The 44,064-nt window shown below is 61.6% G+C and carries 36 protein-coding genes and 1 riboswitch (1 of these 37 only partly in view); of the genes, 16 read left to right on the forward strand and 20 right to left on the reverse strand.

All coding sequences use genetic code 11. The annotated features are described in order from the left end of the window. A protein-coding gene (locus tag DK391_RS06340; protein WP_109477133.1) for a VOC family protein crosses the window boundary here: on the forward strand, nt 1-2 show a 2-nt sliver of it. Its footprint begins 373 nt before the window's first position; only 2 of the gene's 375 nt are visible here; its start codon lies beyond the left edge, outside the window; only part of the stop codon is in view: it crosses the left edge, with 2 bases visible at nt 1-2. A gap of 47 nt (nt 3-49) precedes the next feature. On the opposite strand, the gene crcB is transcribed toward DK391_RS06340, so the two are convergent. The 4 genes from crcB to DK391_RS44165 all read right to left on the reverse strand — a co-directional run bounded on the left by crcB (nt 50) and on the right by DK391_RS44165 (nt 2,623). Next, nucleotides 50-445 (reverse strand): fluoride efflux transporter CrcB, encoded by a 396-nt coding sequence (gene crcB / locus DK391_RS06345; RefSeq protein WP_109477134.1) that lies wholly within the window; start codon nt 443-445, stop codon nt 50-52. A gap of 65 nt (nt 446-510) precedes the next feature. After that, complete coding sequence (locus tag DK391_RS06350; protein ID WP_109477135.1) at nt 511-855, reverse strand: DUF190 domain-containing protein; 345 nt, start codon at nt 853-855, stop codon at nt 511-513. Nucleotides 856-869: 14 nt separating this feature from the next. Beyond that, on the reverse strand, nt 870-2,189 hold the full coding sequence (locus DK391_RS06355; RefSeq protein ID WP_109477136.1) for a voltage-gated chloride channel family protein: 1,320 nt from the start codon (nt 2,187-2,189) through the stop codon (nt 870-872). A 77-nt stretch (nt 2,190-2,266) separates the two neighbouring features. Beyond that, a riboswitch (Fluoride riboswitch) is annotated at nt 2,267-2,334 on the reverse strand. A gap of 55 nt (nt 2,335-2,389) precedes the next feature. Next, the gene (locus DK391_RS44165) at nt 2,390-2,623 is read right to left on the reverse strand and encodes a hypothetical protein (protein ID WP_162600703.1); all 234 of its coding nucleotides are present in this window, start codon (nt 2,621-2,623) and stop codon (nt 2,390-2,392) included. 228 nt (nt 2,624-2,851) lie between these two features. Between DK391_RS44165 and DK391_RS06365 the strand changes: the two genes are divergently transcribed. The 5 genes from DK391_RS06365 to DK391_RS06385 all read left to right on the forward strand — a co-directional run bounded on the left by DK391_RS06365 (nt 2,852) and on the right by DK391_RS06385 (nt 8,221). Then, complete coding sequence (locus tag DK391_RS06365; RefSeq protein WP_109477138.1) at nt 2,852-3,877, forward strand: porin; 1,026 nt, start codon at nt 2,852-2,854, stop codon at nt 3,875-3,877. A 160-nt stretch (nt 3,878-4,037) separates the two neighbouring features. Then, nucleotides 4,038-4,766 (forward strand): GntR family transcriptional regulator, encoded by a 729-nt coding sequence (locus tag DK391_RS06370; RefSeq protein ID WP_109477139.1) that lies wholly within the window; start codon nt 4,038-4,040, stop codon nt 4,764-4,766. After that, complete coding sequence (locus tag DK391_RS06375; RefSeq protein ID WP_109477140.1) at nt 4,766-5,812, forward strand: ADP-ribosylglycohydrolase family protein; 1,047 nt, start codon at nt 4,766-4,768, stop codon at nt 5,810-5,812. The genes DK391_RS06370 and DK391_RS06375 overlap by 1 nt, the downstream gene beginning before the upstream one ends. Before the next feature lie 31 nt (nt 5,813-5,843). Then, entirely contained in the window at nt 5,844-7,295 is a 1,452-nt protein-coding gene (locus DK391_RS06380; RefSeq protein WP_109477141.1) for a cytosine permease, read from the forward strand. Next, the gene (locus tag DK391_RS06385; protein WP_109477142.1) at nt 7,292-8,221 is read left to right on the forward strand and encodes a PfkB family carbohydrate kinase; all 930 of its coding nucleotides are present in this window, start codon (nt 7,292-7,294) and stop codon (nt 8,219-8,221) included. The genes DK391_RS06380 and DK391_RS06385 overlap by 4 nt, the downstream gene beginning before the upstream one ends. A 35-nt stretch (nt 8,222-8,256) precedes the next feature. Here the strand turns inward: DK391_RS06385 and DK391_RS06390 are convergent, their stop codons facing one another. The 5 genes from DK391_RS06390 to DK391_RS06410 form a co-directional block, all read right to left on the reverse strand. After that, nucleotides 8,257-9,114 (reverse strand): IclR family transcriptional regulator, encoded by an 858-nt coding sequence (locus DK391_RS06390; protein WP_109477143.1) that lies wholly within the window; start codon nt 9,112-9,114, stop codon nt 8,257-8,259. 123 nt (nt 9,115-9,237) lie between these two features. After that, nucleotides 9,238-10,635, reverse strand: a complete 1,398-nt coding sequence (locus tag DK391_RS06395) for an MFS transporter (RefSeq protein ID WP_109477144.1) — start codon at nt 10,633-10,635, stop codon at nt 9,238-9,240. A gap of 113 nt (nt 10,636-10,748) precedes the next feature. Continuing rightward, nucleotides 10,749-11,585, reverse strand: coding sequence for a sugar phosphate isomerase/epimerase (locus tag DK391_RS06400; protein WP_109477145.1), 837 nt, complete (start codon nt 11,583-11,585; stop codon nt 10,749-10,751). A gap of 44 nt (nt 11,586-11,629) precedes the next feature. Then, nucleotides 11,630-12,241, reverse strand: coding sequence for an NIPSNAP family protein (locus DK391_RS06405; protein WP_109477146.1), 612 nt, complete (start codon nt 12,239-12,241; stop codon nt 11,630-11,632). After that, nucleotides 12,238-13,986 carry an FAD-dependent oxidoreductase gene (locus tag DK391_RS06410; protein WP_109477147.1) on the reverse strand — a complete coding sequence of 583 codons (1,749 nt, stop codon included), beginning with the start codon at nt 13,984-13,986 and terminating at the stop codon, nt 12,238-12,240. The genes DK391_RS06405 and DK391_RS06410 overlap by 4 nt, the downstream gene beginning before the upstream one ends. 105 nt (nt 13,987-14,091) lie before the next feature. Here DK391_RS06410 and DK391_RS06415 point away from each other — a divergent pair, with 105 nt between their 5' ends. From DK391_RS06415 to DK391_RS06425, 3 genes are all read left to right on the forward strand, one after another. Beyond that, nucleotides 14,092-15,000 (forward strand): NAD(P)-dependent oxidoreductase, encoded by a 909-nt coding sequence (locus DK391_RS06415; protein WP_109477148.1) that lies wholly within the window; start codon nt 14,092-14,094, stop codon nt 14,998-15,000. A 173-nt stretch (nt 15,001-15,173) separates the two neighbouring features. Continuing rightward, nucleotides 15,174-16,016 carry a shikimate dehydrogenase gene (locus tag DK391_RS06420; protein WP_109477149.1) on the forward strand — a complete coding sequence of 281 codons (843 nt, stop codon included), beginning with the start codon at nt 15,174-15,176 and terminating at the stop codon, nt 16,014-16,016. Between the two features lie 109 nt (nt 16,017-16,125). Continuing rightward, nucleotides 16,126-17,895, forward strand: a complete 1,770-nt coding sequence (locus tag DK391_RS06425) for an FAD-binding protein (protein WP_109477150.1) — start codon at nt 16,126-16,128, stop codon at nt 17,893-17,895. 14 nt (nt 17,896-17,909) lie between these two features. Here DK391_RS06425 and DK391_RS06430 read toward each other — a convergent pair whose 3' ends face one another. Next, the gene (locus DK391_RS06430; RefSeq protein WP_109477151.1) at nt 17,910-19,322 is read right to left on the reverse strand and encodes a cation:dicarboxylase symporter family transporter; all 1,413 of its coding nucleotides are present in this window, start codon (nt 19,320-19,322) and stop codon (nt 17,910-17,912) included. A gap of 27 nt (nt 19,323-19,349) precedes the next feature. After that, entirely contained in the window at nt 19,350-20,720 is a 1,371-nt protein-coding gene (pcaB, locus tag DK391_RS06435) for a 3-carboxy-cis,cis-muconate cycloisomerase (RefSeq protein WP_109477152.1), read from the reverse strand. A 158-nt stretch (nt 20,721-20,878) separates the two neighbouring features. On the opposite strand from pcaB, the gene DK391_RS06440 reads away from it, so the two are divergent. Next, entirely contained in the window at nt 20,879-21,616 is a 738-nt protein-coding gene (locus DK391_RS06440) for a GntR family transcriptional regulator (protein WP_109477183.1), read from the forward strand. 148 nt (nt 21,617-21,764) lie between these two features. Beyond that, nucleotides 21,765-22,475: a hypothetical protein gene (locus DK391_RS06445; RefSeq protein WP_109477153.1), complete on the forward strand. Its 711-nt coding sequence runs from the start codon at nt 21,765-21,767 to the stop codon at nt 22,473-22,475. Between the two features lie 66 nt (nt 22,476-22,541). Here DK391_RS06445 and DK391_RS06450 read toward each other — a convergent pair whose 3' ends face one another. Further along, a complete protein-coding gene (locus DK391_RS06450) occupies nt 22,542-23,540 on the reverse strand; it encodes an NAD(P)H-quinone oxidoreductase (RefSeq protein ID WP_109477184.1) in 999 nt (332 codons plus the stop codon). A 195-nt stretch (nt 23,541-23,735) separates the two neighbouring features. Between DK391_RS06450 and DK391_RS06455 the strand changes: the two genes are divergently transcribed. Continuing rightward, nucleotides 23,736-24,602: a LysR family transcriptional regulator gene (locus tag DK391_RS06455; RefSeq protein WP_109477154.1), complete on the forward strand. Its 867-nt coding sequence runs from the start codon at nt 23,736-23,738 to the stop codon at nt 24,600-24,602. Here DK391_RS06455 and DK391_RS06460 read toward each other — a convergent pair. Then, nucleotides 24,597-26,633 (reverse strand): FUSC family protein, encoded by a 2,037-nt coding sequence (locus DK391_RS06460; RefSeq protein ID WP_109477155.1) that lies wholly within the window; start codon nt 26,631-26,633, stop codon nt 24,597-24,599. The two genes, DK391_RS06455 and DK391_RS06460, sit on opposite strands and share 6 nt — an antisense overlap. A 332-nt stretch (nt 26,634-26,965) precedes the next feature. On the opposite strand from DK391_RS06460, the gene DK391_RS06465 reads away from it, so the two are divergent. Together DK391_RS06465 and DK391_RS06470 are read left to right on the forward strand one after the other, a co-directional pair. Then, entirely contained in the window at nt 26,966-27,460 is a 495-nt protein-coding gene (locus DK391_RS06465) for a cupin domain-containing protein (protein ID WP_109477156.1), read from the forward strand. Then, nucleotides 27,457-28,191, forward strand: a complete 735-nt coding sequence (locus DK391_RS06470; protein WP_109477157.1) for an SDR family oxidoreductase — start codon at nt 27,457-27,459, stop codon at nt 28,189-28,191. The genes DK391_RS06465 and DK391_RS06470 overlap by 4 nt, the downstream gene beginning before the upstream one ends. A gap of 324 nt (nt 28,192-28,515) precedes the next feature. On the opposite strand, the gene DK391_RS06475 is transcribed toward DK391_RS06470, so the two are convergent. The 6 genes from DK391_RS06475 to DK391_RS44805 form a co-directional block, all read right to left on the reverse strand. After that, nucleotides 28,516-29,373, reverse strand: a complete 858-nt coding sequence (locus DK391_RS06475) for a hypothetical protein (protein ID WP_239482721.1) — start codon at nt 29,371-29,373, stop codon at nt 28,516-28,518. Between the two features lie 42 nt (nt 29,374-29,415). Then, entirely contained in the window at nt 29,416-31,860 is a 2,445-nt protein-coding gene (locus DK391_RS06480; protein ID WP_109477158.1) for a bacteriophage N4 adsorption protein A, read from the reverse strand. Then, nucleotides 31,857-34,031, reverse strand: coding sequence for a glycosyl transferase family protein (locus tag DK391_RS06485; protein WP_204117301.1), 2,175 nt, complete (start codon nt 34,029-34,031; stop codon nt 31,857-31,859). The genes DK391_RS06480 and DK391_RS06485 overlap by 4 nt, the downstream gene beginning before the upstream one ends. Then, the gene (locus tag DK391_RS06490) at nt 34,028-36,334 is read right to left on the reverse strand and encodes a cellulose biosynthesis cyclic di-GMP-binding regulatory protein BcsB (RefSeq protein WP_109477160.1); all 2,307 of its coding nucleotides are present in this window, start codon (nt 36,332-36,334) and stop codon (nt 34,028-34,030) included. Before DK391_RS06490 ends, DK391_RS06485 begins: the two co-directional genes overlap by 4 nt. Nucleotides 36,335-36,391: 57 nt before the next feature. Beyond that, nucleotides 36,392-37,573 (reverse strand): UDP-N-acetylglucosamine 2-epimerase (non-hydrolyzing), encoded by a 1,182-nt coding sequence (wecB, locus tag DK391_RS06495; protein ID WP_109477161.1) that lies wholly within the window; start codon nt 37,571-37,573, stop codon nt 36,392-36,394. 491 nt (nt 37,574-38,064) lie between these two features. Then, nucleotides 38,065-38,331, reverse strand: a complete 267-nt coding sequence (locus DK391_RS44805) for a DUF1214 domain-containing protein (protein ID WP_343225305.1) — start codon at nt 38,329-38,331, stop codon at nt 38,065-38,067. A gap of 568 nt (nt 38,332-38,899) precedes the next feature. On the opposite strand from DK391_RS44805, the gene DK391_RS06505 reads away from it, so the two are divergent. Further along, entirely contained in the window at nt 38,900-39,460 is a 561-nt protein-coding gene (locus tag DK391_RS06505) for a YfbU family protein (RefSeq protein ID WP_109477162.1), read from the forward strand. 165 nt (nt 39,461-39,625) lie between these two features. Further along, nucleotides 39,626-41,347 (forward strand): HEPN domain-containing protein, encoded by a 1,722-nt coding sequence (locus DK391_RS06510; protein WP_162600704.1) that lies wholly within the window; start codon nt 39,626-39,628, stop codon nt 41,345-41,347. 508 nt (nt 41,348-41,855) lie between these two features. Here the strand turns inward: DK391_RS06510 and DK391_RS06515 are convergent. Beyond that, nucleotides 41,856-43,481 (reverse strand): AAA family ATPase, encoded by a 1,626-nt coding sequence (locus tag DK391_RS06515; RefSeq protein ID WP_162600705.1) that lies wholly within the window; start codon nt 43,479-43,481, stop codon nt 41,856-41,858. Nucleotides 43,482-44,064: the final 583 nt, after the last annotated feature.

Consider the following 44,064-nt stretch of genomic DNA (forward strand, 5'->3'; position numbering starts at 1 on the left):
GATCGTCGTATCCTCGGACCGGATCCGCGCAGGTCAGACGCTAGTCGATCTATCTGGCCAGCGCGAACCGCGCAAATCCTGCCACCGTTGCAATGCCGAGCACGGTCATCAACAGCGACGACGACACGTGGATGGCGACTTCGCCCGCCGCCCACGCCAGCTTTCCCTGCTGCAGATCCTCGACGACCTCGGCCGAGAAAGTCGAAAACGTAGACAGCCCGCCCATCAAGCCGGTGATCACGAACAGCCGCCACTCCGCCGGGATGTCAGGCCACCGCCCGAAGAACGCGATCGCCCCGCCGATGATGTAACCCGCAATCACATTCGACGCGAGCGTGCCGAGCGGAAGATCCGGAAACACTGCATTCAGGCGCAGCCCGAGAAACCAGCGGAACAGCGAACCCAGCGCGCCGCCAACCGCAACGGCAAGGATGGACAGATACATGCGTCAGACCTCTCTATGGGATGTGTCTCGATGATCCGGCAGTTCGTCGGGCGAGGCTTGCCTCCTCAGGCAGGGTTTGCGATTTCGCACGGCAGGAACACAGCATGAACATCGTGAAGATTGCCGCCATGTTGCTGCCAGAATTCGCGTAGCCGCGATTCGAGGTCGATCAGTTCGATACACTGGGGAAAGCGATGGTGCAGTGTTTCGACATGCGCATGATGCAGACGGTCACCACGAATAAAGCCCGCCTGCACACGATGCAACAGCGCCTGTTCGATGCCCGCGCGCTTTGCATGCGTGAGCAGATGCCGCGCCATGCTCGGACGCGAAACACGATGCCAGAAACGCGTCGGATGGCCTTTGGCCGAATGATGAAAGTACAGCCGCAACGAAATGAGTTTGCTCATGATGTGAACCGGGATCAGGTGACGGATGTCGTCTGCACGACGGCGGCATTCTTGCGGCGCGCGCGGCGCAAGGCGGGAATGTCGGCAAGACGGATGCCTTCGGGCAGGATCAGATGCTTCGATTGCCCGACACGCTGGGCCCGATAAATACCTGTGTGGCCAGAAAACAGATAGCTCACCACGCATGCCACGGCCGCATAGACGCCGATATGCGTGCCGAACAGTTCCATTGCCATGATCGTCGATGCAATCGGCGTGTTGGCCGCGCCGGCGAAAACGGCCACGAAGCCGAGACCCGCGAGAACGGGAACGGGCAGCGCCAGCACATGACCGAGCGCATTGCCCAAGGTTGCGCCGATGTAGAACAGCGGCGTGACTTCGCCACCCTTGAATCCCGACGCCAGCGTGACGACCGTGAAGGCGAATTTGCCTGCAAAGTCATAGACGGGCAGCGTGCCCTGAAAGGCCGCCGAGATGGTCGGAATGCCGAGTCCAAGAAATTGCGGCGTGGCAAGCAGCGTCGCCATGACGGCAACGCTCGCACCGCCAATGAACGGCCGCATCGGTGCCCACGCAACCTTCCGTTTGAACCACGCCGACAGCGCGTGCGTCGAATCGGCGAACAGCATCCCGACGATGCCGAACGCAATACCCGCCAGCACCGCCGAACCCAGACCGAGGGCCGTCACGTCCGGTACGAACGGCACCGTGTACACGGTGTGATGGATGCCCCACAGGCGGCACACTTCATCGGCGACCACCGACGAGGCAAGACACGCCAGCAGCGCGTCATAGCGCAACCGGCCGAGCGCCAGCACTTCCAGCCCGAAAATCGCGCCCGCGAGCGGCGTGCCGAACACCGACGAAAAGCCTGCCGCGATGCCGCCCATCAGCAGGATGCGGCGTTCGTCCTTGTCGAGCCTGAACAGATGCGTCACGCGATCGGCGAGTGCACCGCCCATTTGCACCGCCGTTCCTTCACGCCCTGCCGACCCGCCAAACAGATGCGTGACGACCGTGGCGATGAGAATGAGCGGCGCCATGCGGCGGGGGACGATCTTCTGCGGATCGTGGATTTCGTCGATCAGCAGGTTGTGGCCGCCTTCGACGGGCTTGCCCACCTGCTGGTAGACCCAGCCCGTCAGAAGACCCGCGACGGGTAGAAGCCAGAGCAGCCACGGATGCGCGGTGCGGGTATCGGTTGCAAGATCAAGGGTATAGAGAAAGAACGCCGACGCGGAACCCGCCAGTGCGCCGAGCACAGATGAAAGCAGAAGCCAGCGCACCAGATAGGGCACCATGGCGACCTGCTCGACAGATTGAATACGCTTCATGATTTCCAGATTTGATTGAACATCAAACCTGGGTGACAGGACGTCACTACAGACGGCCTACGACCTCCCGCACCCAGGAACTCGTAGGCATCATCAGCCGGTCAGCCCGGCGGTTGTTTGGAGGAATGCCATCTCCAGAAAGCGCAATTGTACGCGACGACGCTAAAAGGCGCCAACGCACACCACCACACGGTCACACCTCAGCCAGTCCGCGCGCCGTCGGCAAAATACGTTTCGAGCATGGCCGTCAATGCCTGCTTCGACGCGCCGCGAAACGGCTTGTGACCGATCAGCGCCGTCCATGTGCCGTCGAGATGCTCCTCCCAACCGCCCATTCCGTGTCCATCCACGCGAACGGAACCGCGGGTGCGCAGCGTGGTATCGCTCGGATCGAGCACCTCATCGTCGTTGTGCAACAACACGACCTTTGCCATCGCAACCTCCCGGATTGTCCTCACCAAGCGATTAGCAAGCCGCGTGCTCGAACCTCGCCACCGGCCGGCTGCGCGTGCGCTCACGTCGCGCCTCAAGGTTTTCCCTGATATTTGACCGCTTGACTTGTCCAATCTGTAACCGTACTTTTGCACATGTTCCTACTTGTACTTTTTTAAGGAACAGGAAATCGCAACATCGATCCGATCCAACCCGTCAGAAGGAACCCAATGTCCAACCGTTCGCTGCGCGTGGCGTGCATGCTCGCCGTCTGCGCGTTCCCGCCCCTCGCCCGCGCCGAATCCAGCGTGACGCTGTACGGCATCGTCGACGAGTTTTTTCAGTACGTGAACACGGGTAACGGCTACACGGCCGCGATCGGATCATCGGGACAATGGGCGAGCCGCATCGGCCTGCGCGGCCATGAAGACATCGGCGGCGGCAACTTCGTCAGCTTCGATCTGCAGAACGGTTTCAATCCGAACGACGGCACCTTTGCTTCGCCGGGTTCGCTGTTCAACCGGCAGGCGTGGATCGGTGTCGGCGGCAACTGGGGCGAGGTGCACGTGGGCCGCCAGAACTCGCCGATTTTCAACGATCAGGGCGGACTCGACGCATTCGGCGCATCGACGCAGGCGTCCGGCTTCAGCAACATGATGACCTACGCGGTGCGCACCAGTAACACGGTGTCGTACACATCGCCGACGCTGTCGGGCGTGCAGTTCAGCGTGTACGTGGGCTTCGGCGACGCGGGCGGGCTGCGCTCGGCGGGCGCGAGCTATCAGGCGGACGTCACGTATTCGCATGGTCCTTTCTCCGCGGTCGCAGCCGCGCAGGCCGTGCGCAGCGCCGACAACAGCACGCTCGACCGCACGGCTGAAGTCGGCGCGTCGTATCAGATCGGCAAGACCACCGTGTACCTCGGCTGGAGCGGCGCGAAATGGGACGACCTCGCGCTCGACGTCAACGTGTACGGCATCTCGGCGGTGTATCAGTTGACGCCCGCGCAAGCGGTCTCGCTCGGCGGCACGCTGCTGCACGACGAAACCGGCCACGGCGACAACGCGCGGCAGATTGCGGCGCTCTACACGTATTCGTTTTCGAAGCGCACTTCGCTGTACGGCGCCGTGTCGTTCCTGCAAAACGAGGGCAATGCTTCGTACCGGCTCGCGGGATCGGCGAATGCGGGCTTGCCGCTCGCGTATGCCGGAGCCGACGCACGCGGCTTCCAGCTCGGCGTGGTGCATCGCTTCTGATACCGGCCACCCGCAAAGAATCGACATGCGCCCGCACCCACCGTCTCCCAGACACCACCTGTCCGAAAACATGTGCATACTTGTGCCTTTTGGAAGGCACACTGCACGCGCCGGCGAACGCCGGCGTGCGCGCACACCGTTCTCTGACAGGAGACTGAAGATGGTCCGTAAATCGGCCAGGGCAACCGACGTCGGGCGCTCGAAGGCACACATGGTTGCAGCCGCACTGGAACGCGACATCCTGACGGGCAAGCTGCCGTACGGGCAGCAACTGGAAAGCGAAAGCGAACTGGTCGAACGCTTCGCCGTCAGCCGCAACACCGTCCGCAAGGGACTCGACCTGCTGACGACCAGCGGCCTGATCACGCGCAAAGGCGGCATCGGCTCGTTCGTCACGTTTCACGGGCAGACCATCGATGGCTCGCTCGGCTGGACCACGGCGCTCGAACAGGCCGGTGGCAATCCTCAAACGAAGCTGCTGCAGATCGCGATCATCGAAGACGACGCGCTCGCGCAAGAGCTGGGACTCGACACCACGCGCTTCGTCGCCATCGACCGGATGCGCGTGATCGGCGATCCCGCCGCCGCGATTTCGCTCGAACGCAGCCGCCTGCCGTTCAGCGACGATCTCGCCACGCTGCCGCTTGAAGGTCTGGTAGGCGGCTCACTGAACCGCACGCTCGCCGAACACGGCATGGTGGCCGATCACGGCGAGCAATGGGCCGAAGTCGTCAGTCTCGAAGCCGACGATGCACGCCTGCTGAAGCGCCGCAGCGGCACCCCTTTTCTGCGCTCGCGCCGTCTGACGCGCGACCGCGACAACGCGATCATCGAGTACGTCGTGAGCTTGCTCGATCCCGCGCATTTTGCTTTGCACCTGGAATTCTGATGTCTATGCCGTCCTCTGCTACTTCTCCCTCCGACGCCGAGCGCTTCGATCGCGCGCGCGGCGCATTCTATGGCCTCGCACTCGGCGACGCGTTCGGCATGCCGACTCAATCGCTGAGCCGTGTCGATATTCAACAGCGCTATGGCCGCATCACGCGGCTGCTCGATTCCGATGCCGATCAACCCATCGCGCCGAACATGAGCGCAGGCTCGATCACCGACGATACCGAGCAGGCCGTCCTCGTCGCGCAACTGCTGGTCGACGGACACGGCACGATCGAACCGCGCGAATTCGCGCAGCGGTTGATCGAATGGGAAGCGCAGATGAAGGCGCGCGGCTCGCTCGATCTGCTCGGCCCGTCCACGCGCCGCGCGACGCAGGCGATTCTCGACGGCGAAGACGTGATGCTCGCGGGCCGCTTCGGCACGACCAACGGCGCGGCCATGCGCGTGACGCCTGTCGGCATCGCTGCGTCGATTGCGAATCCAGAAGGGTTTATCGATGCCGTGGTCGGCTCGTGCGTCGTCACACACAACACCACGCTGGGTATCGCGAGCGCGGCGGCGGTTGCAGCGGCTGTGTCGGCGGGTATCGATGGTGCGTCGCTGCCGGATGCGCTCGCACACGGCGCTGCGTTCGCGGACCGTGGCGAACAACGCGGCTTCTGGGTCGCGGGCGCGCGCATCGGCGCACGTCTGCGCTGGGCCGCGGATCTCACCACGCACATCACCGGCGACGCACTCGCCGATTACCTGTACGACGTGGTCGGCACATCGGTCGCGTCGCAGGAATCCGTGGTCGCGGCTTTCGCGCTCGCACACGACGCCGCCCACCACGGCACCGACATCACCACGTCACTCGCGACAGCGGCGAGCCTCGGCGGCGACACCGACACCATCGCCGCGATGCTCGGCGCGATGCTCGGCGCGTGCGCGGGGTACACGGCGCTGCCACCAGAACCCGTCGAGACCGTGATCCGCGTGAACGCGCTTGATCTCGATCCTCTCATCCGGCAACTGCTCGACCTGCGCGCCTCGCGCGGTTAAAGCGCTGCCACAACCCGTCCCAGGAGACCAGATGGCTTCGTCCAGCAATTCCGCCAACGCAGGCAAGATCGAGGCGCGCGGCATCGAACCCGTGCCCGAGAACGAATGTCGCGGCCATCCACTGCAACTTTTCTGGGTCTGGTTCGCGGCGAACATCAGCATTCTCGGCCTGCCGCTCGGCGCGACGCTGGTCGCGTTCCAGCATCTCGCTATCTGGCAGGCAATCCTCGTCGCCGTGATCGGTGCGGCAGGTTCCTTCGCGATTGTCGGCGTGATCTCGATTGCGGGACGGCGCGGCCATGCGCCGAGTCTCACGCTGTCGCGTGCGATCTTCGGCGTGCGCGGCAATATCGGCCCGACCATCGTGTCGCTGCTATCGCGGCTCGGCTGGGAAACCGTCAACACGACCACTGGCGCTTATGTACTGCTGTCGCTGTTTTCGATTCTGTTCGGCACCTCCGCCGATGCGAAGGCATCGCCGGGTCTGACGCTCGCGTTCATCGCCGTGTTCGTCGCTGCGACGCTGGTTGTGTCGGGCCTCGGCCACGCGACGCTGCTGGTGATCCAGAAGTGGTCGACGTGGGTGTTCGGCGCACTGAATCTGGTGGTGGGCGCCTTCCTGGTCGGTTCGATCGACTGGCACGCGGTGTTCGCGGCGGCGCCTGCGCCTGCCAGCGCGGTGATCATCGGCATCGGCACGATTGCGGCGGGCACGGGCATCGGCTGGGCCAATGCGGGCGCGGATATGTCGCGCTATCAGGCATCGACGGTAAAGGGCGGCTCGCTGGTCGCGTCGGCTGCGTTCGGTGCGGGCATCCCGCTCGTGCTGCTCGTCACACTCGGCGCGCTGCTGTCCGTCGGCAATGACAAGCTCGCATCGGCCACCGATCCCATCGCTGCGATCCGCGATCTGCTGCCGCACTGGATGGCGATTCCGTATCTGATCGCCGCGTTCGGCGGGCTGCTGCTGTCGAACTATCTGTCCGTGTACTCGGCGGGTCTGACTACGCTCACGCTCGGCCTCAAGGTCAAGCGCGTGCAGGCGGTTGTGGTCGATATCGTCGCGATCTCGACGGGCTCGGTGTACTTCATGCTGATCGAGGGCAGTTTCTATGGCCCGTTCATCGGCTTTATCTCGCTGCTCGCGGTGCCGATCACGGCATGGGTCGGCATCTTCGTGGTCGATCTGTTTGGCCGCGACACCTATCGCGCCGACGCCTTGCTCGATGTCAGCCCGCGCAGCGCGTACTGGTATCGCAACGGTATCGAATGGCGCGCGTTCGGCTCGTGGGCGCTGGCGATTGTGCTCGGCTTCTGTTTCCTGTCGATCGGTGGCGAGCACGGCTTTCATGGACCGCTCGCCGATACCTGGCTCGGACACAACGGCCTCGGCTGGATCGTGACCTTCGTGGTCGGCGGCGGCCTGTATGCGCTGCTCGGCGGCGCAAGGCGCACTCAAGGTTTGCAGGAGAGCACGACATGACACAAGCAGTACCCCGTCTGATTCACACGGGACAGGTTCTGGTCGATCTGGTGATGCGCGTCGGTGAATTGCCGACGCCCGGCGGCGATGTATTGGCCACCGATTCGAAATTCGAAGTGGGCGGCGGCTTCAACGTGATGGCCGCCGCGCGGCGCAGCGGCATGGCTGTCGTCTATGCGGCCGGGCATGGAACGGGCCGTTTCGGCGATATGGCGCGCGCGGCGCTCGCCGCAGAGCAGATCGACGCGGCTGCCGCGCGCAGTGCCTCGCGTGATTCGGGCATCTGCGTCGCAATCGTCGATGCGACGGCTGAACGCACCTTCGTCACGCATCTGGGCGCGGAGACGGAACTGGATCGCGCGGTGCTCGACGGGCTGGCAGTGACCGCGCGCGACATCGTCTATGTGAGCGGCTACAGTCTGTGCGTGGCGGGCAAGAGCGCGACGTTGATCGACTGGATCGACGCGTTGCCGGACGACGCGCGCATCGCCTTCGATCCCGGCCCGCTCGTCGATTCGATCGATCCGGCGCTGCTCGCGCGCATCATGCGACGCACACGCATCTGGACCAGCAACTGCGCCGAAGCGCTGCTGCACACGGCATGCGCGACGGCGGAAGCGGCACTGGCGGCGCTTGCATCGCGGCTGCCAGCGGACGCGTTGACCATCGTGCGTGATGGCGCGCACGGCTGTCTCGTGGCGATGGGTAGCGATGTGCAGCGCGTGGAAGGGTTCGAAGTGGAACCCGTCGATAGCAACGGCGCAGGCGACGCTCATACGGGCGTATTGCTGGCGTCGTTATCGGAAGGCTGCTCAGCGGTTGAAGCGGCGCGGCGCGCGAATGCAGCCGCCGCAATTGCCGTCACGCGATATGGACCGGCAACGGCGCCACGGCGTGAAGAAATCGACGCGTTGATCGCACGGTAGTCAGCGCCACGTAGATGCGGCGTTACTGAAAAATCCTACGCCTTGGCAGCGACCCGTCCCCGCTTCTTCGCTGCCGTCGTCTTGCTGGCTGCAGGCGGTTCGGCCGCGGCGGCCCGCTTGACCAGCGGCGATGACAGCGTCGCCGCGCCCATATCCGCTGCCGCGCTCAGCAAAGACGGTGCAAGCTCCTTCAGACGCGCTTCCGGCAAACGGCTCGTCGGCCCGGCAAGACTCACGATCCCCACCACTTCATCCGTCACCGGGTTGCGCACGGGCGCCGCAATCGATGTCATGCCCGCTTCATACGTTTCGATTGCCACGCCGTAGCCGCGTTGACGCGCGCCGTTCAGATCCTTGAGGAACTGCTGGATCGTCTTCGGCGCACGCGGCGCATTCGTCGATTTCGGCCCGAGGCCACCCTGCTTCGACACCAGTTCGATTGCCCGTTCATCGGAGAGCGTGGACAGCCATGCCTGCCCGCTCGCCGTGCAATGCAGCGGCGGCTGGCTGCCCATGTCCGGGTCGTAACGCAACCCCGACTTCGCGCCTTGCGCCTTGCCGACAAACGTAATGTGATCGTCCTCGACCACGCCGAGACGCGCCAGTTCGCCAGAGCTTTCTGCCAGCCGGTCGAGCACCGGCTGCGAAATATCGGCGACGCCGCTCGTCGACAGATAGATCAGGCCCAGCGACACCAGTTTCAGCGCGAGCATGTACTCGCCGTGATCTTCGTCCTGCCTCACGAAGCCTTCGTCGATCAGCATGGACAGCAGACGGTGCGTGCCGCTGCGCGGAATGTTCAGCGTGTCGGCAATCGCCGCGAGCGGCATGCGGCCGCCATTCTTCGCCAGCAGTTCGAGCACCGCCAGCGCCCGCTCCAGGTTGCCTGCCATATTGCACTCTCATTCAAACAGTCCAGAGACAAATGAGAACACGATTCCACACTGGAATTCAAGCAGTTTCGGATGACGGTTCGATTGTGGACGTGCGATGCCCGGTTGACGCTCCGTCGCCCTTCAGTGTCCGGCGCCCACACTCACCTGCGCAACCGGCCCGTTGTGCCGCGCGCCCTTCAGCAGCACGCCCGCTGCACCGACCACGGCAGGCACGGCGAGCGCCATGAACACCTCGCCGAAGCTCCAGTTCGCGTGCAGCATCGACGCGCCGAGCATCGCGCCCGCGATCCCGCCGAAGCGGCCGACACCCAGCATCCAGCTCGTGCCCGTCGCGCGCATCGAGGTCGGATACGAACCCGCTGCCAGCGCGCAGAAGCCAGTATTCGAGCCGTTCATGCAATAGCCCATGCCGAACGCGAGCACACAGATCGTGCTGAAACCATGTGCCGCCGCACCCATATACCAGGCGAGCAGGCCGCCCGCCAGCACAGTCAGGCCCAGCGCACGATGCGGATTGAAGCGGTCCATCTGCCAGCCGATCAGCACCGCGCCAATCGTGCCGCCCGCCTGAAAAAGCGCACCGACGACAGCCGCTTCAGCGAGCGTGAAGCCGATGCCGCGGATCAGCGTCGGCAGCCAGTTGCCGAGCAGATACACCGTGAGCAGACCGGCGAAGTAGCAGATCCACAGCATCACCGTGCCGAACGCGTGCTCGCGAGAAAGAATCGCGCGCACGGGGCTGCGTTCCGCGCGTTCCGGTTCGTGCGACACGAAACGCGTCGAGTCACTGGCGGCACCGGGTTTCAGACGGTTGAGCACGGCAACGAGACGCGTGCGGCGGCTTTCCTTCAACGCCAGATAGCGCGCCGATTCCGGCAACCATTTGATCAGCACGGGCACGTACAGAATGGGCAGCACGCCGCCGAGCAGCAGCACCGAATGCCATCCGTACGCGGTAATCAGCCACGCGCTGACGAAGCCGCCGCCCGCCGCGCCGAACGTGAAGCCGCAGAACACGACCGTCACCATCAACGCACGACGATGCGGCGGCGCATATTCGGCCATCAGCGTCGCGGCGTTCGGCATCGATGCACCGAGCCCGATGCCCGTCAGAAAGCGCAGCACCGTCAGCGATTCGACGCCCGTTGCGAACGCCGACGCGAGACTCCATACGCCAAAGAACAGCACGGCTGTGGTCATCACCGTCTTGCGTCCAAAACGGTCCGACATCGGCCCTGCACCAAGCGCGCCAAACGCGAGACCGAGCAGGCCGCCGCTCATCACCGGGCCGAGCGCGTCGCGCGGTATCGCCCACGCCGTGGAAAGCGATGGCGCGATAAAGCCGATCATCACGGTATCGAGGCCGTCGAGCATCACGATCAGCATGCACAACAGCAGCACGAAAAGCTGGAAGCGTCCGATCGGTTGATGATCGAGAAATTGTTGAACGTCGAGCGTGCGTTCGACGCGCTCAGCCGTTCCTTGCGCGGACTGTTTGGCCGCTTGCGAGAAGGTCATCGGGTGTCTCCGAAGGATTGTTCTTGTTATGTGTTCAGTAAGAGATGGCCAGCGCGCCGCCTGAAACGTTGTACGGCGGCGCGCAATGGCCTTAAGTCACAACGGCATTGCGCTTACGTTGCCGTCGCGTAGGCCTGTTCGATCACTGCGCGCGTCGCTTCATGCAGGCGGCGGGCACGTTCGACTGCGCCAGCGGTTTGCGCCCAGCGCTGCGTCGGCACTTCGACGCTGACAGGCAAATGCTCCGGTAACGCCCGCAGAATCCCGGCGAGATCGAGACCGCCTTCGCCCGGAATCATTCGCTCGCAGCGTGCCTGAAACAGCAGCGTATCGAGATCCGTGGGACGCTCGGCGGGCGCGTCGCAGAACTGCACATAGCCGAAGTATTCGCGCGGCAGCGCACGCAATGCGTCGAGCGAATCGCCTGCGCGATCGAAGTGAATCGGATCGACGATGAGCCCCGTGTTGCGTACACCGCTCGCTTCGACAATCCGCGCGCCCTCGGCAATGTTCTTCACGTCCGTCCACGGCATCGGTTCGAGCGAAGGCGTAATGCCGAGCGGCGCAGCGATCTCGCACAACCGCGCGAGCCGATCCGCGGTGCGCGCTGCGTCGGGATCGTTGCCCGCCACCAGCGCAAAACGCGCGCCGAGTTCCGCGGCCGTTTCGAGCATCGGCTTGTATGACGCGACATCGGTATCCGGCTTGAGCCGCAAAATCTCGACATCGAGCACGCGCATGCCGGTGTCTTTCAGCACCGCAAGCGTCTCGCGCTTCAACGCGGTATCGCCGACAATTTCATGCTGCACTTCATGATCCGTCGCGGGCAGCAGACGCAAGCCGACGAAGTCGTAGCCCGCGTCCACCGCGCATTGCACCATCTGCGGCGGCGTCAGTTCCAGCACAGTCAGCGCGGACAGCGACAGCGCGCGCGCATGAGCCTGAGTCATCATGTCTCCTTTATCCAGTCCGAATCCTGTCGCACACGTGCCGCTCAGCGCAGTGGCGAAAACGGCGCGGGCATGTAGATCGTCGATTCCATCGTCGTCAGATGCGCGGGTCCGCCCTTCGGCGGCCAGATGCCATCCTTCACGGCTTCGGCGCGAATGCGCGAACGTTCATCGACACTCGCATACGGCCAGATGTTCAGAAAGCGCGGCACCGTGCCGTCGAGCGAATACATCGCGCCGATCAGCGGCGAACGTTTGGTGCGCTCGGGCACGGCGTTTTCCCACGCGTCGATGGTGTGCTGCAGGCTCACGAGCTTCGTGCCATACACGCGCATCTCGTAGATGCCACCATGCACAGCCGGTTCGATGGGCGGCAGGAACGGGAACAGCGCGTAGCTTTCCACCTTCACGTCGGTGACGAACTCGCCGCAGCCGAATGGATTGCCTTCGAGCAGCAGGCGCTTGCGCTCGTTCACCAGCGCCGCTTCCGATTCGAAGCCGCGCAACACCATCACCTTGCCGAGCGCGCCGATGTCCGAATACCAGCAACCGAGCAGCGTCGAGCCGGGTTGATTGCCGCTTGCCTTGATGCTTTCGAATACCTGCGCATTCGTGCCGATTTTCACCGTGAGAGTGACCGTGTCATACAGAGTCATTGCATGGTTCCTTGATGTGAAGAGGAAGATCCGGCGCGCGTCGAGGGTTGCGCTGCGCCGGCAAGAGAGAGTCCTGCGAGATAGCCGAATGTCATCGCCGGGCCGAGCGTGATGCCGCCGCTCGGGTAGCAGCCGCCCATCATGCTTGCGCTGTCGTTGCCGACTGCGTAGAGGCCGGGAATCGCGTGATCGTTGCGGTCGAGCACGCGGGCGTTCGCATCGGTGGCGAGGCCCGCGAAAGTGCCGAGGCTGCCCGGCAGCAATTTGACTGCGTAAAACGGGCCGTTTTCGATCGGCGCAAGGCACGGGTTCGGCTCGTGTGTGGCGTCGCCTTGCACACGGTTGTATGGCGTCGAGCCTTTGTGAAACTGCGGATCGAAGCCATCCTTTGCGTACGTGTTGTAGGCGCCGATCGTATTCTCGAGTCCTTGCGCGTCGATGCCGCACACCTTCGCAAGTTCAGCGAGCGTCGCGCCGCGCTTCAGGTAGCCGGAATTCACGTAGGCGGAAACAGGAAACGGAAACGGCTTCGAAAAGCCCAACCCATAGCGGCGCTGAAAACGGTGATCGCAGATCAGCCACGCGCAGACTTCCTCGCCGCGCGGCGTCGTGCCGAGCAACGCTGAAATGAAGTCGTGATACGACGATGCCTCGTTGACGAAGCGCTGCCCTGCGCGCGTCACGGCGATCACACCCGGCTTCGCGCGTTCGATCAGATGCGCGAAAGCCACGTCGTTGCCGCCGCGTTGCGGCACCAACGAAACAGGCGCCCACGCGGCGGGCGCATCGAGTGAATCGTCGAAATGTCCACCAATCGATTCACCCAGGCGAATGCCATCGCCCGTATTCGAGCGCGGCGCCGCGGACCAATGCTCGTGGCCTGAAGGCGTATAGGCGAACGTGCGCGCGCGCTGCGCGACATCATGCGGATAGCCGCCGCATGCGAGCACGACGCCGCGCGACGCCCGCACCTCGTGCACCACGCCGTCGATCTCCACACGCGCACCCGTGACACGCGCGTCATCGCGCAAGAGGCCGATGGCTTTCGCATTCGTACGAAGATCGACCTTGCGATCCGCCGCCGACTTCAACAGACGCGCCACCAGCGCATTACCGTTGACGAGATGCATCGAGCGGCCATACCGCAGCTTCTGCCATGCGAATGCCGCGAGGCGCCGCGTCACGTAAAACGCAGACTTCACCGAGCGCGTGGCACGATAGAAATGCGCCAGATCCTGACCTGACGCCAGCGCCATGCCCTTGATCGTCATTACCGTGAGCGGCTCGCGCAGTTTGCTGATCAGCGGGCCGAGTTCCTTGCCGTCGAACGGCATCGCGCACACCGAACGGCCACCCGTCGACGCGCCAGGCGTAGTGTGGAAATCGGGAATGCGGTTGCCGTCGATGAAACGCACGGCCGTGTTTTGCTCGAAAAACTCGATCATTTCCGGTCCACGCTCCAGCAACGCATTCGCCTTGTCTGCATCGAACTGCGCGCCGAGTTCGCTCTTCAGATACGTGCGCGGCACGTCGATGTCCTCGCGGATACCGGCGCGCGTCGCCAGTGGATTGCGCGGAATCCACATCCAGCCGCCCGACCATGCCGTCGTGCCGCCGAACACGTCTTCCTTTTCCGCGACCATCACGCGCAAGCCCTGTGCTGCCGCCGTGACGGCAGCCGACAGTCCGCCTGCGCCGGAACCCAGCACCAGCACATCGCATTCGAGTATCGGTTCACGTTTCATCTTCGGTTCTGCTCAATCAAATTCTATGGAACGAACTTTCTTTGTGGAATACTATTCCAGTAATGACGATCTTGCAAAGTTTTTGTGGTGACACGGAGGAGCGATATGCGAGTGCTGGTAACAGGCGGTAGCGGTTTTCTCGGGGCGTGGATCATGCGGCGACTGCTGGCGCACGGCATCGAATGCGTGGCGTTCGATCTGCAGGCGAAGCCGCAATTGCTGCACGCGCTGGCGCCTGAGCAGGCGGATTCGGTTCAATGGCGCACGGGCGATATCGCGCAAGCCAGCGACGTGACGCGCGCGCTGGACGGCTGCGACGCCGTGATTCATCTGGCAGGCATCCTGACACCCGATTGCGCAGCCAACCCGGTGCGCGGCGCGCAAATCAACCTGATCGGCACGCTGAACGTCTTCGATGCGGCCCGCGCGGCGGGTTTGCAGCGCGTGCTCTATGCGAGCAGCGCGGGCGTATTCGGCCCCGACGACGGTGCGACGCCGTATCCGCAAACGCACTACGGCGCGTTCAAGCTCGCGTGCGAAGGTTCGGCGCGTGCGTACTGGAACGATCACGGTATGGCGAGCGTGGGCTTCCGGCCGCTGGTCGTGTACGGCGCGGGGCGCGAGACGGGATCGAGCGCGGGACCGAGCCTCGCATGCCGGGCCGCCGCGCGCGGAGAGCGCTATACGATGCCCTTCAGCGGATCAACGGGTTTCGTGTACGCCGACGATGTCGCCGCCGCTTATCACGCTGCCTTGCTGCGCGACGTGGAAGGCGCGCATGCATTCACGCTTGCGGGAGAAATCGCTTCCGTGCAGACGGTGATCGACGGAATTCGCGCGATCGTGCCGGACGCGCACATCGGTGCAGCAGGCACGCCGTTGCCCATCGCGACTGCCTTTCCGCACGATCCCGCACTACAGCGCCTGTTGCCGGATCTGCCGCATACCCCGCTGGAAGGAGGCTTGCGGCAGACGATTGCGTTCTATCGTCAGGCGCACGCAGCGCATCGCTGACGATCAATCGCCCTCGGTTCGCCGGCGCGAATCCAGGTAAATACCCGGATATTGTGAAATAGCCACTTAATATGGAATACTATTCCACAATCAACTCCTATTCATCGGATGCCTTTGCCGTAACCAGTGTGCAAACGGCTACCGATGCCCGTTCTATTTTCGAGGTAAACAGCATGACCCAAACAACTGCAAGCCACGTCGCCGTATCGCTCGATGAAGGACTGAGCGGCGCAACGCGCGTGTACTTCATCGTCGGCGATCCGATTGCCCAGGTGCGTTCGCCCAAGGGCGTCACAGCTGCGCTGCGTGAAGCAGGACGCGATGCGCTCGTCGTGCCCGCGCATGTCGCGCCGGATGATCTCGCGGCATTCTTCGCCGGCGTGACCCAGATGCGCAACGTCGATGGCGTGATCATCACCGTGCCGCACAAGTTCAGTGCGGCAGGCTTCTGCACCACGCTAACGGAAGAAGCCGATTTTCTCGGCGCAGTGAACACACTGCGGCGCACCGCCGATGGCAGCTGGCACGGCGGCATGTTCGACGGCACCGGTTTCGTTGCCGCACTTCAGGACGCGGGTTGCAATCTGCAAGGCAAACGCGCGCTGCTGATCGGCGCAGGTGGCGCAGGCTCGGCGATTGGCCACGCACTTGTGATAGCAGGCGTCGCGTCGCTCGATGTGCGGGACAACGATGCGGCGCGCACGGGTTCGCTGGTCACCCGCCTCGCGGCGATGCAGCGCGGCGCGGTGCAGGTAGCCGCCGCCGACGTCGAAGCACAGGCGTATGACGTCGTGATCAATGCATCGCCCATGGGCATGCGCGCCGACGATCCGTTGCCCATCGACGTATCGCGCCTGCCCGCTTCCACCTTCGTCGGCGATGTCGTCACCAAGCCGCCGCTCACACCGTTCATCGAAGCGGCGCGCGCACGAGGCTGCCCGACCGTGACGGGCACGCAGATGTTCGGCCGCGTGTGCGACCGCATGGTCGACTTTCTGCTCGACGCCAAAGTGTGAGCATTGCGCGTAGGCAGAATCGGCCCGCGTTTGCAGCGCGGCCACGAAAGGTATGGCCGGGTCGCCAGGAACATGGACAAGCGACAAGGCAACGCAGGAGACGGGAAACATGAATTCGGGCAGCACCATCCATTGGGACGAGGAAGTCGATGTACTCGTATTCGGCGCGGGCGCAGCCGGCATGACAACCGCGCTGATCGCGCATCATGAAGGGCTGGACGTTCTGTTGTGCGAGAAAACCGACGCGGTCGGCGGCATTACGTCGACGTCGGGTGGCACGACCTGGGTCCCTGGCACGCAGTTGAGTGTCGATGCGGGCGTGCCCGACAGCGTCGACGATGCGCGCCGGTTTCTGCAATCCGTGGTGGGCGAGCGTGGCGGCGACGCTGCGCGCGAGGCTTTCCTGCAAAGCGGCCCGCTCGCCATCGACGAATTGCAGCGTATCAGCGACGTGAAATTCGTCGCCGCCGCCGCGCATCCCGACTACGTGACAGGGCCGGGTGCGGCGTTCGGTGGCCGTGCGCTCGCACCCGTACCTTTCGACGCACGCGTGCTGGACAAGGATTTCTCGCGTGTGCGCCCGCCGCGCAAGGAGTTCATGGGTCTGGGCGGGATGATGGTCAATCGCAGCGATCTGGGCGCGCTGCTCAGCCCATTCGCTTCATGGAACAATTTCAGGCGCACGCTCGAAGTGGTGGGCCGCTACGCGCTCGACCGCACGCGCTTTGCACGCGGTACGCAACTCGTGATGGGCAACGCGCTCGCAGCGCGGCTTTTCTACAGCTTGCGCAAGCGAGGCGTGGCCGTGCGCTTCGAAGCGCCGCTCGTCGAACTGGTTCGCGAGCAAGGGCGCGTGACGGGCGCGGTGGTCGGTTCGCGCGACGGCGTGCAGCGGCGCATCCGTGCGCGCCGCGGCGTCGTGCTGTCGACGGGCGGCGTCACGCGTCATCCGGCGTTGCGCAAGCAGCTGTTTCCGGTTGCCGCGCAACCGCTGTCGCTATCGCCCGATACGCACACAGGCGATGGCGTCAGCAGCGCGCTCGCAGTCAACGCTCAACTCGAAAACGGCGGGGACAGTCCCGGCCTGTGGATGCCCTGTTCGATCCGCCGTTCGCCGCACGGTGAAGACAGCGTGTGGCCGCATATCATTCTCGACCGCGCGAAGCCGGGGCTGATCGCGGTGAACAACCGGGGCGAGCGCTTCGTCAACGAGTCGAACTCGTATCACGACTTCGTGATGGGCATGCTGCGCGACGACGGTGACGGCGCCAGCGTGCCCGCGCATCTGATCGTCGATGCAGACTTCATTCGCGACTACGGGCTGGGTCTGCTGATGCCGGGCCGCAGCCGCGCGCGCATTGCGGCGTTCGAGCGCGCCGGGTATCTCGTCAAGGGCAATACGCTGGCCGAACTGGCAGCGAAGCTGAGCGTGGACGCTGCCGGACTCGCACGCACTGTCGAGCGCTATAACCGCGATGCAGCAACGGGCAACGATCCCGCCTTTGGCCGCGGCTCGAGCCCGATGAGCCGTTTCAATGGCGACGCCGCGCAGAAACCCAATCCCTGCATCCGTCCGTTGGGGCAAGGCCCGTATTACGCCGTCACAGTCTGGCCTGCCGATCTCGCGTGCAGTGCCGGACTCGGCGGCACGGAGAACGGCGAAGTACTCGACGCGAACGGCAGCGTGATACCGGGGCTGTTTGCGTGCGGCAACGATCTGGCGTCGATCTTTCGCGGCACGTATCCGGGTCCGGGCACGACTTTGGGCCCGGCTATCGTGTTTGGATGGCGTGTGGCCAAGTTCATCGCGGGCAAGCTCGATGACGGCGCGTCAGCCAGCCCGGCGCGCGTGGATGCCCGCGTGAACGCGTTGCACTAACGCAATGGCTTCATCTAGTGGGAAGCACTCGCGCGCTTGAGCGTGACGGCTGAAGGCTGGCGTTGACCGCTACCAAGGTCTTCCGGCAGCAGCGCGCCGCCGCTCAGGCCGTCGTCTTCGCGAGCGGTATCCGGATAACGCTCGGGATACAGATGACGCTGCGCGCGCTGTGCGTCGAAAGTGCCCGACCATCTGGCGACGACCACCGTCGCCAGACTGTTGCCGATCGTGTTGCACGTTGCAATCGCCATCGACATGAAGCGGTAGACACCGAAGATCACCGCAAGACCTTCGACAGGCAAAATACCCGTCGACGTGACCGTCGCGGCGAACACGACGAACGAGCCGCCCGACACCGTCGCCGCGCCTTTCGACGTCAGCAGCATCAGCAGCAGAATGCCGACCTGATGCTCGAAGGTGATCGGCACGTTGTACGCATGCGCGATGAACATCACGCCCATCGACATGAAAATCGACGTGCCGTCCAGGTTGAATGCATATCCCGTCGGCAGCACCAGTCCAACGGTCTGTTTCGCGCAGCCAAGGCGTTCGAGCTTGATCAGCAGGCGCGGCAACGCGCTTTCGGATGACGCCGTGCCAAGCACGATCAGGATTTCATCCTTGATATAGCGCATGAAGCGCCACATGCTGAAGCCCGCCAGCCGCGCGATGGCACCCATCACCACGATGACGAAAAGCCCGATCACCGCATAGAAGCTCAACACCAGTTGCGCAAGCGCGATCAGCACCGCCGTGCCGTTGCTGCCCACGGCGAACGCCACAGCGCCAAAGGTGCCGAGCGGCGCGAGCTTCATCACGAGATTGATGAACGAGAACAGCACCTGCGAAACGAGGTCCAGCCCTTCGTTGATGCGCACGCGACGGCTCTCGGGAATAGCGAGTATGCCGATGCCCACCATCACGGCCAGCACGACCACCTGCAGCAATTCACCCTTTGCAAACGCGCCGATGAAGTTATCCGGCACGAGATGCATCACGAACTCCGTGAAGCCTTGCGGTGCGGCCTTCGCGGCGATCGAAGGCATTGCGCCTGGTGTCACGGCCGTCATCCCTTTGCCCGTTTGCAGCAGATTGCCGGCGAGCAGCCCGACGGCGAGCGCGATCGTCGAGACGACTTCGAAGTACACGATCGAGCGCCAACCGACACGTCCCGCGCTTTTCACGTCACCCGCCGATGCAATGCCGTGCACGATCGTCAAAAACACCAGCGGCGCAACACCTGCCTTGATCAGCGCGAGAAAGATGTCGCCGAGTATTTTCAGTTGCGCGCCGAACTTCGGGAAGATCAGCCCGACTGCGATGCCCAGCACGAGCGACAGCAAAACCTGCATGCCAAGCTTGCGATACCAGGGCCGCTTGACGGGCGGCGCAATCGGCTCGCCGTGCGTTGCGTTGTCGTTTGTCATGGTGTGTGCTCCTCCACGAATCGTGGTTCAGATCTCGCTGGACAGCGCGAGCGCGCGATCGACCATCTGCGGTGCGAGGCCCAGATAGTTGGCGGGATCGATCATGTGGTCGATCGCGGCGCGATCGAAATGGCGGGTCACTTCGGGCAGCGCGGCAAGTGCTTCGGCCAGCGTGCCGCCCTGTTCGTTCACCGTGCGGCATGCGTCGTAGACGATGTCGTGCGCCTGCTGGCGGCCCGTGAACGGCGCCATCTGCATCATCACCGACTCCGCGACGATCAAGCCCTTGCTGATACCGAGGTTGTGCTTCATGCGCTCCGTATCGACGATCAGGCCGCCGAGCGCGAACTTCGCCTGGTGCAGCGCGCCCGAGGTCAGAATGAAACTCTCGGGAATCGCGATCCACTCCGCGTGCCACGGGCCCGTCGCGCGCTCGAAGTCCTGGATCATCGCGTCGACCATCAGGCCCGCCTGCTGGCGCACCGCTTTCGCCGCTGCCAGCATCAGTTCGCTCGAAATCGGATTGCGCTTCTGCGGCATCGTGCTGCTCGCGCCACGCCCTTTGACGAACGGCTCATACACTTCGCCGAATTCGTTGGACGCCATGATCATGATGTCGGTCGCAATCTTGCCGAGCGAACCCGTGACCAGCGCGAGCAGATTGACGGCTTCGGCAAAGCCATCGCGTGCGACGTGCCACGTGGTGGCTGGCACGCCGAGCTTCAGTTCATGAGCGAGCGCCTTCTGCACGTCGAGACCCTTGTCGCCGAGCGAAGCGAGCGTGCCTGCCGCGCCCGCGAATTCGACCACGGCGACGCGCTTGCGCAACTCGGCAATGCGCTGCTGATGACGGTCGAACATCGCGAGCCAGATCGCGACCTTGTAGCCGAACGTGACGGGCAGCGCCTGTTGCAGATGCGTGCGGCCTGCCATCGGTGTGTCGCGATGCTTTTTCGCCAGCCCGGCAAGGATGCCGCGCAACTTGCGAATGTCCGCATCGATCGAGTCAAGCGCGTCGCGCACCTGCAGCGAGACCGCTGTATCCATGATGTCCTGCGTGGTGGCGCCCCAGTGCACATAGCGGCCCGCCTCGCCACACATGCCGACCAGCTGATGCACGAGCGGCAGGATCGGATACCCGACGATGTCGGTCTCCTCGCGCATGTGATCGAAATCGATGCGCCCGATCTGCGATTCGCGCGCAATCACTTCCGCCGCTTCCGCCGGAATCACGCCAACGCGCGCTTCGGCTTTCGCAAGCGCAACTTCGACGTCGATATAGCGCTGCACCAGCGCGTGATCGGAAAACACGGCGCGCATTTTTGCCGTGCCGAAAGCGTCGCGAAACAGAATCGAATCGATGACGGTGCTGGAAAAAGCGATGGAGCGGGTGTTCATGGCGGCTGTTGCCTCAATCAAAACGGGTTCGGATGGCACTGGAACATATCGGCTTACTCCTCAATATGTCCGGACATATTCAAGATAATATGTTCGAACATATGATTCAAGCTATGATTTACCCTGGATCAGCGCTGCCTCACCCCCCGATCACCAAAATGAACAAGCCCCATTACGCCGACATCGCCCGCGACCTGACGCAGGGCATCGCCAGCGGCCGTTTTCCCGTCGGCTCGTACCTGCCGACCGAACTGGAACTGCGCGATCAGTACAAGACCAGCCGCCACACGATTCGCGCGGCGCTGCACGAGTTGCAGCAGTTGGGCATCGTGTCGCGGCGCAAGAACGCCGGCACGCGGGTGGAATCGGCGCAGCCGAGGAACGATTTCCGTCCATCGCTGGCGTCGGTCGAGGATCTGGTTCAGTTCGGCTCGAAGCATCAGCGCGTGGTGCAATCGACGGGGGAAATCGCAGCGGCTGGACCACTGGCCAAACGCCTGCGCTGCGAGGAAGGCGAGCGATGGCTGCGCGTGTCGAGCTTGCGCGTCGATGGAGATGGCAAGCGGCCGCCTGTCGGCTGGACCGATGTCTATATCGATCCCGGCTATGCCGATATCGCCGAGTCCGCGCGCGAGCAACCCGACACGTTGATTAGCTCGCTCATCGAGGCACGCTACGGGCGCCGCGTGTCCGAGATTCAGCAGGACGTGCACGCCGTGAATGTGTCGGCGGAAATGGCTGCCGTGTTGCGTGTCGAGCCTGGCAGTGCCGCGCTGGAGATCGTGCGGCGATATCTGGATTCCGCTGGCGTCGCGTTCGAAGTGTCCGTCAGCTTGCATCCGGCTGAACGGTTTTCGGTGTCGATGCGCCTGAAACGGTCTGAGGACGCTGGCTGAAAGCGGCGCTTCTTTGGCGTGCTTCCTTTCGCGCAATTACAAAGCATCAAGTCTCATGCGGCGTGCCCGATAACCCGATTGCACATCCGTACCGTGCATCCGAATCCCGACCGTCGCCCAAAGCGCTGAACAAAGGAAGCGTCAGCCCATGTCGCCTGATCCGATCAACACGAACACCTCTGTCACCACGCCGCCACCGCCCGAGCCGCCCGTCGCAAAGGATGCATCGGCGGCAACCAGCACGCCCGATGGCGGCAACGATGCGCTGATGGCAGCCCTCAAACGCACGTTGACGCGACTCGGCATCGACGCATCGACGGGCCTGACCGTCAGCGACAACTTCAACGGCAACACCGATGCATTGTCGTTGCCGAGGCGCGTCAGTGCATCGAGCGCATCGCTGATCGCGGCGCTTTATCAGGCACTCGAATTGCAGCAGTCGATTGCGATTGCCAATGGACTCAACACGTCAGGCAATGAAACGAGCGACGCGATTTCCAGCGTGTCGGATGTGCAATCATCCAGTTCGGTTGTCAGCGGCTATCGCGATCTCGGCGCGCAGATTGCCGATCTGGCGAAGCTGTCGGGCTCCGTCGCGAGCGACACCGACACCGATACGGATGAATGGGACTTCGGTATCGACGATGCGAGCAACACGTCGAATGCCAGCGCCGGAGCGGGCGATCCGATGACGGACGCTATCGGACAGTTGAATCAGGCGCTGCAGGATCACGTGGCAGCGCTGGTGCAAAATGGAAACGCGAAAGTCTCGCTGGGCGCGTTGCTGAATGGCTTATCGGATGAGACCAAGGGCGTTCAATGGCGGCCGGTTGGCGTGCTGATCGATGTGAAGGCGTAGCGGCTCGGGGTTGGTGAGCGCGCCACGCTCTACGTCTTTCCGATGTACTCGAATCCGTTGGCGATGTCAGACCGCGCGCGCCGCGCGCGTGGTCAGCACAACCTTGCCGATGTGCGCACCCGACTCCATCAGCGCATGCGCGCCACGCGCGTCGTTGAGATCGAAAGTGCGATAGATCACGGGCTTCACTGCGCCGCTTTGGATCTGCGGCCACACCATCTGTTCGAGCGCCTCGATCAACGCGGCCTTCTCTTCATGCGTACGCGAACGTAGCGTCGAACCAATGTGCGTGAGGCGCTTGGTCAGCATCGGCATCAGGTCGAGCGTTTGCGCTGCGCCCTTGATGATGCCGATCTGCACGATACGGCCATTGATCGCAGCCGCCGCGTAGTTCCGCGCGACATAATCGCCGGCAATGATGTCGACGATCACATCCACGCCTCGTCCATCCGTCTCGCGCATCACGGCATCGACGAAGTCCTCATCACGGTAATTGACCGCGACATCGGCACCGAGCGCGAGGCTGGCGGCGCGTTGCGCATCGGAGCTGACCGTGGTGATGATCTTCGAGGCGCCGAATGCCTTCGCGAGCATCGTCGCCGTGGTGCCGATCCCGGATGCGCCACCGTGTATCAACACACTTTCGCCTGCTGCAAATTTGCCGCGCTGAAACAGGTTCAGCCATACCGTAAGGAACGTCTCGGGCATCGCCGCCGCTTCGATCATCGACAGACCTTGCGGGATCGCCAGCGTGTTGCTCTCGTGCGCGACCGCGTACTCTGCATAGCCGCCGCCCGGAATCAGTGCGCAGACCAGATCGCCGACGCTGAATCGCGTCACCGAACGCCCCGCCGCCACCACCTCGCCCGCGACTTCGAGTCCGGGAATATCCGACGCGCCCGGCGGCGGATCGTACAAGCCCTTGCGTTGCAACAGGTCGGGACCGTTGACGCCGGCCGCGTGAATGCGGATCAGCACTTCGTCGTCTGCGGGGGTGGGAACCGGGCGCGCGACGGGTGCGAGCACATCCGGGCCACCCGGTTGCGTGATCTCGATTGCCGTCATCGCCGTGGGAATTGCATGTGCGCCAGTTTCGTGTGACACGATTTCATCCTGTTCAGATTGCCGGATGCACCGCGGATTCGAGTCATTCACCGAATCGCTGCATCGGATGAAAAAAGTGTAGCGACGCAGGGAGCGCTTGACACGCAGCGAATTGCCGATCGTATGATGCAAATTTGCATCACGCCGGGAGCAGTCATGAACTGGGACGACGCGCGCATTTTCGTTGCGATTCATCGGGAAAGAACCTTGCGCGCCGCCGCCCGCGCGCTCGATATCGATCAGGCAACGGTGGGCCGCAGACTTGCCGCGCTCGAGCACGCGCTCGGCGCGACGCTGTTCCTGCGCACCTCGACGGGCTATGAACTCACCGCCGTCGGCAAGACCGCAATCCGTGCCGCCGAAGCGATGGAGCAATCCGCGCACGATCTGGTGCGGCACGCGCAAGGCGTCGACAAACGCCTCGCCGGCGAGGTAAAGCTCTCGACTACAGACGCGTTGAGCCAGGAGTTCGTCATGCCCGCAATCGCGCGCCTGCATGCGAAGCATCCGGATGTTTCGGTGATGCTCGACACGACCACTCAGGTTCTCAATCTCGCGAAGCGCGAGGCCGACATCGCGATACGCACCGTCAAGCCACGCAATCCGGATCTGCTCGCGCGCCGCCTCGCGCGCTGGGACGTCGGCCTTTACGCGTCGCCCGACTATCTGCGGCGACACGGCGAGCCGGTGCCGGGCGAGCGGTTCGCCGGACACGATCTGGTGGTGTATCAGCCGTATTTCGCCAGGGAGCGCACGCCCGTCTTTCTCGGCGAACCGCTGACGGATGGGCGCATCGTTGCGCGTCTGAATGCGAACCTGACATTGCGCGCAGCGCTCAGGGCCGGACTGGGCATCAGCCTCCTACCCGTGCCGATGGCCGAACGCGACGGGCTGGTGCGGATCTGGCCGGATCGGTCGAACGACGAGGCCTATGAAGTCTGGCTCGTCACGCATCAGGATTTGCGGCACACGGCGCGTATTCGCGTGACGATCGACGAGATCGTGCTGGCGTTCGGCTCATAGCGGCGTCGCGCCCGGAAACAGCGACAGCCTGCATCCAACGAACGCATGCAACGCGCCTCTGCGCAGCTTGTTACCGGGCGCGCCGGGATCGGCTGCGAAATCCGCCATCAGCCGTGTCACGGCGGCGTCGACGTCTGCTGCGAGCGTGGGAGGCACGGCCACGCGCGCACCCGATTCGAGACATGCCTCATAGTACGAGCGCACGCCGTCGAGCACGCGATCCAGCAAGGCCGTCAACTCTAACGGCAGCTTTGCCGATGCTCTGCGTAGATCGAGTGAATTGAGCGCGATGCGCATATCGCGCAAGCTTTCAGTGGAGGCGTGCTTGTGATCCTCGCTCGGCGCAACACGCGGAATCAGCTGCATGAGCCGGTCGAGCATGCGCGCATTGAGGTCGCGCTGCTGATCCAGCGACAGCGTCGACGTGCTGAGAACGACGTCTCGCCAGCTCGACCGCGTCAGCCGGGCCGCCGCTGCATCCGTTCCGAACGGTCGAATGACGCCCGTCATCACCGACGCGAACAGCACACCGGCCAGCCCCGCGAGATTGCCATTCATGAAAGTCAGAAAGTTCGCGTCGTAGGCACTGTCGATGCCGAGGAAGGTCGCCGTGGTCAATGCCACCAGTGTCGATATCAACGCCCATTTCGGACGCGGCATCAATAACCCGAGCGGCACAAACACGAACGAGAAGAAGATGACCAGCATGCCGAAGTCCTGGCCGCTCGGCAGCACGACAAACAGATAGAAAGCTGAAATGACCACGCCTGTTGTCGCGCACTTGAGGAACGTGATCATCATGGGTACAGGCTCGTCGAGTGCGGCGAAGAAGCAGACGCCGATCGCGCCCAGCGACACGGCCGCCGCGCCATCCTGCCAGCCTGAAGCGATCCACAGGCACGACGAAACGAAGATGACCAGCCCGGCCGAACTGGCGGAGAACAGTGCGAGGCCACGGTCGAGAAACGCATGCCGCGTGCCGATCCGCCAGTGGCGAAAGCGTGGCCGCCACTTTCCGCCAGCCTGAACGACCGTTCGGCGTAACGTCTTGCAGTCCACCCACAGATCGATTAGTTGCCGCAAGCGGGCGAGCGCACTCGATAACAACGCGGCCTGCCAGTTCGTCAGTTCGCCGTGCGCCGGGTCCAGTTGCGCAATGCGGGCGCGCAGGCGCGGGGCGTCACGCTCGGGATCGTCGCTCAGCGGTGCATCCATCCAGGCGCCGATGTCGCGCAGCAGTTCGTCGAGATCGGCGTGCACGCCTGGGGCCGCTTTTAGCGCTGCAGCGAGTATGTCCGCGAGTGACGAGGTGATCGGCAGGATCAGTTGCATGCGGCCTTGCAACTCCTCGCTGCGCGCGAGAATCGCGGGGCTGACATGATCGTACGCAAGCTGGCTCAACAGGAATTCGAAGCCGCGCACACCCGATGCCATCTTCTGACGGCTTGCCGATACCACCAGGCCACCGACCCGGCCCGCCAGCGATTCGCGCATATAGAGCGCGGTCTCGTGAAACCACGAGTCGGTTCGTTCGATCAATGTCGGCGCCAGCCTGCTTGGAAAAACGACGCTCCCTACGATGCTCGCGCAAACGATGCCGAGCGTGATCTCTTCGGTTCGCGCGACGGCCACATCGAAAATGCTCAGCGGATTCGACAGGGCGGGAAGCGCGATTACCGATAACGAATAACTGGCGAGCAAAAAGACGTAGCTGCGTGCGGTGCGGGTCGAAATCGAAATGTAGACGAACAGGCCCGTCCACAAGGCGATCACCGCGCTCAACAGATAAGGCGTCTCCGCAAACGGCGGCACGAGCAGGACGGAAGCCAGCGCGCCGAGCACCGTGCCGAACACGCGATAGAGCGCCTTCGATCGTGTCGCGCCGACGAACGGATTCGACACGATGTAGACCGATGCCAACGCCCAGTATGGTCTGGGAAGATCGAAGTAGAACGCGATGTAAAGCGCAAGCATCCCCGCAGCGAAGGTTTTTAATGAAAAGATCCAGTCACGCAGCGAAGGAAGGTTCATCGCGAATGATCACGCTGGAGATCGGTCTCCTGCCCAGCGGCGTGGGCGGGTGCTCAAGTGAGCGATAGTGTCGCGCGTTTTGCTTGCGCCTGCTGAGTTGGGGACAGATTCGGCGTGCGCGCTTGCAGCGGATTATCCGGAACATACGCTTTGAGCCCACATAGGGCGGTCGGCTGGTCCCGAAGTAATTCTGACCTAAGTTACCGCCGACACCATAGCGGTTAGAGACAACCGAAGCGCAGGTCCTTCGCGTCGATCTTCTCTCATCTGATCTCCCTGTGAGCCTCCATTGGCCTAAGCCCGGCTCACATTCCGACTCAAGGAGAAACGTCATGAAACAAGATGTTCTGCAGATCAAGAACAACGCCGCTCTTATCGACATCCCCGCTATTGGGCTCCGGCTTCAGGAGCGAATCGGTCCGGACTCGACGGGAGCGCTGGCGACGTTGATCGAAACAACCGATCAACCCGGATTCGGTCCCCCGCAGCATCGCCATGAAATCGAAACCGAAGTTTTTCATGTTCTGCAGGGACGCTACCTGTTCGAAATAGATGGAAAACAGACGATCGTGAGCGAAGGCGAAACGATCGTTGCGAACCAGGGCACGACACACCGCTTCATCAATATCGATGATCAGGCGTCGCGGATGCTGGTTCTGATCACGCCTGGCTGGGATGCCACGCGCTTTTTTCTCAAACTAAGCGACGTGATGGCGAATGGTTTGCCGGACCCGGCAGCGCTCAAGGCATTCGGCGATCAATGGAGCATTGAATTCGTCGGTCCCCCGTTGAGCCGACCCGCTGCACTGAGCTCCGCCGCCGCATGAATTCAACCCGCAAGATCGCGCTGGTGACAGGAGCGACGCGCGGCATCGGTCTGGAGACGTGCCGGCAACTCGCAGGCGCTGGCGTATTCGTGCTGCTCGCGGGTCGCAACATGACCCGTGCGAGAGAGGCCGCCGATGCACTGCGCGCAGAGGGTCTCGATGTCGAAGCCGTCCTTCTCGATGTCACCGACGCAGCGCACGTCGCTGCCGTCGCTGCGCTGGTCGAGGCACGTTTCGGTCGGCTCGACATCCTCGTGAACAATGCCGGCGTGCTGCTGGACGGTCCGGGCCGCAAGCCGTCCGAACAGACGCTAGCCTGCTGGAGAGAGACGTTCGATACCAACGTCTTCGCGATGATCGCGCTGACGCAGGCTTTCTTGCCACTGCTGCGGGCGGCGCCTGCCGCACGCATCGTCAACGTGTCGAGTCAGCTTGGGTCGTTCGGCTTGCATACGGACCCTCGCTCGTCCATCTACGATCTGAAGCTTCCCGCTTACGACGCATCGAAGAGCGTCGTCAACGCATGGACCGTGCATCTCGCTCATGAACTCCGCGATACGCCCGTCAAGGTCAACGCGATTCATCCCGGCTACGTGCAGACCGACATGACGGGCGGCACCGGTGAGCTGCACGTCAGCGACGGCGCGAGAAGCAGCGTGCAGATGGCGCTGCTCGCAGATGACGGCCCGACAGGAACCTTCACGCACCTGGGCGAGCCACTGCCCTGGTAGGTGCGCGGGTGTGATCAGTAACGATGCCCGGGTGGCGGCGGCGGACGACGGTGCGGCGGTGGCGGCGGACGATGATGGTGCCGCGGCGCCGGCCTGCAGCGACGCACGAGATGTCCGTGGTGCCAGTAGCGGCGGCACTCCATTCTTTGGTGTGCGCTAGCCGTTTGCGGAATGCTCATCAGCGTAGTGGTGAGCAGCGTGGCGGCGATAAGAGCTCGCATCAGCATTGACTTTGATACCTCCAGAGTGCGATAGGCACCGCATATTGCCATAAAGCAAGCTTTGGGTACGCTGACGATTGCATTTCGTTCGGCATACCGCCGCCTAACGCGCAGCCGGTTGCACAGCCTGCAACTCACGCACGAGGTCACGCGACACGTAATGCGGACCATCGAACAGATACACGCGATACCCTCGATACGCTTCGAGCTGCGGCCGCAGTTCGTCTGCCGTGGCAGCGCGCATGCCGCCGCCCAGCTGCGGCCTGAACGCCTCGGCGATGATGCGCACGCGCGCCTTGCCCAGCTTCGCCGACAACTGGTCTGCGTACTGCCGCGCAATGCGCGGCTCGCGCGCATACTCGCCGCAACCATCCTGCAACAGCACGCCGACGTCTTGCGGCAACCACGACGCGAGCCAGTCCGCGAGCGCCTCACCGCCGACGTTCTGCCGGTCGTACACGCTGATCCACAGCGGCCTGGGCAGCGCATCGAGCACAGGGCGCAACGTAACGGCAGCCGATTTCCAGCTCGGATCGAGTTCGACGGGAAAATACCAGCCGGTGACGTGCACGGGCAACGTCGTTTGCAACAGTTGAGCGGATTCGCGCAGCAGCGCCGTGGTGTCCCCACGCGCGGCATTCTCGCTGAATCGCCCAGACAGCCCGACGATCACATCGCGCGCCCACGGCTCGCGTGCAATGCGGTTCCAGTCCGGCATGTTCGTGGACGCACGCATCGTCGTTCCGCCGACGAACGCGATGCCGTCCACCGCTGTCCATTGCACCAGCAGTTCGTGTGCGCCAAGCCGGTCCCAGTCGCCGCGCGGATCGGCGTGATCCGTATCCGGCTGCCAGACGATGCCCTGCACAGGCGGCAACGTACTGCTGTTCGCGCACGATGTCAGGCACGGCACAGCGAGCGCGAGTGCCGTAAAGACCGCGCGAAACGACAACCTCTTCATGTCGACGATCTGACGCAATGCCGTGCCTGACGCAGGCAGGCGCTAGTACGAATAAACCGCGCCGAAGAACACGCCGCGCGCGCGGCTGTCGCCCGCGACGCGCACGCGATACTGCACCGACACATCGACAAAAGACCGCGGGGCATCGTAGGGACCTCCTCTGAACCAGAAACGCGCGGACACGCCGGCGCCCACACCGACGGGCACGCTATGATCGATCGATGAATCGTAATCCGCGCCCGCGACCAGATGCGGAAACACGGTCAGCCGCGGATCGACTGCATCGACTCGGAACGTGCGGCCAAAGCGTGCATTCGCCGTCGCATAGGAAGACGGATGCTGCACGTAGTGGCCCGCCTCGCCGTAGACAATGCCCGTCCACCAGCTCGGCACGTCGAGGCGCCGCTCCGTTCCGAAACCGCCCGACCACGCCGCGCGCGCCAGCCAGTCGCCGCGTACGCTTGAGCCGATCGGGAAAATCCGTTCGAACGCGAAGATCGCATTGGTCGATGCGAACGGCTTGACGCGCGCGCCGAGCGCGGCCTGCAAGGTGGTCACGCCGGAAGGCGAATCGCCTTTCACACCAAAGTTCTCGTAGCCGCGCGCATAGACTTCGAACGCGCGCTCGCCGAGGCTGCCGAATGGGCGCCAGTAGGCTTCCGTGCCCGCCTGCCAGTTGTTGGAGAGGCCGGGCGTCGGGTTGGTCGAGAGTCCGTTCGCGATGCCGCTGCCGCGATAGTTGAGCGTCACGTTGAAACCCCATTTGCGGGTCGCGTCGGCATGTGCCTGTTGTGCGTCGAGCAGGGCTTGAGGCGTCATCGTCCCGTTATCGATGGCACGTTCGAGCCACGCGGCGCCGGCTTCGTCGTGATGCGCGGCGAGCGCGGCATAGCCCGCATCGCCCGCGGCGGACGCGGGCAGCGAGCCTTCGCGGTCAGCCTGTTCGAACGATGTGTACGCAAGCTTTCCATCGCCCGCACGTTGCGCGAGATACGCGGTCTGCAGCGGCGCCATGCCGTTCGTCATGCCGGACGCGAGCAGTGTGCGTGCTTCGCGACGCGCCTGCGCAGCGTCGCCATCGGCAACGAGTGCGTCGATTAGGGCGATACGCCGTTGCGGATCGTCTGGCACGGCGGCCACAGCCTGACGCAGCGCGAGCACGGCTGCACGATGGTCGCCGCGCTGCGTCGCCGCACGCGCGGTCCGCATTGCCTCGAAGCCGGGATCAGCGGCGTATAGGTCGCACGATGCGCCGAACGCGTCGGCGTGACAGTCGAATACGGGCTTCGCGAGTGTATCGACGTGAAGCGCTTGTGCCGTGAAAGCTCGCTGCGCGCGAAGGCGGCGCAAGGCAATGGCGTCGTCGGTATCGTCATGTTCGGGGCGCAGCGGCGCGAGCACGTCGAGCGCTGCCTTCGGACGGCCTTCGGAAAGCCATGTATCCGCGATGATCGTGCGCGCGACGCGCGCATCTCTGGTCGTCGAAGCGTTATCCGCTTCATTCGATTGTGGATCGCGCGGCACGTCGAGTGCATGCGCGAAATCGGCGTCCGCGCCGGACTCGCCGCGTGCAGCGCGCGCGTAGCCGCGTAACGTCCACGCCAGCACATCGGTGTCGTCCTGGGCGATGGCCTGGGTTGCGGCCTGTTCGAGCCCGACCATGTCGTTGCGGGCGATCAGCACGTCGAATAGCTGTGTCCTGAAGTTGCGGCGGTCGGGCGCGTAAGCGATTGCCTCGCGCGCGAGACGTTCGGCATCGGCGAGATCGCCGCGTTGCCGCGCGTCGTAGGCAGCCGTCGATATGTTCGGCGCAAGACGCGCGCCGATGAACATGCGTCGCGAGCGAAGCGCTGCCGTATCGCCGAACTTGCTGGCGGCATCCTGATCGGCTGCGTACGCTGCGTCGTCACGCCCCGATGCCGAGAGCGCATCGATCAGCAAATACCGCAATCGTGCGACCTCCGGCGCGAGTGCAATGGCGCGCTTCGCTTCAGAGGCGGCGGTGTCGTAGTCCTTGCCGGCATACGCGCGATACGCAGCGCGCGCGGCCACGCCCGCCGCTCCGGGCAGATCGCTGGCACCGCCATCGTCGCCCGCCGCGATCTGTTCGCGGCGCCTGATCAGCGAAGCCTGCGGGCCAAGCTCGCGCATCGCGTCGGTGAGCGAGCGCAATGCATCGTCGCGATGGCCATCGGCAGCGAGCGCATTGGCCAGCAGAATGCGCAATTCGGCTACGTCAGGACGCTGACGGATCGCTTCACGCGCGAGCGACACGCTCTCTGCATAGCGATGCTCGCCGTACGCTGCATAAGCCTGCTGCGCGACCCGATACGCTGCGCCCGAAAGACTCAGCGGCAACACTTCATCGGCGAATGCCGCGTGCGCATGCCATGCAAACACGCCCGCGATCAGACACGCAGCCACTGAAACGCGCGGGCGAAACGCGAACCGATGACACGGTGCGTTGAACTCGATGCGCCGCTTCATCGGCCAACCGTTTGCGCTTCGCGCAGACGCTGCTGCGCCGCGACTGCGCTTTGCAACGCCGCGCGCGAGATCACATTGCGCGCGACCATGTAATCGCCGATCCGTCCGTCGCGATCCGGGCGATACGTTTTCAGCGCCGCTTCGAATGCGGCACGCGTGACGAGGCGCATCTCGATCAGCAGATCGCCGAGCAGCGGTACGCCACGCGTTGCGCCCTGCGCGACAGGCGAACGCACTGTCTCTTCGTCGTCGACGAGCGGTTCGTGCACGCCGCGCATGATGCGCAGCCCGGCCGCGACCTCGCTTTCGCGCACGATATGCAGCGTCACCGTGCGGCCCGTGACGATGCGCAATTCGTCGAGCGCCGCATCCGGCAGCAGGTTCGCTGCGATGAACACGGCATGCCCGCTTGCGTCGATGCCTTGTGGCAAGGCGCGCAGTCTCACCAGCACGTCCATGGGCACCTGGTTGGCGGCGTCATGCAGCGATGCCGGCGCGAGCTTGCCGCGCGGCAGATCGGCCTGAAAGGCCACCGCTTCGGCCAGCGTTTCTTCGTCGAGCCAGCCATTGGCCATCAGCACGCGCCCGAGCGGCGCCTCGCGTGCATGATCGTCTTGCAGCGCGCGTTCGAGCGTAGCGGCATCGATGGCCTGCCACGACACCAGCAGCTCGCCCAAGGTCTGGCGTGTGCTGCGCAGGCCGTCCGTGCTCGGAAAATCGTGCATCGTCTTGTCCCACGCGAGGCGTTTGCCCGTTACGACGTGCACGAGAAAGAGCCGCCACGCACGCAGCACCGCAAGGAAGTTGATGAAGTTGCCGATCACGAGACGCGGCACCGACAGCACGCCGTGTTTCCATCCATACAGACGCGTCGTGAAGATCACGCGCTGCACCACGCGCAACGACAACGTGACGAAGTTCGCCGCCAGTAGTCCGCGCATCATCGGTGAATCGATGAATGGCGAGGGAAACAGGTTCGGCGTGAGATCGAACAATGCCGCGAGTCCGAATAGCGTGAACTGGATCACGAGCAGATAGCCGACCATGCCGACGAACGACGTCACCACGCCCTTGCGATCGCGCAGCAGCAGGTAGCGATTGGCGAACGATCCGCTCCAGCCTGTGAGCGCCCAGCCTTGCAGGCCGATGCCCAGCGTCCAGCGCGCGCGTTGGCGATACGCAGTGCGCAACGTGTCGGGAAAGTACTCGCGCACGCATAGCGGCATCGTCATCGTGATTTCGCGCCCTTTGCCGTCGCGCGACCACGACGTGCGGCGCAACGTGTACTCGACGGGAAAGCGCGCGAAGATCGATTGCAGTCCCATGCGGCCGATGCGCTCGCCAATGTCATAGTCTTCCGTGAGGCTCTCCGTGTTGAACGGCTGACGGTCGGTTTCTTCGATCAGCGCGAGCATCGCGCGCCGCGAAAAACAGGTGCCGACACCCGCCGAAGGCACGGTTCCGACCAGGCTTTCACGCACGACGAGATCTTTCGCGTGCCACTCGGCAAACTCGTCCATGTATGTGCCTGCCACCAGTTCATACCACTCGCGTTCGAGCGACGCGACGGGCAGCTGGATCATGTCCTTGCGCGGCAGCAGATAGTTGAAGAACTTCAGTTCGACGGGATGCAGCACGTCTTCACTGTCATGCATCACGACACCCGCGAACTCGATGCCCGCTTCGAACTCGTAGCGGAAGATCGCCTGCACGATCCAGTTCAGGCAGTCCGCCTTGCACGTCGGACCATCGTGCGGCACTTCCACGCGGTGCAGATGCTTGTAGCGGTGCCGCATGCGCTCGACTTCGGCGATCGTCGCGGGATCGTTCTGGTATGTGCCGACGAACACGCGATACGCCCGATAGTCCAGCACGCGCACGAGATCTTCGATCATCGCGGCGATCACGTCATGCTCGTGCCACGCGGGCACCATGATCGCGATCATCTGCTCGGCGCGTTCGTTCAGTTGCGCGACGGTCAGCGGCCGGTGCCTGCGCTTGACGGTGAAATAGCGCACCGCTTCGCGCGTCCAGTACCAGATGTCGATGAACAGATCATCCAGGCTCGACAGCAGGATCAGCGTGGCGACAACCGCCGCCACGTGTTCGAGCAACACGTAGTACTGCGCCAGCAGCACGCTGCCGTAGAAGTGAACGGTCGCGAGTATCACGCCTTGTCCTGCGGCTTGTGATTGCCGTTGTCGCTGCCGTTGCCATTGCCGTTCTGCGCGGTGGCCGCGTTGCGTGCGGCGCGCCTGCGGCGTCGCGCCATTTGAGCGACCAGGATCAGCAGTAACAGAAGCAGCATCAGCGTGAACGGAATGCCCCAACGCGCCCAGTGATGCGTGACCCATTCGGTGCTGCTCGTGCCGGTGGCGGCGAGATCGTCGGGATTCACCGTGTCGAAGCGCTTGAGCACGCCCGTCGAATCGACCACGGCGATGTTGCCGCGCGACAGTTGCAGCTTGTCCGTCAACACAGGCGATTCACCCGTCGAACGATAGACGATCCCGTTCGCGTCACCCGAACTCGCGACGCTCAGCACCGCGAGCCGCGTGAGGCCGGACACGTCGATCAGCCGGTCGCCCTGCGAGGACTTGAGCGACAGCCGGTCAGCAGAGAACGAGACGGGATCGTGCTCGTCGGCGAGCGGCACGTCGGCGGCGAGGAACGGACCGGACGGATTCGCGCTCGCGCCGTTCGCGACCACGCTGAACTTCGCGGGCAAGGGCGCAACGCCTGCTGCACCCGTCAGCACGGCGAGACGCGGCACGCTGTCGACGGCATTGTCGAGATACGACTGCGGCACGATCACGGTCGCCGACGATGCATAGCGCGCCGCCATGCCGACGAAATCCTTGCCGGGCGTGCCGTCCGCGAGCTTCAGATAGCTGCTCGGCAACACAGCGACGGGATACGACTGACGCGCCTGGCAACCGGCATCCGGCTGACGGCGGAACGTCACGCGCAGATCGTTGGTGCGCGCCAGTGCATAGCGCGGAATCTTGAGGCTCAGCCGTTCGCGCTTGCCGTCGATGTCGAGCAGCTTCGCGCCGATCATCACATCGTTGAAATAGACAGTCGCGGTCGCTGCGCCGTTCGACAGCGTTGGCGAAGCGGCGAGATCGAGCACGACTTCATCGGGCAGTTTGCCGTTGCCGGAAGCTGCGGCCAGATCGAAGCTCGCCTCCCATGCGGCTGTCGAATGCACATCGACGCTGCGTGGCTCCCCGCCGAGGTCCGACAGGAGAATCGCGTCGCCATGCAGGCGTTCGCCTGTGTCGATCTGATGGACGACCACGCGGCGCGAGATGTCGATGGAACGCCAGCTGCGCGCAAGCACCGCAACTCCTGCGTTGTCGCCAACCGCGATCACCGCGCGCCCGCCGTAATGCGCGACACGCACCTCGCCCGCCGCGAGCGGCGCGACGATCTGGCTCGCGCTATGGTCGCGCCACGCGTCGAACGAAGGCAGCGCCGCCGCAGACGACTGGGCGATCTGCGCGCGTAACGCATTGAGCGCGGCGTTGAACGACGCGCGCAGTGCATCGTCCGCGACGATCACGTCGGGGCCGAAGACGCGGCGCGGCGCGAGCGCGAGCAATGCGCCGAGTTCTGCTGCGTTGGCAATCACGTGCTTTTGCGCGTCGGGCGCGGACGCAGCCGCTGCGAGTGCATCGAAGGCCGGTATGCCGCGCAGCGATGCAGGCGCGTTCAACGCCGACAGATCGACCTTCGAACCGACTGCGGGCATGGCCTGTGTCAACGGACGCTTGCCGTCGCGTTGCAGCAGTGCGTCGGTGCGCCATGCGTTGTCGAGCGAGGCGGCGGTGAGACTACGGCCCGCGATCGTCAGCACGGGCGCGTACGGCAGCGCGCTCCATGCAGTGCGGATGTCGCGTACGTCGGCGGGATCGAAACGGTAGGTGAGACGCGTGGACGGGTCCACGCGCAACACATTGCCGATTGCGGTCTGATCGGTGCAGACGTTGTCGTTGATCACGGAGGCGTAGCCGAGACCGAGCCGCACGAAGCCCACTGAACGCGGTGCGCCATCGACGCCGAGGTCGATCGTCACGCCACCTTCGGCCTTGTCGAGCGCGCGCGCGGCCACGGGCGAGCCGTCGAGCGAAACCAGCATCGTGGTGCGGCCACCGTCGCCGCGCACGTAACCGCCGTCGAACTGCAGGGCCGCGTCAGTGAGCGGCACATCGGCAGGGACAGGCAGGAAGAATTCGCGGCGTGTATCGGGCGCGGTCAGGCTGACGGCACTCAACAGGCCGAGCTGACGCAGCGTGACCGTGCGCGTTTCGATAACGCTCTGATTCAGGCTGTCGAATGCGCCGGCTGCAAACGCTGGCACGGACACCAATACAGTGGTGAACAGCGCGAACAGTTGCGCGCGCGAGCAGAGTGAAATGCCGGCAAACGCGGGACGTACCCGCGCGATGCCGCGGCTTAACGTGTCGATCATCAAGGCGGATTCTCGTCAGACGAAGGTGAGCGATACGGTGCTGGTGCGCACCGGCGATCAGGCAAGGGCGGCGAGTGGCGCGCGCGGGGCGAGTTCGGCGGGTGGTGCGAATTCCTCGAACGCGCGCCCGGCCAGCGCGGCGACGATCCGCTGCGAAGCGCGGCCATCGCCATAAGGATTCGCGCAACGCGCAAAGGCGGCACGCGCGGCCGGATCATCGAGCAGATGCGCGACGGCGCTAACGATCGACTCGCGCCGCGTGCCGACCAGTTGGACCGTGCCCGCTTCGATGGCTTCGGGCCGCTCAGTTGTGTCGCGCATCACGAGCACCGGTTTGCCGAGTGCGGGCGCTTCTTCCTGCACACCGCCCGAGTCGGTCAGCACGATCGTGGCGCACTGAAGCAGACGGATAAAGCCCGCATAGTCCTGCGGCTCGATCAGATGCACATTGCGAACGCCGTTCAGGGCGTCGCGCACGGGGCCGAGCACGTTCGGATTCAGATGGACGGGATAGACGATCTGCACATCGTCACGCCTTGCTATATCGGCCAGTGCCGCGCAGACGTTGGCGAGGCCCGAGCCGAAGTTCTCGCGCCGGTGTCCGGTGACGAGCACCATATGCTTCATCGGGTTGATGAAGCGAAAGCGCGAATCGAGACTCGTGCGGAAAGGCGGGTTGTGCTCGATACGGCGGACCATCGAGTGCAGCGCATCGATCACCGTATTGCCCGTCACGTACACCTTGCCGGCGAGCGTTTCGGCGGCGAGATTCGATTTCGACTGGCGCGTCGGCGCAAACAGGAGATCTGCGATGACATCGACCACACGACGGTTCGCTTCTTCCGGCCACGGATGTTGCAGGTCGCGCGTGCGCAGGCCGGCTTCGACATGGGCAACCGGCACGCGCGAATTGAAGGCGGCCAGCGCTGCAGCCGAAGCTGTTGTCGTGTCGCCGTGCACAATGATGCGGTCGGGGCGCACCTGAGCGATCACCTGGTCAAGTGAAGCAATCACTTTCGATGCCACGCTATTGAGCGTCTGGTTCCCCGTCATGAGCGCGAGATCGAAATGAGCGCTGATGCCGAATGTGGTGAGCACCTGATCGAGCATCGAACGATGTTGCCCGCTCAGGCACACGATCGGCTCGAGTTCAGGGTCCGCCTGCATTGCTCGGATCAACGGCGCCATTTTGATTGCTTCAGGCCTCGTCCCAAATACCGACATGATCTTCTTTTTCATTTTTCATTACGGTGGTTATGCGTATTGCACGGAATAGTAAAAGGTCATGCAAAAGCGCAAGGACGCAATGTGTAAGAAAAATTTTCAGAAGATAGCGGTATTTATGGCAGATTGTGGCGTGCGGCAGGAAGGGATTTCTTTGTTGGAAATGCAGTGGGAAAAATAATTGATTTAAAAATGCATTAATTGCTGGTTTGTGATGGCTGGGAATGCAATTGTTTCTTTGTTTGATTAAATTTTAAGCGGGTTGTGGCTTTCAATTCAGTGAATTGGTGTTGGTGGATTTAAAGATTTGAAGTTGGACAATTGTGAGTCAAGTGGGCTTTGGGTGCGGGAAATTCGTCGCTCAGCTTCAATGATCAGTCAGTGCGATCGCGTTCTCTGCGCCGCCCTTTACGGATTGCACATTACGACGCCGCTTTGACAGCAGGGGGCTTGTAGGTGCCATAAATGACGGACTGCCCTGGGCGATAGATGCGCATCAGGAAGTTCTAGCCTTCACTGATGTCCACTCGGTTGGGCTTGTCGCCGCACGCCTGAGCCGAACCCAAGTAGGCGGTGAATGATCCGTCGGGATTCAGCTTCGTGTTGCTCTTGTTGAGCACGCTGTTGCCGCTCTTCATGTAGCCGTCTGCGCCATACAAGGTGGTCGACCAGAAAGCCTTGTTCGGCAGCACGCGATAGGTTGCCGTATAACACTGGTCGGCGGGGAGCTTGGGGTTGTAGTTGATATGGGTCGCATCGCGGTTGGGAAACAGATCCCACGCTCTCGTTGCCGCGTACTGGTGTGTTTTCTCGCTTGCCTTGCCTCGCGGACCTTGCCACTCATCCGGGCGGTCAGTCGAAGATCAGTAATCGGCCATAGCGGACCTTGGAGTGCCAACCTCTATGAGGCAACTGCGCGGGGCTTTGCCGCCGCTCGCATCGTCGCAACGTCGAATGTCAGGTGCTGACGCGAACGAATGAGCATCTTTTCGCACCCTCTGTTGCGCGCCTCGTCCCTTCGCCTCCGAAGTCGAACGACGGCTACCCCCCATCAGCAACGCTTCCTTCGACTGAGCGTTCGAACTAAAACGTACATTCGCTTGTTTACATAGGCGCGAAAATCAATGGCCAACATACGACGATGGTTTCCCATCCTCCGTGCGGTGCCCCATAAACGCCTTATCCACAGCGCTCGACTACGCGAGCCAAGTAGTTAAAATACATCTAATCGGACCGTGCGTGCGTGATCCGGTGCGAGCCGATACGTAGGTGTCCGAGTTCTATGGGCACATAGATTGCGTGAAGATAACAAGCGAAACCTAACCGTCAAATAGAGCACTCATGAAACTCACAAATCCGGAAAAATTGATATTATTAATGTTGAGCGATATTTACGACAAAATTGGTCTCGACGAGGTGGATACAAAACTCCTTCGCTCGGCGATATATTCAGAAAATACATGGGCTTTGGACTGGGAAATGCCGGGCGTTGTGGGTAGTACCGCGGAATCCACTCCGCCGCTAGTTAATGAGGTCGTGGACTACTTGGATATGTGGAATTTCTTGGAAGAAGCATATGTTGGATTCGATGCGGAGACAAAAGCTAAAATAGAGAGTGATGCCAAGCCCTTCGGAAAGCATGTACGATTTCCCGGCTTTGATGGCAACAACGAGAGCGAATTAGTTAGCATTGTCGATATATTGGTCGACGATATGGGCCGGTTTAGCAGATTCAAGGGCCGTGACATAAATTCTCATGCACCGATGCGCGAAAGCTATGCAAGGATGTACAAAGTGTTCGAGCCCATTCGACGCACGCTGACTGGATTAAACGGACTGACGGCACAACAAACAATAGAGATTTTGCAGGCAAGACGACATAGCGCCGACAACGCTCTCTGAATTAGCAGTCTGAAGAATAGAAACGAAAACAAATCAGAATACTACTGGACATTTGAAGAAGAGATGAGGAAACCGACATATCTGGCAGACGAGGTCTGGAGGGGATTGCCAGTTCAAGACTTTAGGGCAAGATTTTTTGTCGAGGCGTATGTGGAGAAGTTGAGGATGCACACGCCTCATTTTTACCAAGCGCGCCTAATGAATATCTTCAGCACGTGCGCTGAAATGATGATCTACGTTGACGAACAAATTTCGAATGACAAAAATTCGGCTTACGTTATTTCGGCAATGAAAGAGATAGACGATTGCTGGGATACCGATCCTGTCGCACAAGATCTACTGTCTGACGTCGTTGGCTTGAGAGCCGCGATCAGTAAAAGGGTACAGAACGGCGAGTTAGGTGCAGGCACGTTGGGGCGCTTGCGTGTTTTTTGTCGAGCAATTTTGTCAAGACACGAATCCTACGCTTCTGCTCTGTTAGAAGCGCTTGAAGAGGCTGTTGTCGGTCCTGCTGAATTGACGCAACGCGACCGAATCACCGCTCAAATCGACCAGCTAACTGGACTATATATAACGCACCTGTTAGGTCGTGGCTATTCTCCGACGTATCTGTTTAATAGAGCAGATATGTTTTGTTATGAGAAAAACTACTCAGGTCGATCATTCCCGGATCAATTTCGACTAATCACTGAACGTCTGCAAAGTCACAAAATTTCATTTGATGTTTACTTTGGAATTAGTACGAATCGACCTCGAATTTTCAGTGATGTTAAAGATGATCCGGATTTTTCGTTCCTCGCGAAAATTCCCGATGAAATTCAAGGAACCAATCGCGAGAAACTTGAAAAAAACATTGAAATCAATCTTGTAGCAAAGGCAGCCATTGAGGCTACCGATCACGTGAGCGCGGCGCTGCGAACCAAAGAGCGTCTGGACCGTTTTCTCGACGCGGCAACGGCACTTGAGCTAAAAACCAACATTCAAGTTTCTGCGCACTGCGTCGTGATTTATCAGACGCAAAATTTCACCTATAAACAAACCTTGAACGTGGACATGCTTCTCGCGTTCATGTCAAGCGAGGTAGGTAGTTCATTTTCGGATGCGCCCACATCGATACGACAAATGTTACGTGGCTTAAACAATTCGGCGACCGACCAGCTGGAGCGATCGTTGCGATATTTACGATTGGCCCGATATTCAGTGTCATTGGAGCAGAAGCTACTTAATCTCTGGATCGCTCTTGAGTCACTGTTTGGTGAATTTGAGGGTGGTATATTGAACGGAATTTTAGAGTATCTTCCCCAACTATACGCAACCACTGGATTGGCGAGGCGAGTTGCATATCTGAGAAATTTGCTTGCGTCTAACGATATCGCCATGACCGATCTTGTACGATCCGTTTTATCTGTCGACTCTGATAATTTTGATAAAACGACAACGGATCAGCAGGTTTTTGCGTTACTAAAAAATGAAAAATCTGCGATTGATCTTTTTAACAATTTAGGTGACAAGGAGCATCTGAAATTCAAGCTAATGAAAATATTTTTAGAATTTAAAGATAATAAGGCAATTAAAAATCGCTTGGAGAAAAGCGAAGGCGACGTAGCGAGGCAGTTACGTAGGATTTATTTTCTTCGCAATAAAATTGCCCATGCCGGGCATTATAAAGGAGTTCGACCACAACTGGTGACTCACCTTCTTGATTATATCGCCGTTGCATATCGAGCAATCTCAAATGCGTCGTCAAGAGCCAAAGAGGGGAGTACTTATTCGATAGGAGAATTGTTGACAGCATCTCGAATGGGCGTCGATGTAGTCGTCGATCGAGCGAACTCGAAGGAACAGATATCGACACTCGATCAGATTATTGCGATACCGCTAATATAGCCATTTGCGGCGAGTGGTGTGCCGGATCGCTAGGCGATGAAATGGAGCAGAACCTCATCGGCCTTCGAAGGAAATAAGCATAGCCTACGGAAAGACCAAATATAGGGCTATTGGGATATTCGATGCTTGGCGCCGATTGGGGGGCTTCGGCTCTGATCTCACGCTCGTCGCTCGCCCCTCGCGCTACGGGGTTAGAATTGGCCGAAATGATCTCACTTACGATCGCGGCCAGTTTTGGAGCGGACTGACCGTTCGAATGACCATCGCTGTGTGTCTCGCGACTGACAAGAGTTTGCTGGGAGTATGCTTACACCACGTCGTCGGAAAGTTACCGTTGAGACTCGAATGTCAGTTCTGTAGTACGTTCATCCACAGTCATTCACTATCATGCTCACGCGGGCACTTAAGCAGCCGCTCGGTGCAGAGAACGGACCGTCGGTGTTGGACGGGCCGTCGCCGAAGTCACCGTTTGAGCCCTCCTTCCCAATCGCAATTAGCGAAAGATGCTCTACGGCAACAGCGCTCGCACTTGATCCCTGAACCAAGCGGTTCTTGCAAGATCTTCTTTTCCCAAATGGACCGCTGCACGTGCGCTTCCACCGTGGTCTTTCGCCGGGAAGACGCGATAAAAAACTTCAAAATCTGACGATGTCAGCGTCTCTGCTACCTTCGCTGCACCCTGTTGAAATCGTTTTGCGTCCTTTTCTTGCCCGGGATCCAAGTAGAACGGGTAGCTCCGTCGCGCATCTTTCAGATTTACTACGAGGCCACTTAAATTTGAGTCTCGTGCCGCACACCATGTTTTAATGTAGGTATCGAGATCAAATCCATTCCCCAATGCCTCTTTTACATTCTCTGGGTGGTACAGATAATTTTCAACGCTGTAGTAGTTCAGAATTAAGCACGTCGGGTAGTGGTCCTGGATTTCTACTCGCTCGTCATCGGTCAAAAAATCGCGGTCTATGAGGCATCGAGTATCCAATGCTTGCGACGTATAAAATGCGGTCCGTTTATCACGCGCGGGTAGCAGCAGCCGGCTAGGCGTTCCGAGTACAGACGTGTAGTATTTGATATCCGTGTTCTCAACAAACACGAGTTCGCGATTCCCCGCAAGGTCAGCCAGCAGCGATGCGTCGACTGCGATGTCATACAAACCAAAGTCGTTATTCTTGGTGGGCGCTATATTCTGTGGAATATCAAAATCTCGGCCGGAAAAATCCAGAATAGCAGCGTGTTGTGATCTTCTAGCATAGTCGATGAATCCGATAGAGTGAGTTGCGGTCCAAAACTGGCTATCATCGGGTATCCAGTTTTCCGTTATTTCCTTGATAAGTCGGAACTGGAGCGCAGTGTTCATGTGCGCGTCCATCTCATCAACAAACACAATGCTTCCTTGAAGATGCTCCTTTCTAACAAGAAAATTCAAAAGGGCAATGACGACCTGCTTTTCACCATGACTAAGCACATCGTATGTTATTCGTGACGCTCCCTTATTGAACCATAGTTGAGGTGCCTTTTGCGGCTCCGGATCATCAAAATTGATCAACTGAATAACATGCTCGGATGTCTCTCCAAATATCCGTGCCAACGCCAAGTTCAATGGGCCAACATATTCGTGAAATATTTCCACCGTGTTAGCAGACTCTCCGCGAAAAGTTGGATTCCGAAGAGCCTTATTCATGTTTGCCGCGTAGTGGTAAACGTCATTTAGAAAACGACTATCATGCTCGATAAAGAAGGCGGGCCGATCGTTGTCGGTTTCCACGGTTTGAGACGAATAGTTAAAGGCATGTGCGAGTCTAGGTAGGACTCTAAGGCTACTCCGACCGTAGAACTTCTTAGCTATTGGATTGTTTGACGCCACGTTTCCTGTTCGAGATAGGTTCGAACCATCCTGAAGTAGGAGCTGCAATGACGGCTCCTTTCCCTCCGTTTTCCAAAAGTATTTTTCGTCGCCCGTTGTACCTCTTCCGCCAGCGAGACGCGAAATCCATTCAAATCCGTCGAATATGCATGACTTACCCGATCCATTGGGCCCGATGAGTAATACTAGTTTCGCCGTTTCGGGTATATCAGAGATCGTCAGATCAGTGAAGCGCTTAAAATCTTTCAATTGAAATGTTTTGATCTTCATGGGCGTTTTTTGCTTTAACATAGTTCGGTGAAACTCCCCGCGCTGCCCTTCTTTTGGCGTTATGGCGCAATGTTCTACTCTAAGGGTAGAGTCGAAATTTCGCTACTAATCGAGGCCCCAAGGCGGGAGCCAGTTGCCATGAAAAATTGAATGGCCTGTGTGCCGTTGAAATCGGCCGTCATGAAACGCAAGCAAATTAGGCCGCTTCGGGTCCGGGAAGCCCGTTCGCGCGACGCGAGTGCGACTTTTGCGACGGTCAACAGGCAAGTGTCAGAAATGCAGAGCGGAGCGGCGCCATCATCGCCAACTGTCGAGCGTCAGCTACGGCCGATTTGCTGCCACTGAGTATCCGACAGAGTCCAGACTGACCCGGCCATCCGGACAACGGCAGACTCCGTTGCGCAAAGGGCAACTCCTGGCCGACTCGGCCTGACGGCAAATGCGCCAAATCGACCCTAGCCGACCACTAGCGTCGATGACTTTTCAACGACAACTTCCAATGCTCCATCGAACATTAGCTCAACCAGCGCTCACACCCTGCACGCAGTCGCGTGCGTAACCCGCCACGCACCACCCCCCTCCC

Origin of the sequence: Paraburkholderia sp. C35, assembly GCF_003121405.1 — a bacterium.
Classification (GTDB): Bacteria; Pseudomonadota; Gammaproteobacteria; order Burkholderiales; family Burkholderiaceae; genus Paraburkholderia.

Bases quoted from the DNA above. Each gene is read 5' to 3' on its own strand.
- DK391_RS06460 (WP_109477155.1), bottom strand. From the start codon at position 26,633: ATGAACCTTCCTTCGCTGCGTGACTGGATCTTTTCATTAAAAACCTTC.
- DK391_RS06405 (WP_109477146.1), bottom strand. From the start codon at position 12,241: ATGACTCTGTATGACACGGTCACTCTCACGGTGAAAATCGGCACGAAT.
- DK391_RS06390 (WP_109477143.1), bottom strand. From the start codon at position 9,114: ATGGCAGGCAACCTGGAGCGGGCGCTGGCGGTGCTCGAACTGCTGGCG.
- DK391_RS06510 (WP_162600704.1), top strand. From the start codon at position 39,626: ATGCACACGCCTCATTTTTACCAAGCGCGCCTAATGAATATCTTCAGC.
- DK391_RS06420 (WP_109477149.1), top strand. From the start codon at position 15,174: ATGACCCAAACAACTGCAAGCCACGTCGCCGTATCGCTCGATGAAGGA.
- DK391_RS06365 (WP_109477138.1), top strand. From the start codon at position 2,852: ATGTCCAACCGTTCGCTGCGCGTGGCGTGCATGCTCGCCGTCTGCGCG.
- pcaB (WP_109477152.1), bottom strand. From the start codon at position 20,720: ATGAACACCCGCTCCATCGCTTTTTCCAGCACCGTCATCGATTCGATT.
- DK391_RS06425 (WP_109477150.1), top strand. From the start codon at position 16,126: ATGAATTCGGGCAGCACCATCCATTGGGACGAGGAAGTCGATGTACTC.
- DK391_RS06385 (WP_109477142.1), top strand. From the start codon at position 7,292: ATGACACAAGCAGTACCCCGTCTGATTCACACGGGACAGGTTCTGGTC.
- DK391_RS06375 (WP_109477140.1), top strand. From the start codon at position 4,766: ATGTCTATGCCGTCCTCTGCTACTTCTCCCTCCGACGCCGAGCGCTTC.
- DK391_RS06455 (WP_109477154.1), top strand. From the start codon at position 23,736: ATGAACTGGGACGACGCGCGCATTTTCGTTGCGATTCATCGGGAAAGA.
- DK391_RS06350 (WP_109477135.1), bottom strand. From the start codon at position 855: ATGAGCAAACTCATTTCGTTGCGGCTGTACTTTCATCATTCGGCCAAA.
- DK391_RS06475 (WP_239482721.1), bottom strand. From the start codon at position 29,373: ATGAAGAGGTTGTCGTTTCGCGCGGTCTTTACGGCACTCGCGCTCGCT.
- DK391_RS06430 (WP_109477151.1), bottom strand. From the start codon at position 19,322: ATGACAAACGACAACGCAACGCACGGCGAGCCGATTGCGCCGCCCGTC.
- DK391_RS06505 (WP_109477162.1), top strand. From the start codon at position 38,900: ATGAAACTCACAAATCCGGAAAAATTGATATTATTAATGTTGAGCGAT.
- crcB (WP_109477134.1), bottom strand. From the start codon at position 445: ATGTATCTGTCCATCCTTGCCGTTGCGGTTGGCGGCGCGCTGGGTTCG.
- DK391_RS06395 (WP_109477144.1), bottom strand. From the start codon at position 10,635: ATGACCTTCTCGCAAGCGGCCAAACAGTCCGCGCAAGGAACGGCTGAG.
- DK391_RS06450 (WP_109477184.1), bottom strand. From the start codon at position 23,540: ATGACGGCAATCGAGATCACGCAACCGGGTGGCCCGGATGTGCTCGCA.
- DK391_RS06380 (WP_109477141.1), top strand. From the start codon at position 5,844: ATGGCTTCGTCCAGCAATTCCGCCAACGCAGGCAAGATCGAGGCGCGC.
- DK391_RS06400 (WP_109477145.1), bottom strand. From the start codon at position 11,585: ATGACTCAGGCTCATGCGCGCGCGCTGTCGCTGTCCGCGCTGACTGTG.
- DK391_RS06440 (WP_109477183.1), top strand. From the start codon at position 20,879: ATGAACAAGCCCCATTACGCCGACATCGCCCGCGACCTGACGCAGGGC.
- DK391_RS06370 (WP_109477139.1), top strand. From the start codon at position 4,038: ATGGTCCGTAAATCGGCCAGGGCAACCGACGTCGGGCGCTCGAAGGCA.
- DK391_RS06465 (WP_109477156.1), top strand. From the start codon at position 26,966: ATGAAACAAGATGTTCTGCAGATCAAGAACAACGCCGCTCTTATCGAC.
- DK391_RS06490 (WP_109477160.1), bottom strand. From the start codon at position 36,334: ATGATCGACACGTTAAGCCGCGGCATCGCGCGGGTACGTCCCGCGTTT.
- DK391_RS06445 (WP_109477153.1), top strand. From the start codon at position 21,765: ATGTCGCCTGATCCGATCAACACGAACACCTCTGTCACCACGCCGCCA.
- DK391_RS06415 (WP_109477148.1), top strand. From the start codon at position 14,092: ATGCGAGTGCTGGTAACAGGCGGTAGCGGTTTTCTCGGGGCGTGGATC.
- DK391_RS44165 (WP_162600703.1), bottom strand. From the start codon at position 2,623: ATGGCAAAGGTCGTGTTGTTGCACAACGACGATGAGGTGCTCGATCCG.
- wecB (WP_109477161.1), bottom strand. From the start codon at position 37,573: ATGAAAAAGAAGATCATGTCGGTATTTGGGACGAGGCCTGAAGCAATC.
- DK391_RS06480 (WP_109477158.1), bottom strand. From the start codon at position 31,860: ATGAAGCGGCGCATCGAGTTCAACGCACCGTGTCATCGGTTCGCGTTT.
- DK391_RS06355 (WP_109477136.1), bottom strand. From the start codon at position 2,189: ATGAAGCGTATTCAATCTGTCGAGCAGGTCGCCATGGTGCCCTATCTG.
- DK391_RS06515 (WP_162600705.1), bottom strand. From the start codon at position 43,481: ATGAAGATCAAAACATTTCAATTGAAAGATTTTAAGCGCTTCACTGAT.
- DK391_RS06470 (WP_109477157.1), top strand. From the start codon at position 27,457: ATGAATTCAACCCGCAAGATCGCGCTGGTGACAGGAGCGACGCGCGGC.
- DK391_RS06410 (WP_109477147.1), bottom strand. From the start codon at position 13,986: ATGAAACGTGAACCGATACTCGAATGCGATGTGCTGGTGCTGGGTTCC.